This is a genomic window from Nodosilinea sp. FACHB-131 (assembly GCF_014695395.1).
In the GTDB taxonomy this organism is placed as follows: Bacteria; Cyanobacteriota; Cyanobacteriia; order Phormidesmidales; family Phormidesmidaceae; genus Nodosilinea.
Genome location: NZ_JACJOF010000034.1, coordinates 1 through 56,351, shown reverse-complemented (window position 1 = coordinate 56,351; position 56,351 = coordinate 1). Strand labels below are relative to the sequence as shown.

Below are 56,351 nucleotides of genomic sequence, written 5' to 3'. Positions count from 1 at the left end.
TGTCATAGGCTCGGTTTAGCCGTTCTTCGGCACTCAGCGGTTTGCCCTCGGTGCGACCCGTGAGTTGGTCTTTAGTTTGACCGTGGGCCTCTTTTGAATCGAAGGGAATTTGGGCCAAACTCGGCTGTACAGCAATAGTTAAAAAACTGGTCAAGCTGAGGAAACAGGCTAACCCAACCATCAGCAAGCGTCGTCCCATGCGATCGCAGCGGAACAAGGAAAATAACGTCATAGGAAAATCTCGTAGTCTTGGCGGAGAGAATCTTCGCTGGAAGATGGACCTCTTTGGGCCATCCCTGCGGTGGCTTTAGCCTATAGGCGCGAGGGGTGTGCCTTGTTCCGCCTAGCGATATATTTTCGTCATCGCTACGATAGTGAAGCCATCTAGGGACACTGCAATGAAAATAAAGCACGTCATTAACCTCCACAAAGGCACTACGGCTGTTTTCGTTGTGGCCCTAATGGTGGCTTACCAAAACTTTGGCGTGGGGCCGTGGGTTTACCTGGCCCTCCATGGCACCTACGGCCTGGTGTGGCTGCTCAAAGATCGCCTCTATCCCGACAAGCAGTGGGAGCAAACTATTCCCCTCGCCACCGGAATTTTTGGCTTTGGGTTCATCAGCCTCTATTGGGTAGCTCCCTTTTTGCTGATTAGTCGGGGGGTAGAGCCGCCGTTGCCTTTGGTTGCAGGGGCGATCGCCCTCAACATCCTCGGCATCTTTCTGCACTACGCCAGCGATGCTCAAAAATACTTCACCCTCAAATATCAGCCAGGGCTAATCACCGAGGGTCTTTTTGCCCGCTGCCGCAATACCAACTACCTGGGTGAGATCTTGATCTATCTCTCCTTCGCCCTACTGGCGATGCACTGGTTGCCCTTTGCCATTTTGGGTCTGGTTGCGGCCTTAGTATTTGTGCCCAACATGCGGAAAAAAGATCAGTCTCTATCGCGCTATCCCGAGTTTGCCGATTACAAGGCGCGATCGGGGTTGCTGCTACCGCAGTTGTTGGGTGGTTCTGCCGCCAGTTCCCAAGCCGCTGCCGCTGAACCGCCCAACTAAACAACTAACCTCAGGCACTTTGCAGCAAAGCTTGCTGGTTTTGCAAAATTTGTCTGGCGAAGGCGAGCTTTGCTTGCAGATCGGCATCGGCGATCGCCTCTAAAAAGCGCATAAATTCCACCTGCTGCTCTAGGCTCCGAAACGGAAAAGCCTTGATAGCCAACTCTGGTAGATTAGCGCTTACCCTCAACAGCTCAACTCCAACTACTCGCTCATCGGCATCATAGTCGTATATCACATCGAGTTCTACTGAGTCAGACTCTACAATTTCACCCTCAGCCAGGCGTAAGTAAAGAGCATCAACGTCGGGGTCGTATTCTATGTTCATAGCCTGCCACGCATGCGCCTATCGAAATTTTACTGAATGGGGTTGCATACCTGTCGGATTCCCCGCCAGCATACTCTAGGGTCTATGATCTAAGGGTTCATGACCCGGCTGCCCATGACTCTGTTTACTCTGCGCTCTGCCACCAAAGACTTTGGCATTAAGGAAATTCTCCGCGATGCCAGCTTTAGCCTGGATGAGGGCGACAAGGTGGGCCTGATTGGCACCAACGGCTCGGGCAAATCAACCCTGCTGAAAATGATTGCGGGGCTAGAGCCCTTCGACGGTGGCGACTTTTGGGTCAACCCCGGAGCCAAGATCGTCTATCTGCCCCAGCAGCCCGACTTTGAGGCCGATCGCACCGTCCTAGAGCAGGTCTTCGCCGATGCGGGCGAGCAGATGGCGCTGATTCGCGAGTACGAAGACATCTCCCACCACATGGCCCAGGGCACAGGCGACGCCGATGCTCTGATGGCTAAGCTCTCGACAGTATCGGAAAAAATTGCCGCCGCCGATGCCTGGGATTTAGAGAGCAGCGCCAAGGCGATTCTCAGCCGCCTAGGTATTGATGATTTTGACGCCAAGGTAGGCGATCTGTCGGGAGGATACCGAAAGCGGGTGGCGATCGCCGCCGCCCTGCTCGCTGACCCCGATGCGCTACTGATGGACGAACCCACCAACCACCTCGATGCCGAATCGGTGGAGTGGTTGCAAAGCTACCTCAGCGGCTTTCGCGGCGCGCTGTTGCTAATTACCCACGATCGCTACTTTCTTGACCAGGTCACCAACCGCATTCTTGAGATCGACCGCGGCGACCTCTACGGCTACGCGGGCAACTATGCCTACTACCTGGAGAAAAAAGCGTTAGCTGAAGCCGCTGACCAGAGCACCCAAAGGAAGCACGCTGGCGTGCTGCGCCGCGAGCTGGAGTGGCTGAAGCGTGGCCCCAAAGCTCGCAGCACCAAGCAAAAGGCCCGCATTGATCGCATCGGCGATATGCAAAACCGCGAGTTCAAAGAATCCCTCGGCAAGGTGGATATCTCAACCGTCGGGCGCCGCATCGGCAAGAAGGTGATCGAGCTGGAGAACGTCTCTAAAAGCTACGAAGATCGCCTGTTGTTCAAAGATTTCACCTATGCTTTTGCCCCCGACGATCGCATTGGCATCATTGGCCCCAACGGCGTCGGCAAATCAACCCTAATGAATGTGATCACCGGACGGCTTGAGCCCGACACCGGCACCGTCGATATTGGCGCCACCATTCACGTCGGCTACTTTGACCAGCACTCCGAAGACCTGTTCGCCAACCCCAGCCAGCGGGTGATCGAATACCTGAAAGAAACCGCCGAATTGGTCACTACCAACGACGGCAGCGTGATCACTGCCTCCCAAATGCTGGAGCGGTTTTTGTTCACCTCTAACCAGCAATACTCACCCTTAGAGAAGCTTTCTGGCGGGGAGCGGCGACGGCTGTTTTTGCTGCGGGTGCTGCTCTCAGCCCCCAACCTGCTGATTCTCGACGAGCCCACCAACGACCTCGACGTGCAAACCCTCGGCGTATTGGAAGAATACCTGGAGGAATTCAACGGCTGCGTGATTGTGGTCTCCCACGACCGCTACTTTCTCGATCGCACCGTCAACACCATCTTTGCCTTTGAAGGCAACGGTGTACTGCGCAATTATCCGGGCAACTACTCGGTCTATCTAGACCACAAAAAAGCGGCCTCAGACATCCAGAAGGAGAACGGGAAACAGGCCGCTGCCACTAAAGCCCAGGCCGCTGCATCTGCTCAGACGGTGGCCAAGGCAGACTCAGTCGCCGACGCCAAGGCCAAAAAACTTTCCTACAAAGAAAAGCGAGAATACGAGCAGCTAGAGACTCAAATTCCCGCCATGGAGGCTGAGAAAGAGGCGTTAGAAAAGCAGCTCTACGGCAACCCGCCCAGTGACTATAGCGAGGTGACAAAGTTGTCTGAGCGTTTGGGCGAACTCACCACTACCATCGACACCTCCACCGAGCGCTGGATGGAGCTAGCGGAGCGTATGGAGTAGGCATCCACCACAAGAAGACAATCAATCGCCACTGGCAGGGGCGCAAGGTTTTGCGCCCGATGCAACGTCTGCAGCCATGTCACAGGGGTGGGTTAAAGCCTCAGGACCTATAGAAGTTCTGCATTTGATGTATAGCCGTAGTCACAAAGGGCGGTCGCCGCTTACCCTACTGATCGGAAGGCAGATAGGAACTAGCATCCATCTCCCGCTGCACAGCGAGACCAATGTTTAGCGCCTCCTGCAAGAACTGTCGGTACTCGCTGGCCTGGTTGTTGACCTGAAGGGTTTGCAGCGTCACCAGGTTGGTTTCAATAGTGGTGAACAAATCCTGTCGGCGCTCTAGCAGCGCTCGGTGGCGACGCAAAATTTTTTCGGTCATCAGCGCTGAAATCAGGCTGTCTCGGGTGGACTGAAGGGCAACCAGGATCTCACTGTTCTGAAGGCCTTGACTTGCCCCCTGAGCCTTCTCCAGTTCCTCCATTACTTGTATCGCCTGAATAATATCGTTGTGGCGATCGCACTCATCCAGCAGTCGCGCCAGGGTGATAAAGCTTTTAGAGCGCTGCCATTGGTAGAGATGCCAGGCCACAGCGACGAGCGCGATCGCCCCAGCAATCCCTAGCAGCAGCGCGCCGAACTGGTTAAAGCCCTCTTGCTGACTCACCAGCACCAGGCCCAGCCCCAGACAAACTACAAAAATTGTCCCCAGTACTAGGCATTCTGTAATAAAAAGAGAGAGCAGTTGCCGCCGCGATCGCCACACAGAAGGGCGAATCATTCTGTCCATAAAGACCGAGTCAATATCTAAACCCGTAAGCTGATCGAGTTCAGTCCGGGTAATGCGTAGCGCCTGCAAATCAGAGGTCATCGTCTTTGCAAAATCAAGGATTGCCAATTAAAACTATGAATCAGAAATACAAAGGCTCTTTTGGGAAAAGCGGCTATTTGCCCCTGCCTATGTAGCAGCGATCGATTAGGTGCCAAACAACAGTGCAACAATGCTGCGGATCACTTGAGAGTAAAAGTTACCTTCTACCTCACGGAAGAGTTGAAACGGTTGATCAGGGGAGCCAAAAAAAGGTCTCAGCGTCCACCCTAGCTGGCTGCCCACTAAGCCATAGAGCGTCAGCCAAAACAGCAGCAGCCGGTTGCGAATCTGGGGAGTATCCTCAGTGAAATCCATCACAGAGCGAATGCCTGCATAAAACAGCCTCACCCCAATGAAGCCTGTGAGGCCAAAAATGGCGACATTTAGCAGCAAAAAGAAGTGATAGCTGCGAATGGAGACTAAAAAGAACAGCGTCACTGGCGCAAAGCTAAACAGCAGTACACTAATTACCGAAACGGTAGTGAGACTGAGCACCGCATACTGTTTAAAGTCGGCTTTAGAGCCAAATAAGATGTCGAAAAAGTACAGCGTCGGTAAGCAAATGAGCAGGGTTAGCAGGTAGAGAGCTGGTAGTTTGACCATCGACACCAGCAGCTGTTGCCAGCCACTCGATGAACCAATGATGGCTCCATAGATAGCAAAAAATAGCGAGCTGACTACCAGCAGCGACAAAATTTTAGACTCAATCTTCTTGCCCTGGCGAACTTCTTCTAGGAAGGTGGTGCGATCGCGCAGCAGCAATATCAGGGTTGAAAAGTGATCCATAGTCTTACCTGAAGCGACAGCGATAAAGGCCTATCTGGAGCGTAGCCATCTCCGGCGGTGGAATAGGTCGGAAAAAGTCGGCAGTCGTTTTTGATGAAGAAAACGACTGAAAAATACAACGAAGTATGGGCTTAATGATGCCGAAGCACACCTGCCGCTGATTGTTGTGATCCATAGGCTAAATCAGCAATTAGCCGGTGTGCTTACCAAGGTCAATCTATGCTTGAGGTGCTTTCTAACCGTCTGCGTTAATTTGGGCAATCAGGTCTGTCAACACCTGCTCGGCCCGCTCGTTCTCGACTTGACAGGTACCAGCGGCATCGTGCCCGCCTCCCCCATACTTCAGCATCAGTTCGCCAATATTAGTTTTAGAGGTGCGTTTAAAGATGGATTTACCCGTCGCCAGCACGGTGTTTTGCTGCTTTAGTCCCCACATCATATGAATCGAGATATTGCACTGGGGGAACAGGGCATAAACCATAAAGCGATTGCCCGCATGAATCACGGCCTCTCGCCGTAAATCAAGCACAACTAAGTTGTTGTGTACCGTAGCGCAGCGCAAAATTTGGGCTTTGAATTCAGGCTCTTGGGCAAAATAGAGTTCTACCCGCTCTTTCACGTCGGGCAGAGCCAAGATTTCGGCGATCGTGTGATTTTTGCAGTAGTCAATTAACTGCATCATCAGGGTGTAATTCGAAATTCGAAAATCCTTAAATCGCCCTAGTCCAGTTCTCGCATCCATCAAAAAATTCAGCAGGGTCCAATCATTGGGATGCAGCACGTCTTCTTTGGCATACTGTGCTGAATCAGCCTGGTCTACTGCCACCATCATTTCGTCTGAAATAGCGGGAAAGCGGGTAGCCCCACCATAGTAGTTGTAAACCACTCGCGCCGCCGAAGGGGCTTGGGGATCGATGATGTGATTGTCCCGCTGTCCCTGATTGCGGAGCATTTCGCTGGAGTGGTGGTCGAACGCTAAATGTACCCCTTCAACGTAGGGCAAATTAGTAGTGATATCGTTAGAATTGACGTCAACTTTGCCATCCTGCATGTCTTTGGGATGCACAAACATAATGTCGTCAATCAGATCCATATCCTTCATTAGGACGGCGCATACGAGACCATCAAAATCGCTGCGCGTGACCAACCGGTGCTGAGTTTTGGTAGCTATCATAGGGGCTCCTTGCAATCCAAAATGCTGAAAAAAGTGGTTGTTCCAGCCCAGTTTTCCCAAACTCAGTCGACCGCTACCAAGTCCTAAGAGTGGGTAAACGTGCAGCTCTCGCTAGCCTTTGCGCCTAAAGTCCTCGTTTTGACTAGAGACATCTTCAACACGTCAAAAACCCCCGTAGGCTCAGCCTACGGGGGTTTGATAAAAATACTCTGCGTTGAGAGATGATGGTCGCCGCGCTACAGCGTCAGCCCAAAACATCACCTAGAAAAGTCATTAGGGTTTGCCACGAGCGGCGATCGGCGGGGCCGTCGTAGCGATTGGCATCGCTCCAGATCGTAAAGGCATGGTCAACCCCACCATAGATTTCCATATCAAAATCAACTTCGGCGGCGTCGAGTTCGGTCGCTAGCTGGGCCACGTCGGCCATGGGGGCGGCGCTGTCGACCGAGCCGTGCAGAATTAGAATGCGGCCCTGGGTTTGGCTGTAATCTTGCCCTTCAGGGGTTTCAAAGCTGCCGTGGAACGACACGAAACCATCCACATCCATACCGGCGCGGGCCATTTCAAGCACGGCGGCTCCGCCAAAGCAGTAGCCGATCGCCACGACCTGGCTACTATCGATTCCGGTTTGGGCCTGGGCTTGAGCTAGGCCGGCCATCAGACGGGCACGCAGGGTAGCGCGATCGCCATAAAGTGTGCTGGTTTGGGCCCGCGCCTCGTCGGGGTTGGTAGGCCGCACACCTTGGCCAAAGAGGTCTACCGCAAAGGCCGCATAGCCCTGTTCAGCCAGCATTTGGGTGCGGCGTTTTTCATAGTCACCTAGACCATCGCGATCGTGAACGAGCAGCACCAGGGGCTGGGTTTCGCCAAAGTTTTGGTTGAAGGCCAAATAGCCCTCAAAGGTTTGCCCATCCAGGCTATAGACTACTGGCTCAGCCACGATATTGGCCTTGGCCTCGGAGGATAGGCCCACTGCCACCAGCGTGGTCATCACGGCGGCTAGCATGACGAGTAAGAGTTTCCTGATCACTGCGATCTCCTTATTTAACAAACACGATTGGATACCTGAGGCCAAAACTCTCTGGCGAGAGGATTTTAGAGTCTAGCTTTCCTTCTACCCAGGAAGAATCTGCGCGGGGTGAGGCAAGGCTTACAGCCCTATCGTTGCGAAATTAAACCTTGGGCCAAAGATGTCTCTAACCCCTGATATCGTAAAGAAGTTTGAAGCTCTACGCAAAATTGCGCCTCTACCTATGGAATGGACTGCCGACGCTGAAGCCCGCCTCAAAGAGATTCCCTTCTTTGTGCGCCCTGCTGCCCGCAAAAAAATTGAGAAGTTTGCTCAAGAGCAGAGCATGAGTCAGATTACCGTCGAGGTCTACGAAGCGGCCAAGAAGCAGTTTGGCTAGGGGCGATCGCCCAGCGACAACCTCTGCAATGCTCAAATTTCTACCTGCGCCGCTGAAAAGTATTCAGTTTGAGTCCATTTATCGGTGCTGAATAGGCGTAATCTTCGAGGCTGCAAATTGGTGGTTTGCCAAGTCGCGAATCTGAGCAAAAAAATTGCCTGCTGTTAAGCAGGCAGAAGCGATGTCATATCTGGTCAGGCGAACCAGTTGTGAACACTGCTCGTGTTGCTTGGTTCAAAATCATTGCCGCTGCAACCCTGATGCTCGTGGTAGCCTGCCCGATGGTGGTGTAGGTACTGCGCGATCGCAGCCAACCCATAGGCTCACAAATTTAGGGGTCAGGTACCTATTGGGTTATGCCAGCAAAATTTGCTAGCTGCCCTAGATACCTAACCCCTTGGTGCTCAACTCTACTAAAAAGGGGGATGAATCTACGATCCATCCCCTTTTTTGCACTAGTCCCTAGGTACCGGCTTTTGCAGATATACCGCCAGGGCATCAGCCATCACTTGGGCCATGGGGCGCCCCTCTTTGTCGGCAGTGGATTGCAGGGTCATGAACAAATCGTGGGAAATGCTCAGCCGGTGCCGCCCCTCTTTAGTGTGGCGTGGGGTGTATTGATCGGCGTTGTAGGTGGCAGAAAACTGCCGCAGAGCTTCAAAGCCGACGCGATCGCAGAAATCCCCAAAGCTTTCGCCCTTTTTGCGCCCGTCGCGGAAGAACACAAACAGCGGCTCCAGAGTGGTGTCGATGTCGTTGTCGTGGAGACGCTCTAGGTAGGGGCGAGCCAGTCGAGTCTGGTTGGGCGAACCCCCTAGCCAGACTTGGTATGACTCGGGGGCACTGCCTACCAGACCCAGCTCTGCCATGTAGGGGCGAGCGCAGCCGTTGGGGCAGCCGGTCATGCGCACGACAAAGTGCTCCTCCTCAAGACCCAGCTTGGTAAGCAGGGCACGCAGGCGACCCAGCACCGTGGGCATAATGCGCTCTGACTCAGTCACCGCCAGACCACAAAGGGGCAGGGCGGGGCAGGCCATGGCGTAGCGCACCAGGGGGTCAATCTCGGTTTCGGTTGCGATGCCGCAGCGGGTGAGAATGGCTTGAATTTCAGCTCTATCTTCAGGCTTGACCTCGTAGAACAGCACGCTCTGGTTGGGGGTAATCAGCATCGGCAGGTTGAACCGCTGCACGATCTCCCTTAGCGCCGTTTTGAGTTGAATACCTTCACGGCGATCGATGATACGGCCATTTTCTACGGGCACGCCCACAAACCAGTTGCCATCGCCCTGCTCATGCCAGCCCAGATAGTCGTAGAAGGTCCACTTGGGCAGCTTTTTGAAGGGCTTGAGGGGTTTGCCCAGGTAGGTTTCGACCTGCTGACGAAAGCGCTCGACGCCCCAGTCGTTGATCAGGTACTTCATGCGGGCGTGGCGGCGATCGTGGCGATCGCCATAGTCCCGCTGAGTCGCTACGATCGCCTTCATCAAGTCATAGACATCGGCTTTGTCAACGTAGCCAATTTCGTCGGCCACGCGAGCAAAGGTTTCTTCTTTGCCGTGGGTGCGGCCTAGACCGCCGCCAGCTAGCACGTTAAAGCCCTTCAGCTGCCCAGAGCGATCGGTGATTACGACCAGAGTGACGTCGTGGGTGTAGGCATCAATGGAGTTGTCGCCAGGCACCGTGACCGCGCACTTGAACTTGCGGGGCATGTAGTGGGTGCCGTAAATCGGCTCTTCGCTGTTGTGCACGACGGTACCATTGCCGTTGCGCTGGCGGGCCGCTACTACGTCGGGATGCTCTTCGACGGAGACCGCCTTCTCACCATCTAGCCAAATTTCGTAGTAAGCCCCGGTCTGCGGCCGCAGCAGGTCGGCGATGTTGTTGGCATACTCCTGGGCCAGCCGGTACTCGGGCCGGTTTTTGTAGGGAGCTGGGGGAGCCATGATGTTGCGGTTGAGGTCGCCGCAGGCCCCTAGGGTAGAGCCCATGTTGCGCACGATCGCCCCAATAGTGGCCTTGAGGTTTTGCTTCAGTACGCCGTGGAGCTGGATGCCCTGGCGGGTGGTGGCACGCAGGGTGCCGTTGCCATACTCATCCGACAGGCGATCGAGGGTGAGATAGAGCTCAGGAGAAAGGTACCCGCCAGGGTTGCGGGTGCGCAGCATCATCTGGTAGTCCTTCTCTTGGCCCTTGGCGCGATTGTCGCGGTTGTCTTGCTGATACGAGCCGTGAAACTTGAGAATTTGAGTGGCTTGTTCAGAGAAGTGCGTGGTATCTTGCAGCAGCTCGCTGGCCACGGGCTCGCGCAAAAAACGGCTGTTTTCTTTAATGCCCTCCATTTTGGAAGGGGTAGGCCCAGGGGCGGCAGAGTTGGGTTTGATAGGAGTCTGAACCATAGCGGCAGGCGATAACCGTTAAAACAGAAAAATCCAGGCAATGGCACCGCGTAGCGGCCTATTCCCGGAAAGCTCGGACAGTGACAAAACCGAAAATTCACCGGTAATCCGGTCGGGATTTCGGTGAATGCTTCATTATCCTACCATCGGATCCAAAGATTCGGGCGATTTACCCACGGAAGTTCACAGTTTCCTATCAAACTCCTGCCTGCTTCTGAAGCGTTTGAGGCTGAAGGGTTTGGGGAGGAGTGGACAAATGCGATCGCCACCGCCATCTAAGAGAGCCAATCCGTTTAGGATCAAACTGAACCCCTCAGGAGCAACACCATGCCCGATGTCATTATGTACCAGGAAGAGATGTTCGTCGTGCTCATGCCCGGTGCCGCCGAAGAATTTCTTTCCCCCGAGGAGCTGCTAGAGCGGTTGACGGAGTTGCTGGGCGATCGCCAGCACGACCTACCCCGCGACCTGCAACGCTTCACCACCGTTGCCGAACAGGCCCTGTACCTGCGCGATACCGCCTGCGAGCTAGAACTCAGCCCTGGTGAAGCCATGCAGTGGTACGTAGTGCGCCTAGAAAAATAGAGGTCGTTGACCAAGAGACCCAGCTAAATGGTGGTAGGGGCAAACGGCGTTTGCCCAAATGGAGTTGAGCGCAAGCAAACAGGATTTGGCAGGACAATCTGCTGCGTAAAAAAGGGGAACGTGGCGTTAGCCACGTTCCCCTCTCCGACACTACTTGCTTGATGCTGCTGACAGCATTAGGAGTCAGCTAGCACTGTCTAGACAGCGATTTTGCCGCCGTCATTGCGGGTAATCACCACCGTCGCTGAACGAGGGCGAGCGGTGCCGCCATCGGGCCAGTGACTCGTAAACTGCGCCGGATCAGTGACCGACTCGCTGCTTTCACCCGGATGCTGGATGTTGACGAAAATCACCTTGCCATCGGGCGATTCGGTGATGCCGGTGACTTCACAATCGCGCGGCCCCACCAAAAAACGACTCAGCACCGTGGGGCTAGCCGTTTGGCCCACGTAGGTTTTGACCTGCTGGTCGGTGTTGCCGTTGCTGGGCACCGCTTTGTTCGTCACCATCTTGGATTCGCCGTCGCCCACAGTACCTGGCAGTGCGGCCAGCATCATGCAGTTGGTGGCATCGGTGTAATAGCCGTCATCGGTTTGCACCCACAGCAGGCCGGGTATTGCCTGGCTAAACCAAATGCCATCGGGGCTAGAAAAATCGTTCTCGGTAGTGAGTCCCGACAGGTTGATATCCGCCGCCGCATCGGCCTGCGCCCCAAAGAGGTAGACATCCCAGTTGAAGACCATGGCAGCAGGGTTATTGTCTGACTCACGCCAGCGGATGATGTGTCCGTTGACATTGCCCTGGCTAACGGTAGCCTCTTTTTCCTCAGCATAATACCGAGGGTTGGCGGCATCGAGCGGAGTCTTTACACCCCGACCATTGCTGCTCGACACATTGTTGGTAAGGGTAATATACACCTCGCCAGTGGCCGGGTTGACACCGCCCCACTCGGGTCGATCCATCTTGGTTGCTCCGGCGGCATCGGCAGCGATGCGGGCGTTGATCATCACATCGGCCTGGTCGGCAAAGTCGTAGCTTGCGTAGTTGGCAATATTGGGGTTATCCAAGGTGAGGGGCAGCCATGCGCCGGTGCCGTCGTCGTTAAACTTCGCCACGTACAGCGTGCCCTCGTCAAGATATTTGTCACCCGCAGAGGCACCCCGGTTGGCATCCCGCGGGTCCCAGGCGGCGGCGGTGACGAACTTGTAGATGTACTCGTTGCGGGCATCGTCGCCCATGTAAAACACCAGGGGTTGGCCAGCAACGGGCGTGGCTGACCAGCAGCCCTCATGGGCAAACCGCCCCAGGGCGGTGCGCTTTTTGGTGATGGCGTTGGGGTTAAAGGGGTCAATTTCGACTACCCAGCCAAAGGTGTTGGCAGCGTTGCGGAAATCTTGCTCGGCCCGGCTGCCGGTTTTGCTGATATCCCAGCGGCGATAGAGGTTGGTGTTGCCGGCGGCCTCGGCCCGCGACCAGTTGTAGCGACCCGAGGTGGCCCCACCAATGCCGTAGCGCTTAAAGGATGCCACTTCTTTTGCGGTGCGAACGGCATCGTCTTCGCGCCGGTTGAAATACCCAGCCCAGTTTTCTTCGCCGCTGAGGAAGGTGCCCCAGGGGGTGTAGCCGTGGCCGCAGTTGTTGAGGGTGCCGCGGGTCTGCTGACCGTTGGGGGAAAAGGCCGTAGCCATCATCGGGCTGCGGCGGGCGGGGCCAGCGATCTCAAACGTGGTGGCAGCGGTAATGCGGCGGTTAAAACGGGAGTTGCGGTTGAGGTCGTAGGTGGAACCCTGCTTGGCGATTTCGACAATAGTGACCCCGTGGGCAGCAACTTCTTTGTCGATCTCAACGGCAGGGCGGGCCTCGGTGCTCTCAGGGCCATAGTTGGTCGGTCCGCTGGGGTGCACAAAGCCCAGGTCTTCGCAGACTTCATTGTTGATACAGAGCAGGGCGCGATCGCTGCCGTTGGGGTCCCAGCCATTGCCAGACCGGTTCATGCCAAAATACTGCATGGCGTCGTGGTGGTCGCCTGCCCGTACCTCAAAGTCGTTGTCGGTGCCGTCATTTTTGTAGGGAGTGACGTTGCTTTTGATCGGGTCGCCGGTCGCCAGAAGCACGCGAGCGGTGTAGCCTTCAGGCACAACCAACGTATCGACCGTGCTTTTAGCGACGGGGCTAAAGCTGAAGCGCAAATTGGTAGCGGCTTTGGCGGCTTTTCCAGTCTGCTTGGCGGAATCGGCTACCAATGCCAAACCCGTCCCCAGCATGGCGGCTGCAGCCAGGGATGAACTGCCCTTAAGGAATCCTCGTCGACCTAAACGAGCGCGGTCTAAAACTTGGTTGAAGGAGTCGTTGTTTGAGGGGTTGTGGTTTTCATCCTCAAAGTTGACCATTTTCTTAAGAATGGTGCGGATATCTTGCTTCTTCGCCATGGTCAGGGCTCCCAATCGGCTTTTTGAGTAACGAAAAAATATTATGTGGCCCTGGTAACGGTTGGTTTAACGGGTGTTTAGCGGTTATTTAAGGGATAGTGAAGGGAGGGTAATCCATTGGCTAGATGCTAAGTAATAGCATCTAAGGAAAAGCGATGAAAGGTTGAAGCTTTCAATTCATGCTGCCATCTTTGCAGAAATTGCTGCATTCAATAGTTGCTGTTACTTAAGATGCAATGCCTATTGCAGTGTTTTTCCAAGCCAAACGGCGGGCAATGGTCTGTATGAAGCTTGGTGAGCCTGGCACTCTAGCCCAGTGCTGCGCCCCCGCCATTGAGCCTAAAATTAGAGCATCTAACCATGCGACATTTTGCGGAGCCTCAGGAATATGACCGATTCAGCCCTGCTGCCAGTACCCGATTTTTATAATCCCAGCCGGGTCGGTGAGGTGTGGTCGGTGCCCTACCAGCAGCGCGCCGCAGACGCCAAAGCCTGGGCCAAAGCCCACCACATCGCCCCCGCCGCCGAGGATGGTCGTCGCCTCTGCCTACTACTGATTGATGTACAGAATACTTTTTGCATTCCAGGCTTTGAGCTGTATGTGGGCGGGCGATCGGGCCAGGGAGCCGTGGATGATAATCGCCGTCTGGGCGAGTTTATTTACCGCAACCTGGGGCAGATTACCACCATTACCGCCACCCTCGATACCCATCAGGCAATGCAGGTGTTTCATCCCCAGTTTTGGGTCGATGCCGAGGGCAAAAATCCGCCGCCGATGACCATGATTCACTACGACGATGTAGTGCAGGGCAAGTGGCGGGTCAACTCGGCGATGGCTGCCAATCTCACCTCCTCCCACGACCTGCAAGAGTACGCCCTGCACTACACCAAAACCCTAGATGACCGGGGCAAGTATCCCCTCACTATTTGGCCCTACCACTCAATGCTGGGGGGTATTGGCCACGCCCTAGTGCCAGCGATCGAAGAAGCCTGCTTTTTTCACACCATTGCCCGTCAGAGTCAGACTCGCTTTGAACTCAAGGGCAGCAACCCTCTCACGGAGAATTACTCGGTGCTCAGCCCCGAGGTGATGGAGGATAGCCAGGGGCAGGCGATCGCGCAGAAAAATACTCCCCTCATCCAAACCCTGCTGGAGTTTGACGGGGTGATTGTTGCGGGTCAGGCTAAAAGTCACTGTGTTGCCTGGACGGTGGCTGACCTGCTGAGCGACATTGAGGCCACTGACCCCACCCTAGCCCAAAAGGTTTATCTTCTTGACGACTGTGCCTCGTCGGTGGTTGTCCCCGGCGTGGTCGATTTCACTGACCAGGCAGAGGATACCTATCAGCGCTTTGCCGAGGCTGGTATGCATCGGGTGCAGTCAACTACTGCGATCGCAGACTGGCCCTAGCCTGCGTCAATCAGTGCCGTCGAGTTGCGCATGCGAGTTCTGTGAATAGTTGCGATCGGTAAGTTTGGGCGGTTGTTCAACAACTGTGCAGCCGCTACAGGTTAGATAAATAGGCCAACAGCGGCAAAACGAACGCGGCAAAAATGCCGCTGATTACTACTACTTCAACAGCTTTCAATGGAGCATTTGTTCTTTTCATAGACGCAGTTCTTTGAGGATAATCAAACAATATCTAACGCCCAAATCGCTCGCGAAATTTCTCTCGCAGATAACCCGGCCACAGAGATGGCGATTCTTCAGGACGGTACGTTGTCTGAACCATTGACAACAGTAGGGGTGCTCCCCCGACCTTGAGACCCATGGCAATGTGAGCCAACAAAGTCAGTAACAACACTAACCACGCCGTCAAATGTAGCCTGTACCAAACGTGGTACAACTGACCAGCGGGCAACCACGCTTCTTGCATCATTCTGCCGGTAACTACGGACAATGTAGCGGCCAGGAGCATAGCGGTGTTTAACAGTCGCTGAAGATTGACCCACCAGCCAGGTTTACCCACCTGATGGGTAAGCCGAGCCCAAAAGTCAGGGAACAACAATCGTCGATATCCCCAATGAAAACTATAGATAGCAAGAGCGGGAAGTATCAGCAAAAAGAAAAGACCAAACGTACCATGAATGCCTTGAATGTCTGGCAGCACGGGTAGAGGAATAAAGCCGAATCGGCCGTCATAGGTGTTGTAAACCAAAAAGCCGGTAATTAAGGCACCAATGGCCAGCAAACCAGCGATGCTGTGTAAAAGCCTTAAAATTAAAGGTTGATAGGGAATTAGTTTAGACACTTTGAGCCACCGTTTAATATAATTTTATCTGCCCGGAAAATATGATAGGTCAGAAAATACCTCTATAGCAAACAGTAGAAGATGAACAAAAATGAAACTGAGCTATCTCAAAAATGATTGAATTATGAAATAAAAGTCTATTTCTTATAGCTTCAATCAGTATTTTCAATTAGGCTTAAATCTCTTACTCATGGTATGGTTTAAGTCATGAAGGGGAGTAGCTTTGGGTATCTAACCCAATCATCTGAATCAACATACTGGCGATGAGCCTGGTTCAGATGGTGAATTAGCACTGTGACTTAAAACTGTGCATTCGCAAGCGAGACCTTCACTAAGTCCACAACTGACGTGGGCTTGGTGGAGTTCTTGTGATCATCCATCATGCCCGCTCAGGTTTTATAGTCCTGGAGACGAGCATGCACCCACTGACCGGATTTACCGCTGGCTTATTATTCATCACCCTATCTGAGCTAGGGGATAAAACCTTTTTTATCGGTATGATTCTAGCCACCCGGCACCCCCGTCGCTGGGTATTTGTGGGGGTTACAGCCGCGCTGTTTGTCATGACAGTTTTGTCGGTAGCGATCGGGCAGGCCGTCACTATTTTTCCTGAGCACTACGTTCAAGGGCTAACCGTAACCCTGTTTCTAGGATTTGGGCTCAAGCTGCTGTACGACGCTAGCCGCATGGTTGGGGGCGGTAGCCTGGCCGATGAGCAGGCCGAGGCCCTAGAGGCCGTCGAAGAAAGTGAGGCTGAAGTCAAAAAATGGTCGGTTAGAGCCGTGCTCATTCAATCCTTTAGCCTGACTTTTGTAGCTGAGTGGGGCGATCGCACCCAATTTGCCACCATTGCCTTAGCAGCGGCTAACCACCCAGTAGGAGTGGTGTTGGGGTCGACCCTGGGACATGCGGTGTGTGCTGCGATCGCCGTCGCCTGCGGCAAACTCGTCGCCGGACGCATTTCGGAGCGCTGGCTGACGACCGTCGGTGGAGTGTTGTTTGTCATCTTTGGCCTAGTTGCCGCCGTGGAAATGGTTTAGGGCAAGCTAGCTACGGGGCCAACCTGCCCGGCAGTCTAGCGAACGCCTGTGCCGTAGGCAATCACCTCGAGGGCAACAACGCCCCTGCCGTTGTTGCCGCTCAGCTCAGCAGTTTGAATGCGGATGTTGACTACCTGGTCTGCGCCCCAAGCCAGGGCTGACTCTTCCATCCGCAATATGGCCTCGCGGCGGCCCCGTTCAAGCAGGCTTTCGTAAACCTTGATGCGTCCGCCAAAGAAATTTAATACCCCCGCAATAAACGTCTTAAAAAAGTCGGATGATATCACTACGCTACCGGTGAATAGTTGTGCCTGATGCGCTTTAGGCAAAGCTACTTTAGCTCCAGCCGTGCTGAGCATCAAACCCTGAATAGCCTGTTCCCGCTGTTGCAACTGACGAAAATGCTGCTTTTCCGTTCGGCTACCAAAAAAGTATCCGACTCCTAGCAGTACGGCAAAAATAATGAGCTCATCCATAACTATTCCACCCGCACGGCGGTGCCGTAAGCAAACAGTTCTGCTGCGCCCTGGGTTAGCGATGAAGTGGCAAAGCGCACATTGACAATGGCGTTTGCGCCTCGCTTTTGGGCCTCTTGCACCATGCGGCTGGTGGCCTCTTCGCGCGCTTCTTGCAGCAGTTCGGTGTAGCCCTTGAGTTCGCCGCCTACGATGTTTTTGAGTCCAGCAGCAATGTCGCGGCCGATGTGCTTGGCTCGCACCGAGCTGCCCTGGACCAAGCCTATGTGTTGCGTAATGGTTTTGCCAGGGACAGTTTCGATGTTAGTGAGAATGATGGTTGGTGCAGAAGATCGAGGTTGAACGGTCATCTCGCGGCCTGTGGCTCTATAAAACAACGACAACCCTAGCCCTTACGCCTGTCTGCGTCGATGATTTCTAACGGTTTGCCCAGCATTGCTTGCAAAGCGTTACACAGCCCCCAGGGATCGCCAAATGTCCCTGTCTCTGTATGGGCATCAATCGCTAGGCAAATGCCCACAAAAAAAGGGACGCCCTGCTGGACGTCCCTTTGCCTGCTAACAAGCTCTAGCGTGATTTACACGATCGAAGCCATGCTGACATCGTTGGTGGCAAGCAGCTGTTGCAGCTCTTCAGAATCCACAGTTTCCTTATCCACCAGCATGGTGGCCAGTTGGTCGAGCACGTGGCGGTTGTTGGTGAGCACCTGCTTGGCGCGGGTGTAGGCCTGGTCGACTAGACCCCGCACTTCAGAATCGATGGTAGCGGCGGTCTCCTCAGAGAAATCGCGCTCGGCAGCGATGTCGCGGCCCAGGAACATGTTGCCTTGCTGACGACCTAGGGCCACGGGGCCGAGCTTGTCGCTCATGCCGAAGCGGGTCACCATCTGACGGGCAACGCGAGCCACCTGCTGAAGGTCGTTGGAAGCACCGGTAGTAACTTCCTCTTCGCCAAAGATAATCTCTTCAGCGATGCGGCCCCCGAGGGCTACGGCCATCTGGTTTTGCAGGTAAGAGCGGGAGTAGAGACCCGACTCTAGACGATCTTCGCTGGGGGTAAACCAGGTCAGACCACCGGCACGGCCACGGGGAATGATGCTGATCTTCTGTACGGGGTCGTAGTCGGGCATGAGGGCACCGACTAGGGCGTGACCGGCCTCGTGGTAAGCGACTAGCTCTTTGCGCTTTTCGCTCATGACGCGGTCTTTTTTCTCGGGGCCAGCCAGGACGCGATCGATCGCATCGTTGACCTCATCCATAGAGATCTCGGTGAGGTTGCGGCGGGCAGCGAGAATAGCGGCCTCGTTCAGCAAGTTTGACAGGTCAGCCCCGGTAAAGCCGGGGGTACGGCGAGCGATCTTTTGCAGATCGACATCCTTAGAGAAGGTTTTGCCGCGAGCGTGGACGTTAAGGATTTCGAGGCGACCAGCGTAGTCGGGACGATCCACGACAACCTGGCGGTCAAAACGACCGGGGCGCAGCAGGGCCGCATCGAGCACGTCAGGGCGGTTAGTGGCAGCAATGATGATGATGCCGGTATTGCCCTCGAAACCATCCATCTCGGTGAGCAGCTGGTTGAGGGTTTGCTCACGCTCATCGTTGCCACCACCGAGACCTGCGCCCCGCTGACGACCAACGGCGTCAATCTCGTCGATAAACACGATACAGGGAGCGTTGGCCTTGGCCTGCTCGAACAAATCGCGCACGCGGGAGGCACCCACACCGACGAACATTTCAACGAACTCAGAACCGGAAATGGAGAAGAAGGGCACGCCCGCTTCGCCAGCTACGGCCTTGGCCAGCAGCGTTTTACCGGTACCAGGAGGACCGACTAGCAGCACACCCTTGGGAATCTTGGCACCGACGGCGGTGAAGCGATCGGCATTCTTGAGGAAGTCAACGACTTCGGTGAGTTCTAGCTTGGCTTGCTCGATGCCCGCCACATCGCCGAAGGTAACTTGGGTCTGAGGCTCCATCTGCACTCGAGCTTTGGACTTGCCAAAGTTCATCGCCTGGTTGCCAGGGCCGCTTTGGGCGCGGCGCAGCACAAAGAACAGCACCCCCAGCAGCAGAATGGGAATCAGCAGCGTGCTAAAGGCGCGAACCCAGACACTATCGTCGCTCTGGGGCATGACGACGATGTCGACATTGTTGGTTTCCAGGGTGCTGATCAGCTCCTGGTCGTTGGGCAGGTTAACAATGATCTGACCGTTACCCTCAGGGTCTGTGAAGCGGGCGCGGGTGCGATCGGCGCTGATATTGACGCGCTCGATCTGGTTATTTTGCACCGCGTCTAGAAACTGGCTGTAGCGCCAGGTCTGGGTTTCGGGGCCAGAACCGTCAAAAATTGCGGTCGCCAGGGCAATGACTACAACGACCAGCAGGGCATATAAACCTGCATTTCTCCACCGTTTGTTCACCGGGCTAATGCCTCCACTTACTTCTTGGGATGAACTGTTGCTTGGAAACCGTTTCTAATGAAACCTGTTTGGGGCCAATGTTTGAGTAGGCCGTAATGATTAGAGAGTTATTAACTTATGTTAACGTCATCTGTCAGAATGGGCTAATCGATAATTGGAATAGGGGTTAATTTTCTTTGAATGCAGCCCGCAAAGCCTCTAGGGCTGGGTGATTGGGGTTAACCTTTAGTCTACTGCGATCGCCCAAAACTGTGTGAATGGGTACTATCTGCACCCCTGAGTTGCTATAGGCCAACACCTCAAAGCGCTGAATTACTCCCGGTGGCCAGGGAGACTGATCGACCTGGCTACCTTGCTGCCTCAAATGTTCAATCAGGTGGGCCCGCACGATTCCCGGCAGCAGGCCCGAGGCCAAGCCGGGAGTATACCATTGACCGTTGGCCCAGCCCCAGAGGTTGCCGGTGCTAGTTTCCAGCCATTGGCCCTGGGCATCCAGCAGGATGGCTTCGCGGGCACCGTGCTGTTGGGCGGCCTGTAGGGCTAGCCAAGCCCCGAGGTAGTTGCCGGTTTTGTAGGCGGGCTGCGATCGCCTATACATCTCACCCCGCGCCACCCAGGCGGCAATGCCATGGGTCTGCATTGTCTCTAAGTCTGGGGGCAGACTGCGCCCGGTCACCAACTCGTGGCCGTCGGGGAAGCAGGTGATTCGCAGGACGGGATATTCCTTTAATAAGGCCTCGGCCCCTTGACGCACTCGATCCCAGTCGGGGCTGGGCCAGCCAAAATCGGTTAGGCCGTGAATTAAACGCTGCTGGTGGGCGGCCCACTGGGTAAGGGGATGATCAAGGCTCTGGCCATAGATGCGTAGGGTGGTAAACACCGTGGCTCCGTAGAGCAGGGCGGGGTCATTGACGGCGAGGGCAAGATCGGTGCCCTCGCGGAGCTGCCCGGCGAACCAGTAAGCCATTTGTCGCTACAGCCCCTGCTGGATGTATTGCAGAATGCCACTGGCGATCGCCTGGGCCATAGTCTCACGCCAGGCAGGGTCAGCCAATCGGGGAGCATCCTGAGCGCCAGTGACAAACCCAATTTCGAGCAGGGTGGCGGGCATGGTGGACTGGCGCAGCACGGCAAAGCGGGCTTGTTTCACGCCGCGATCGCGCATGCCCGTTGCCGCCAGCATACTGGCTTGGAGAGTAGTCGCCAGCCGACGCCCGGTTTCTGAGGAGTAGTACGACTCAATGCCATTGACATCGGGGCGGCTGAGGCTAATGGCGTTGGCGTGAATGCTGACAAATAGGTTGGCCTGGGCCCGGTTGGCAATGTCGGCTCGGGTCTGCAACTCGACGGCAACGTCCTCGCGCCGAGTCATCACTACCACAACTCCCTGGCTTTCGAGCAGCTCAGCCACCCGCAGGGAGATTGGAAAAATCACCTGCTTTTCTTGCAGACCGCCAATGCCCACTGCCCCAGGATCACGCCCACCGTGACCAGGGTCAATAGCTACTACCACTCGGCCGCTCGGTACAGAGGGCAGAGCCGGTGGCTCTGCCGAGCGCGTAGGCGGCGGTGTGGGACTGGGTGCTTGGGCCTGCGGCGGGGGCGTCTGAACTGGGGGCGTCTGGGCCTGGGGTGGCCTAACCGGAGCGGCTGCGAGGGGGGCTGGTTCGTCGGCAATACTGCTGATCGGCACGCCGCTGGGGGGGAGCACAATCACGCCGCTGTTGTTGCGCAGGGCACGCCAGTCGGGGCTGGTGGGAGAGAGCCTGAGGGTAATGCGGGTAGAGGGGGGATTGGTGGGTTGCTGAGTAACATCCCAGGCGATGATGCTGTAGCGGTAATTGGGCAGGTCGTCGGGGCGCAGGTTGACCGCTACGGCAGTATTGGGCAGATCGATGATGGCGAAGCGGTTGTCGGCATTGTCGCTGGTGATTTGCACCGTGGGAGTAGGTGAAGTGCCGCTGAGCCGAATCAGGAAGCCGTCGCCGGTGGTGACTACGCCGCTGAGAATGGAGCCAGCGCCGGTGCCGGTGTTGCCCTGCACCCGATTGGCGGTGGCGGTAGGGGGCGGTAGAGCCCCCGAGGCAGGCGCCGCTCCCTGGTTTAGGGCGGGCAACCGTACTGCCCACTGGTTGGGGCGAACCCCTTGAACGCGCACATCCTGAGGGTTTAGGCTGTAGCCGGGCGCCAGCTCAATGACGAGGCGAGTGGTTTGGCGATCGAACTGGCCCGCCCGCACTTCCCGCACGGCACCGCCAACGGACTGGCTAGCGTTGGTGCTGCCCATCTGGGTGTTGGGCAGGTCAACCACAATGCGGGTGGGGTTAACCAGCAGCTGAGCCCGAGGTTGTACCTGGCTATCGGTGGTGAACACCAGCTGGTTGGTTTGAGCATCAAACCACCAGTATTGCAGGGTTGCAGCCCTAGCGGGGGCAGCCACAACTAGGGCACCCAGAGTTGCTAACGCTCCTGAGGTGAGCCCTAAGGTGAGCCATCTTGACTCCATAAGCACGACCAGAACACAACCAAGACCTAAGCCACCCGACAGTATAACGATGAGAACCAAAGTGACATCCGTAGGGCACAGGTTCTAGCGAAAAATACTGAAAGGGGATGTTAGTATGAGCGTACCAAATTGACTCTGCCATGCTCGACCTGATGAAGCTGGCCCGGCAGATGCAGGGCATTAGCCAGCACCTTAGCCAGGAAGCTGCTGCCGCCCAGGAGCGCATAACAGCAGCCCGTCAGCTGTTGGCGATCGCCGCCACTCGCCAGCGCGATCTGGTCACCCAGGCTGAAATTTGGGGCGATCGCGCCCCTTTCACTGCCGCCCAGCCCACTGAAGCTCTTACCATTCGCACCGCGATCGCCGCTGCCCCTGAGGCCCATACCGTCATCGCCACCGACGGCTCACAAATTTCCCCCAGCCACCATGAGATCGCCTACTGCTATTTGATCAACGTGGGCCGCGTCGTGCTTCACTATGGCCAGAGCCGATTCCCGTTGCTCGACAGCTTGCCTGAGGTGGTGTATCGGGCCGAAGATCTCTACCTGTCGCGCCAGTGGGGCATTAGCACCGAGGAATGGATGGGCCATCGCCGCACTGTCGCCGAGGCCGTGGTGCTGGCCGAGGTGGGGGAGGCCGTTCACGCCAGCCTGGTTGAAGCTAACCCCACGGCGGCCAGGGTGCCCGTGCTGGCGCTGGTAGATGGATCGCTAATCTACTGGTTTTTGGAGGCGTTACCGGGGGAGGCACGCGATCGCATCCTCCCCCCCATCCTCGACTCGTGGGAGCGACTGCGACGGCAAAACATTCCCCTGGTGGGCTACCTCAGCGCCAGCCGCAGCGGCGAAGCAATGAACTTTTTGCGGTTTGCGGCCTGCCCCTTCCTGCAGCCCGACTGCCAAACCCACTGCAGCAGCGACGAAGGCAGCCCCGCCGACCGGGCCCCCTGCGGGCAGTTTTTGCCGCTGCGAGATGCAACCTTTTGGGCGACAGAACTAATGCCTGGGGAGCGCAGCCCCTTCTGGCGCAGCACTGCCAGCATTTTGGATCTGTACGGCGACCATCGGGTGTACTTCTGTTACCTCAATGTCGGCCCTGAGGTGGCACGGGTGGAAGTACCCCAGTGGGTGATGGCGGATGAAGCGCTCTGTGAAATGGCGCTGAGGATGGTGCTAACCCAGGTACAGAAGGGGTATGGGTATCCGGTGACGCTGGCGGAGGCGCACAATCAGGCGGTGGTTAAAGGGGGCGATCGCAGCCGATTTTTTGCCCTGCTTGAGCAAGAAATGATTCGTGCCGGGCTTAAGAATGTCGGCACCTCCTATAAAGAGGCCCGCAAGCGCGGCAGCATTGCCTGATCTTGGCGACTTTAGGACGGCGACCTCAAAAGACAGAGCGATAGACAGATTTGGTCAAGCTCCATGTTAAGTAGTATTTCGGAATAGGATGCTGTCAGGGTGTAGTCGACAGTGAATTTGCGGGCTGGGGCCAGTCTGCGCCTATGTTTGCTGTCGTCAACGACCGATAGAGCTCTATGCCAAGCGTACCCTTGCCATGCCCCCCCAGTCTCCTGACTCTCTTTCCCAGGGCGATCCGGATGGCGATCCCTCTGCCTTTGAACTGGTGGATATGGCCACTGCCCTTGACCGGGGCACGACCGCTGTGCCGCTGCGCCGGGCCACTAAATGGGTGTGTACGCAAGTGCTTACAGGCCACAGCAGCTGGGTGCGATCGGTGGCCGTAAGCACCTGCGGCAACTTCATCGTCAGCGGCAGCGGCGACAAAACCGTGCGGGTGTGGAACCTGGCCACGGGGCACACCATGCGGGTGATCGACAACCATCGGGCCTGGGTGCGAGCTGTGGCCGTGAGCCCCGATCGCACCTGCTTTGCCAGCGTTAGCAACGACAACACCATTCGACTGTGGGATTTCACCACTGGCGAATCCTGGGGCGACCTGGCGGGGCATACCTCTTGGGTGCGAGCTGTTGCCTTTAGCCCCAACGGCAAGTACCTGTTTAGCGGCGGCCAAGACCACAAGATTTGCGTTTGGCGGCTGAGCGATCGCACCCTCGTGCACCAGTTCAATGGCCATACCCACTGGGTGCGCTCTATTGCCGTCAGCCACGATGGCACCACGCTCATCAGCGGCAGCCAAGACCAGACCATTCGCCTGTATCGCATTCAGGGCAAAGGGCGCAACCACGTGCTCACCGGCCACACCGGCGAGGTGCTGGCGGTGGCGGCCAGCCCCAACAACTGGCTGCTGGCCAGCGCCAGCGCCGACTGCACTGTGCGCTTTTGGAAACTCAACAGCGGCCGTCAGACCACCTGCTTTAAGGCCCACCCGGCCCCGGTCAACAGTCTCGCCTTTAACCCCGACGGCAAGCTGCTGGCCACCGCCAGCAACGACAGCACTATTCGTCTGTGGAACATGGAGCAGGGCCGACTAGTATCTGTTTTGCATGGCCACGAGGGCTGGGTTTGGGGTGTAGATTTTGCCCCCAACGGCAAGACTCTGGTCAGCGCCGGATGGGACGGCACCGTTCGCATTTGGCAGGAGGAGTGACGTCTTGGGCTTAGAGTTTTAAGGTTTGAGTTCTTAGTTTTGAGTTTTGAATGCCGTGCTTAACTCAAAATTCAAAACTTAAAATTCAAAACTTTAGATTCTAAAGGCCTACCGTCGCCCGCACATACTCCCGGCGCATGGCGGCGATGCTCAATTCAAAATTCAAAACTCTATATTCTAAAAGCCTAACGTCGCCCGCACATACTCCCGGCGCATGGCGGCGATCGCATCGATCGAGATCCCTTTGGGACACACGGCCTGGCATTCGCTGTGGTTAGAGCAGTCGCCAAAGCCCTCGGCGGCCATCTGATTGCCCATGGCCAGCACCCGCTGGTGGCGTTCGGGATGGCCCTGGGGCAGCAGGGCCAGGTGAGCTACTTTAGCGGCGGTGAACAGGGAGGCAGAGGCGTTGGGACAGGCCGCAACACAGGCCCCGCAGCTGATGCAGGCGGCGTAGTCAAAGGCCGCGTCGGCGTTGGCCTTGGGGACAGGAATAGCGTTGGCCTCGGGAGCCGAGCCGGTTTTGACGGAAATGTAGCCCCCGGCCATGATGATGCGATCGAGCGCGGCTCGCTCTACAACTAGATCTTTAATCACAGGGAAGCCCTTAGCCCGCCAGGGTTCGACGGTGATTTCATCGCCATCTTTAAAGTGGCGCAGGTAAAGCTGGCAGGTGGCGGTCTGGGGCAGGCCACCGTGGGCTTTGCCGTTGATCATCACGCCGCAGGAACCGCAGATGCCCTCGCGGCAGTCGTGGTCAAACTCCACCGGCACCTCACCAGCGTGAATTAGCTGCTCGTTGAGCACGTCGAGCAGCTCTAAAAACGACATATCGGGGTGGGCATCGGCCACGGTATAGGTGTGGAACTGGCCAGGGGTGGCGGCATTGGCTTGGCGCCAGACCTTGAGGTGAAGTTGCATGGGAAGGATGCTGCGGAGGGGATAAGGCTGCTGATCCTAGTGTAGTCCTCCCATTGAGGGGACGCCTTGCTGAATTTTGTTCTGAAATTTAGGTTGGATCTGCCGGACTTTTGTATGGCTACTGTGTCCCGAAACATTTCCCCTTTGGAATCTGGCCTACTGCAATACCCCGAGTTGCCCCTGCCAGTGGTATATATCATGCAGTTTTAACAAGACGGCTATGGGCAAGAAGGCTGGCAATAGTTCTGGAACCGGTGACCGTCACGCCTACCGCGAGTTTGGCCCCACTGACCCTATGGCGAGGGGCGTACCCGATCGCGCCCCCAATCAGCAAACCGTGCGGGTGCAGGTCAGCCGCAAAGGGCGCGGCGGCAAAACCGTCACCATCATCAACGGATTTCAGCACAGCCCCGACCAGCTCACGGCCCTGGCCAAGCAGCTTAAGGCCCAGTGCGGCACCGGCGGCACCGCCAAAGACGACACGATTGAAATTCAGGGCGACCACGCCCAAAAGCTAGTCGAACTTCTGGTGGCTAAGGGTTACCAGGCCAAACGGAGTGGAGGTTGAAGGGTATGGGCAGGATGGGTAGGGGGTGGATGGGTAGGGGGTGGCGGCGATCGCTGCTGAGTTTTTGCGCGGCGCTGACTTTAGCTGTGAGTGGCTCAGGGCTACTGCCCCTGCTGCCCAAGGCGGCGGCAATGGTTCCGGTTGAGGTGGCCCAGGCCACTGCCCCTAAGCAGGAATTAGGTGATCAGACGGAGCCTGGACCCGCTCTTCCACGACCCAATCTTCCCCGGCCCTCAATTCCTGTCGTTATTCCTTCCGACATTCAAAATCACTGGGCAAAGGACTGCATCACGGAACTAACTGAACAGCGCCTGATCACTCCTGATGCTAGAGGGCTGTTTTACCCCGATGAGCCCATTCTCTGGGGTGACTATGTGACCCTGCTGAACCTGATCTCGCCCGCGGGGCCAGCCCAATCATGGGCAAATCCCCTAGAGCGGGCGCTGGGGGTTCAGATATCGCCCACGGTGGCGGCTCACTACCCCGATGCTTACTTTCAGCGCGATCGCCCCCTGGTGCGAGCCGAAGGCATTATGGCCCTGGCTACCAAGCTGGGCGGCAGCTACCAAATTGCCGCTAACACAATCATCAACGCCAGCCTGGAAGATGGCCGCCAGGTGCCCGTTTACGCCCGCGAAGGTGTAGCCGCCGCCCTCACCCAGGGTGTGGTAGTGAACTATCCCCAGGCCAACCGCCTCAACTCGACCCAGCGGCTGACTCGCGGAGAAGCGGCGGCTCTACTGTGCCGCGCCGCACCGAACCCTGCTCTGCAGCAAACAATCGACCCCGCTTGGGTGGCCCAGGCCCAGACCCCTGCCGTGGCCTCGCCCGCTCGCGAGATGCGCGGCGTGTGGCTAACTAATGTGGATAGCCAGGTGCTGTTTTCTACCGAGGCGCTGCAAGCGGCGGTAACCCGTCTAGCTGACCTCAACTTCAATACGATTTATCCGGTGGTGTGGAACTACGGCCACACCCTCTACCCCAGCCCCACCGCCCGGCGCGAGCTGGGGGTGAGCCAGCACCTCTACGGTGACCTGCGCGCCCCCGGCCCCGCCAGCGAAAGCGATGGTCAAGGACCGGCAGGCCAACGCGACATGATGCGTGAAGCGATCGCCATGGGCCACGCCCGGGGCATGGCCGTGGTGCCCTGGTTTGAGTTTGGCTTTATGGCCCCCGCCAATTACGAACTCTACCGCCGCCACCCCGACTGGTTTACCCAAAAGCGAGTTGAGCCGCTGCCCCCTGAGCCGGAGCCCCTTGCCCCCCGCGATTCTACGCGACCTGGGAATGTGCCCAAGCTGGCCGCTAGTCCAAACGCTAAACAGGCTGCCAAGCTAACCCCGGCGCTGGATATGCCCAAGGCGGGGGACCTAGCCCGCGAAAAGCAGCGGGCCGACCAGTGGCTCGCCCAAGACGACTTTCTCCCTGACCCCGATGTCGTAAGCGACCCCGGCATTTGGATGGAGGGCAACGTGATTCCACGCCGCTGGATGAACCCGTTTCATCCCCAGGTGCAGAAATTTCAGCTGGAGCTAATTAATGAGCTGGTCTCGAACTACGAGGTGGATGGCTTTCAGTTCGATGACCACCTGGGGCTGCCGGTGGACTTTGGCTACGACCCCTTCACCATCAACCTGTACCGGGCCGAGCACAACGGTCAGGCCCCGCCTAACGATCCTCAAGACGCCGAGTGGATGACCTGGCGGGCCAACAAGATTTCCGACTTCTTGGCCGAGGTTCACAAGCTGGTGAAGGCGCGGCGGCCTAATGCGGTGGTGTCGATTTCGCCTAACCCCTACCCCTTTGCGTTTACCAACTACCTACAAGACTGGCCCACCTGGGTCAACCGGGGCATTGTCGATGAGCTGGTGATTCAGGTCTATCGCAGCGACCAAAACCGCTTTATGTGGGAGATGAATAAGCCTTCGATCCAGGCGGCGCGGCGCAAAATTCCGGTGAATATCGGCATTCTCAGTGGTTTGCGGGCGGCTCCGGTAAAGATGGACTTTATCACTGACCAGATGGCGGCAGTGCGCGATCGCGCCTACTCTGGCATGTCCTTCTTCTTCTACGAATCGCTATGGATTTCACCGCCGCCAGAGACCGCCGAGCAGCGGGTGGGTAAGCTTCGGCAGGCTTTTGCTACCCCGGCTGTTCGTCCTAGTAGGTAGAGAGTGGGAGGGTAGGGGGGGCGGGTAAAGGACGGTTAGGGGATTAGGGGTTATAGAGCACTACGTTCTCTTGCTCGTTGGGGTCGTTGCGAGACACGATCGCTTGTGCCGGTTCACTGTCGCTCAAATTTGTTGGCTGGTGGGGCACCCCTGGTGGAATATAGAGAAAGTCGCCCGCCTGGTTGACAATGGTTTTCTTCAAACCCTCACCGTAGGCCGTTTTGACCCGCCCCTGGAGGATGTAAATGGCGGTCTCGTAGTCTTTGTGGAAGTGGGGCTCTGCCGACGCCCCGGGGGGAATAATCACTAGATTCATCGAAATGCCGTGGGAGCCCGCCGTGGCTTTAGAAATGCCGACAAAGTAGGGCAGCTTTTGCAGCGTTGCGGTGTCGTGCTGGGGTCGCACGGTAACAATTTCGGCATCGGCGGGGGAGAAGGCAGCGACATCAGCCATGGTGGTTTCCTCAAAGATGCGGTTTCAGAAGGGGTTGCCCAAGGGGTCGAGTTCGGCAACGAGACTTAATTTTCGCGTCACCCAGCACCGCCTATTCTGAAGGTGCGTTGGGTCCAGCATCCAGCGCAGCTAAATTGATGGATAGCGGCAGATTCCTAGCAAGCTCTTCTGCCTAAGCTGTATATCTCCAGTCATAACCCATAACCTTTAAAGCGATGCCCAAGAAAAATCAATTTTCTCAAACCCTAGTGCTGCTGGGGCTCTTTCTGGTGGTGGCTACTACGGCCTGCACAGGGAACAGTACCGCCCCGGCACCAACCCCCGGCGAAGCAGACACCTCAGAGACACCTCAGCCCACAGACAACTCGGCAGAAGCACCCCAGGCCGCCGACGTGGGCCTGACGCTGACGGATGAAGGGCTACAGCTGATAAATTTGCAAACGGGATCGACCACCCCCCTGGCCTTTGACAGTGACATGGCCACCACTCTGGATGCTGTGACGCAGGTTTTGGGCGAACCTGAGGAAACTAGCGAAAACAGTGAGTGCCCCTCCGGCCCGCTGACGATCGCTAGTTGGTCTAATGGTTTAGCGTTAAATGCTGCTGACGACACCTTCGTGGGCTGGGCCATGCGGCCTAGTGACGATGACACCGCCCTGACTACCGTCTCAGGCATTGGCATTGGCTCTACCCGCCAGGAGCTAGAAGAAACCTATACCGTTGAGGTGTTTGACAGTTCTCTGGGAGTCGAATTTTCGGCTGGCCAGCTCTTTGGGCTGCTGAGTTCGCCAGAACCCACCGGCACAATTACTAATTTGTGGGCTGGGGTAGCCTGCAATTTCCGGTAGCGCAGTTTACTAGGGGGCAGCTAGGGTTTGGGCAGTTCTCTAGGGTTACTGTCGCAGGGCGGCAGGTTAGCCAGCCGTTTCTCGCCAGGAGAATGCCTTGTAGGATGACAGTATGTCCCGATGAAGGCCCCAATTGATGCGCCCTGAATATAGTCGCCCCGACCAACTGCCAGACACGCCCCCTCCGGGCATGAGCTCTGAAAAATATGCCCGGCTGAAAGCTGAAGCCCAAGCGCCCTACAAAAGCTTGCGTAAGTTTGTCTATGGGGCCGTAGGGGCCTCGGGGGCGATCGGGGCGTTTGTGTTCTTTACCCAATTGTTGGCCGGGCGCGATGTCGGCAACGCTCTGCCCAACCTGGGGGTGCAGCTGGGGGTGATTGGGATTGTGGTGCTGCTGTTTAGGCTAGAGAAGAAAGATTAATTCCTGACCAAACCGATTGTGACAAGCTCTAGTGGCTTAGGGTTCAGGGTGCAGGGTTTAAGGCAGGTCGTGAACCTTAAACCCTGCACCCTGAAACCCCATCAACCTGTCAGCCTGCTAACGTACTAATTTCTGAGACCGCCAGCTTGCCAATCTTCTAAACCGATGACATTGATTACCGTGCGCCCTGAGGGGCTTTACTGTGAAAAAGGCGGCTTCTATATCGACCCCTGGCGCGGGGTCGAGACGGCGCTGATTACCCATGCCCACAGCGATCATGCGCGATCGGGCTCGACTCAGTACATCGCCACCGCTCAGTCGGAGGGCATTTTGCGGCGGCGGCTGGGGGCAGACATTCAGCTCCAGGGAGTTGCCTATGGAGCCCCGGTCAAGCTAGGGGAAACCTGGGTGTCGTTTCACTCGGCGGGGCATGTGCTGGGCTCGGCCCAGATTCGGGTTGAGCATCGGGACGAAGTCTGGGTCGTGTCGGGCGACTACAAGCGCGGTGCTGACCCCTCTTGTGCTCCCTTTGAGGTGGTGCCCTGCGACACGTTCATCACTGAGGCCACCTTTGGCCTGCCGATCTACCGGTGGGAAAGTGGCGCTGAGACTACCCGCCAGATTTACGACTGGTGGCAGGGCGATCCTGAGCGGCCATCAATTTTGTTTTGCTATGCCTTTGGCAAGGCCCAGCGGGTGCTGAGTGAGCTGGTTCAATTGACAGATCAGCCGGTCTATGTTCACGGAGCGATTCACGTGCTGACCGAGATCTACCGCCAGCAGGGCGTGGCGATGGTGCCCACCATCTGCACCTCAGATATGCCCCGCACTCACAACTATACGGGCGATCTGGTGCTGGCCCCGCCTTCAGGCCACCGCTCTAGCTGGATGAAGCGGTTTAAGCATCCCCAGACCGCCTTCGCCTCGGGGTGGATGGCAGTGCGGGGAGCGCGGCGGCGGCGGGGCTACGAGCGCGGCTTCGTGCTCTCTGACCATGCTGACTGGCCGGGGCTGATACAAACGGTGAAAGATACGGGAGCTAAAACCGTGTACGTCACCCACGGTCAGTCCGACGTGGTGTCGCGCTATCTGCAAGAATCGTTAAACCTAGAGGCCATGCCCTTGGAGACGCTGTTTGAGGGAGAAGGAGACATTTAATGACCGCAACCCCTTGGCTAGACGGATTGATGGGCGGACTAGCGCTGCTAATTTTGCTGGGAGGTCTGTGGATGCTCCTGAGCGGTGTGGGCGACATGGACCGCTGAACCTGAGCGCAGAGCGGTGGTGACGTAGGCCACCAGCTTGCTGCTGCCGTAGAGCACGGTAATAGCAAACAACCCCCCAGCCACCCAGCCTTGGGCGCGCTGGGCAATCCACAGGATGGCGAGAACGAGGGCGATCGCATCTAACCCCAGCACATCGAGGCGCGATCGCCAGTCTGCTGACTGAATCGGTTTTGGGCTAGCGGGCTCTAGACGAATGGTGGCTGCTAAGTTGAACCCCAGTAGGCTGACCAAGATCAGCCCCATTCCCCACCCCAGATGGCCCAGAGCGGCTATGGAGAAGCCCGCAACTTGACCGGCGATCGCTAGCACGACCACGCGACTAAAGTGGCCCAGGCGTGGATCGCGCGATCGCTGGCTCACGATCTCGCTATGGCGCAGGTCTACTCGGGCCATGTGGGCCTGCTCCAGACTCATCAACAACAGCGACAGAGCCAGCAGGCGATAGGGCCAAGGATGGGGCTGCACCGCCTGATACAGCAGCCCCACCGTTGCAGGCATAAATAGGGCCGCCGCCCAAGCAGGAGGTAGGGTCATGGGAAATGCACCGTTGGCTCAACCGAACGGATTAAGCATACCGCCAGACCGAGCAGTCAGACCTAGCCTTTGTGCCTATTCCGCAACAGGCTCAGCTTAAGGAGGAGAATTTAGCAGGATTTGGAAGTGACAGACGCTCAATGGCGTTGTTCCAACCCCCGCTTCACGCTCTTAGGCAGGCAGCAGACCGTTGAGGAGCGCAGTGGCAAGAAACGTGGCCCCAATGCCGCAGATCACTAAGCCTGCCCGCTGCACGACGTGTGCCGTAGACCGCTGGGTAAGCTGTCGCCCTAGGAAAAAGGCGGTGATCGCGATCCCCATCTGCACTGCTGTAAACCCAGCTAAATAGGCCACCAGTGGCATAGATTCTGCACCAAAGATTGCCTCGCCGTAGGCAAATCCATGGAATAGTCCGGCCAGCACTGCCAAGCCTGTGATTACGCCACTTTGGGGACGGTTGCGTAATGTCAGCAGCACCCCAACCCCAAGCACCGATCCAGCAATCACGAACTCTGCTGCCGGTAGCGTTAGCTCTGCTAGGTGCAGTCCCGTACCAACCATCGCTGCCAGCACAAAGGCAGCAGGGATCGCGATCCCCCAGGTGCTAACGGCTGCCAGTAGGCCCATGGCTACTACAAAGGCCAGATGGTCGAGGCCAATGATGGGGTGGGCCAGACCCGACAAAAACCCTTCAGCAAAGTTAGCGGGCACTCGGCCCCCCAGCGGATGGTGGGCTAAGCTGGGCAGGGGCAGCAGCAGCAGCAGGGCCAGTGCCCCCATCAGGCTCCGTACCGCAGGCTTTGATAGCAGACCGGTTCTGATAGATCTCAAGGCAGCAACGCGATAATTCATCCGTACCTCGCAGACGAAGAAAGAACAACAGCAGCGATCGGCGGGCATTCTGGCTTAGCTATTTGGTGTTCAGCGGGATACCCCATTAACACAAATAGCGTTACAGCTGCGGGACAGCGGCAGCCTTGCACTGCACTTTCCCCCTTGCCTCCAGTGGCTGATCCCCACCGGAACCGACAGCGCCCAAGCATCATAGCACCGGGTGAATCCGGCCCCGCCGCTGGTTTATCAATAGTCACCTGGCGCACCACACGGTAGACAACGCCTTACCCCGGGTGCGCTAGCATCGAGCAAAACCTACCTCTGCCCCCAATGGTTTCATCGTCTCGTCTGGCCCGGCAAAAAGAAATTATTGAAGTGGTGCTCGGCAACGGCTGGGACTACATGCGGCGGCTGTTGGTGGGGGGGCAAGCTGATGAGCCTGAGATTCCGCCCCCGGCGGTGCTGCGCAATATTTTGACTGACCTGGGGCCGGTCTACGTCAAGCTGGGGCAGCTGTTGAGCACTCGCCCCGACCTCATGCCCCCGGCCTACATCGAAGAGCTCAGCAGCCTGCAAACCACCGTACCTCCGGTAGACCCCAAGGAGATCGAGGCCTACATTCGTCAGCATCTGGGTAAGCCCCCCGAGGAGCTATTTGAACGGCTGGACTATCAGGCGATCGCTGCCGGTTCCATCGCTCAAACCCACAAGGCCGTGCTCAAAGATGGTCGGCAGGTCGCGGTGAAGGTACAACGCCCCGGCATCGAGCGCCAGGTCGAGCGCGACATGACCCTGATTCGCGATGTGGCCAAGCTGGTGTCAGCCACCCAGTTTGGCCAGCGCTACAACGTCGTGGATTTGGCCGACGAGTTTGCCGATGCTATCAATGCCGAACTCGATTTCACTACTGAGGCGGGCTACACCGACCAGCTGCGGCGCAACCTGTCTAAAAGCGATTGGTACGACGCCAACCAGCTAGTCGTGCCGCAGATCTACTGGGATCTGACTAACACCAAAATCATGACCATGGAATGGCTGGAGGGCACTCCTCTGCTTAAGGCCGATTTGCTGGCCGAAGATGCCCACAGTGATGTCGTTGGCCTGCGAGCCGCCGCTACTACGCTGCTGTTTCGGGTCTTCCTCAAACAGTATTTTGTGGACGGCTTTTTCCACGCCGATCCCCATCCCGGCAACATTTTTTACTTGGCAGATGGTCGTCTGGCTCTGCTTGACTGCGGCATGATGGGCCATATGGATCCTCGCACCCGTAATACCATGACGGAGATGGTGCTAGCGATTGTCAACTGCGACGCCCAGCGCTGCTGCCAGCTCACCCTACAACTGGCCGAACCCCTCAAACCCGTCAATCTAGCTCGCCTAGAGAGCGACTATACCCGTCTGTTGGGCCGCTACTACGGTCTCAGCCTAGAGCAGATCAACACCGCCGAAATTTTTGGCGAAATCTTGGCGGCGGGCATTCGCAACAACCTACGCTGGCCTGCCAACGTGGGGTTGTTCACCAAATCCCTCGCCAACTTGGAGGGGGCCGCCCGGCAGTTCAACCCCGGCGTCAACCTAATCGAGGAGGTGCGCCCGCTGATGGCCGATCTGTTTCGCCAGCAGATGGTGGGGGATGACCCCCTGCTGGCGTTGCTGCGCACGGGGTTAGAGTTTCGCAACCTGTCGCTGAGTTCGCCGCGCCAGCTAGGCTTTTTGCTCGATCGCCTCAGTTCAGAGCAGCTCAAGTTTAGCCTCAGCATTCAGGGGGTAGATGACCTGCGCCGCAGCCTGGATGAATCTTCCAACCGCCATGCCTTTAGCACCGTGGTGGCGGCGTTAATCATTGGGGCGGCGATCGTGTCAACGGGGCAGCAGACATCCCAGGGGCAGATCTTGAGCATTATCTTGTTTGCGGCGGCTAGCTTCTTTGGGCTGTGGCTGCTGTTTAGCATTGTGCGACCGCGACGGCGACGGTAGGCCGTGAGCGGTCTAAAGGCTCTGCGGTTAGGAGTCTGCCAAGCCCAGGATGACCGATGGGTGGGGTTCAGGGTTTAAGGTGTACGGTTCAAGGAAGGCTGTAGACCGTACACCTTAAACCTTGAACCCTAGGTAGCTCCTGTCACAACCAACTTTGTCAGATGTTAGGCCTTCTGGGCTTTGTATTTATCTTTAAACAGCGCCTGCTGAATTTTGTGATCGACAATGGGGGCGGGGTAGTCGCCGCGATCGCGCTCCGCAATTTTCCCTGTCACTAGCGGCCCGGTGTCCAGCGACCTGAGCTCCGGCACCCACTGGCGAATGTACTCGGCCTCAGCGTCGAATTTCTGTGCCTGGCTGGCGGGGTTAAAAATCCGCAGCGGTTTAGGATCCATACCGCTAGAGGCGCTCCACTGCCAGCCGCCGTTGTTAGATGACAGGTCACCGTCCACCAAATGCTGCATAAAGTATTTCTCGCCCCACTGCCAATTGACAATCAGGTCTTTGGTGAGAAAGCTGGCCACAATCATGCGGCAGCGATTGTGCATCCAGCCCATTTCGTTGAGCTGGCGCATGGCGGCATCGACAATTGGGTAGCCAGTGCGTCCCTCACACCAGGCGGCAAACTGCTCCTCGTTGTTCACCCAAGGGAAGTCCTTTAGCTGAGCGCGATAGGGCCCTTCAGCCAGCTCCGGGAAAAAGTACATCACGTGCTGGTAGAACTCGCGCCAGGCTAACTCCTGCTGCCAAGTTTGCACGCCGCTGCGGGTTTCGTCGCTGCGGCTTTGTTGGTAGGCGGCTTCGGTGGCAGCCCACACCGTGCGAATGCCCACGGCCCCAAACTTCAACGCCGCACTGAGTCTGGAGGTGCCATTCACAAACGGAAAGTTGCGCTGCTCGTCGTAGCTGTCGATGGCGCGATCGCCATCGCAAAATTCCTCCAGCCGCTCCAGGGCACCCTGCTCCCCTGGCTCAACGGGAAAGCCGTTTTCCCAAGCAAATCCTAAATCGGCAGCGCTGGGCAGATTGATACAGCCCGCTTGCTTCGCCGCCTCGACCTGCTGGTTACTGAGGGATTGCAACCCCTCTGGCGTAGGTAGGGGCGCTGCCTTAGATCGCTTCACCCAGTTGCGCCAGAAGGGGGTGTAAACCGTGTAGGGTTCACCTGCGCCGGTTCGCACGTCTCCAGGTTCGTGCAGCAGCTGATCCCAAAAGGTGGTGCGAAACTCAATCCCTGCTTCTTTGAGGGCATCGACAACCGCCGTATCGCGCTGGCGCGAATAGGGTTCTACATCACGGTTCCAGTAAACGGCATCGACGGCCAGCGCCTTGGCCAGCGCTGGGATCTGCACGCGGGGATCGCCCTGGAGAATGAACAGCTGGCCGCCGGCTTGGGCGTAGCTGTCCTGCAACCTCTCCAGACAGCCAATCATGTAGGCGACCCGCGCTGGGGCCACATCACCATTGTTGAGAATGCCGGGGTCGAGGCAAAATACGCCGACTACCTGGGGGGTGCGATCGCGCGCCGCTGTCAGCCCCACGTTGTCCCCCAGGCGCAGATCGCGACGGTGCCAAAACAGCAGTAAATCGACCATGAATGCAGCTCACCCTTGCTCAGCAAACCGATTCAGTATAACGACATTAGCTGCTCGGGTTAGGGAGCTTTTATCATGGGGCAGCACCCGTTTGTTGGCGGCTCACCTTAAGGAGATCAACCATGCTGCAAAATAAGCAAATTATCATGCGCACCTTCAATGGCTACCTCGATTTTGTCACCGAGAGTCAGCCGGCCCTGTCACCTGACGTGGCCTGCCAGGTGGCTGCCCTGCTGACTCAGGCTGAGTTCAATCTGCAACTGTCTGAAAATAGCCGCAAATCCTAGGTCTTTACCGAGGCGTCAGAATTCATCACCGATTGGGGCGCCAGGTACAGGCGCTCGGTGTTTCTGAACTGCTGTTTGACGCCGCTGCTGGGGTAGCCCGATCAATGGGTTGCCCTACTTTTGTAAATAGTTATAGCCATTGCCTGATTGGGTAGAACAATCTGCATAACCCCTTGCAGCGAGGCCTATACGTCAGTGCGCTACCCCAATTTTGCTGGTGGTAGCGACTCCGGTCTTAAGTGCAGTTGCCAACGCTGCATTTGAGAATCTTTACGTGATTGAAGGTGCGATCGCCACTGCCTTACGTTTGGGATCCTAACAGGGTATAAGCAAACCAATCCATTACTAATCGGTTTGATTACGAATCCCGTTCAGCCAGGGCCGAAAAAGGCAAGACAGGCTTCAGGTTTTCCCGTAGTATCAAAGTTGTGTTAGGTCTGCTCAGAACAAATCCTGGAAACCTTATCCGAAGGGTGTTCTGTAGCTTAAAGATCGATCTGCAATCTGTATTTGACGAGAGGATAGCACCATGGCAACCTACAAGGTTACGTTGATTAACGAGGCTGAAGGGCTCAATCAAACCATTGACGTCGATGACGATACTTACATTCTTGACGCTGCTGAAGAGCAGGGTCTAGACCTGCCCTACTCCTGCCGGGCTGGGGCTTGCTCCACCTGTGCTGGCAAAATCACCGCTGGCACCGTTGATCAGTCCGATCAGTCCTTCCTGGATGATGACCAAATCGGTGCTGGCTACGTGCTGACCTGCGTTGCCTACCCCACCTCCGACTGCACCATCTTGACCCACCAAGAAGAAGAACTCTACTAGGTCTGAAGCGCCTGGTCGCGCGCCGCGCGACCAGGCCTCCAAACGGGTTTTCTGACAAAAAAGGATGCTTCATCAATGAAGCATCCTTTTTTGTAGCTAGTACTTTAAGCGCGCACCAAAGACGTTACTTCGCCGCCGCTATACACTGCTCTACCAGAGCAGCGACCTTGTCAACGTTCTGCCAGCCGAGAATTTCAGTCACCTTCTTCTCTAAATTTTTGTAGGAGCGGAAGAACTCAGCGATCTCGTCGAGGCGATGGGGAGCTACATCGTCTAGGGATTTGACGTTGGTGTAGCGGGGATCGGCAGCTGGCACGCAGAGAATCTTCTCGTCGCGATCGCCGCCGTCGATCATCTCCAACATGCCAATAGGCCGCGCCGCAATCACACAGCCGGGGAAGGTGGGCTCATCCATCAACACCATACCGTCGAGGGGATCACCATCGTCAGCCAGGGTGTTGGGCACAAAGCCGTAGTCGTAGGGATATTTCACGGACGAAAACAGCACCCGGTCTAAAATAAACGCGTTTAAGTCTTTGTCAAACTCGTACTTGTTTTTGCTGCCGCCGGTAATCTCCACCAGCACGTTGATCAGTCCAGGCTCAGGCTGAGCTGGAATACGAGATAGGTCCACAACACTACTCCAATCAATAAAAAGCTGAATGTACAGGGCAGAAGGCTTAAGCCTCCCTCAGCGCACTGCTAAATACGGTCGCCAGGCTTCCGCAAATGCCCTTCCGACATAGTATTTTACGGGGCTGTGGCCCCTTTTCCGCATGGTTTAGGCCACCGACCCAAACAAATCAGCGGCTTTAGAAGGGGCCATTCCCCTTCGTGGACACTCAGTGAATGCCCCTCCAATGCGCCCTAACCCCGCCTTAGGCAGTAACCTAGCGCCCCGCTGAAGCTGGTACCGAGAAGGTCGGGGGCTGTTCGAGCTCTGCCGTCGCCGTTGAAAAATGGGCGACTACAAACAATGGCAGAGTTAGGGTTAGTACCGCAATTAAAATGCCCAACACGTTAGATGAAGGACTAGGAGGTTCCCCCGCAGGGGTATCCGGTTGACTGGCAGAATCCATACAGTGAAATAATTGAACTCAACAAGGGACACAAATCTGAGGTCAAGGCCGAAGCCTAGAGAGCCCAGATCATCCCCAATATCCAACCATCGAGGGTAGACTCGGCTGAGCCCACCAGCGCGTGCTCATCTTAAACGAGAGTATCGACGATCTTGAGGTGGAAAACGGTTCCATTGAAACTATATGCAAGGCTACAGCAATCAATCCATGACATTGATCACTCCAAAGGCTTAACCTTTGGCCACGCCAAGCCCGTAGGTTTAAACCAATTCTAAATCTAGCATTCCTGAAAGCCGCGAGAATTACGGATATCACTCTGAGGAGAGAGGAGTTGAGGAGGGTGCGGGAGATGGGGGCGGTGGGGAGGGAAGGGATCAATCGACGCTGAGCGATTTCTAAAGGGAGAGCTTCGCTTCCAAGAAAGCATCCCAATTTTTGTATAGATCCCATAGATTTAGACAGCGCAAATTCTGCGTAAGCCCTAAACGCCAAACTCAAGGTTTCAGCCGCGTCAAACGCTCCCCCATCTTTCTTATCGCCCCATCTCCCTACTCTTTCCCCCCCACTCCCCGCTCCTCCAGCAGCTGCCGAATTGCTCGTAGCTCCTGCAAGACCTGCCGCATCAGGTCATGGGTCAACGTCTCCTCTGGAGGCTGCACTTGAATAGTGGGGTGTAGGCCCAGCACTTCTTCAGCAAAGCGGCGCACTTCCTGGGGGCGAAACTCGAGGGGATCGTCTTTGTCGCGACGCACCTCAGGGTTGAGCTTGGTTTTGTTGTAGGGAGGGTTAAGGGTGTCGGGGTCGGTATTGGCGTAGCGGTATACCGAGGCCCGCGATCGGTTGAGGTATTTTTGCACCGCGTCTACCGACAGCAGCGCCCCGCTATCATCGGCTGCTCCAGTCCATCCATAGGTTGGGGAAGGGGTGGCACCGTCAGCGGAGTTGGCAACAGAGGGCGAATCGGGGGGCATAGGGCAGAATGTAGCGGATCTGTGGCTACTGTATCAGGTTCATCCTGGTCTGGAGTGTCCTGTAACGGAGCGTGCCAAAGGGTGATCGCTCGTGGGCAAGGTGTGTTAAAACCTTGGCAGCGTTAACCAGGATATAGGTGTGAAGGGCGATCGCAGGCAAACTCAGCGGCGAATCTGGCGGCAGTGGCGACATTTACCAGGGCTGGCCGCCATCATGTTTGGGGTTGGGGCGATCGCTGGGCTCACCGCATCGCGCTGGTCGCCTGCCCCATCGCCGGGGGCGGGCGGCGATATCACCCCCGCCCTGCGACTGCGTGGTGTGCCGCAGCCCATCGTGTTTAATGGCCGCCCGCGCATCGACCCGATGCCCCAGTTCAAAGAGGTCTGGGAGTGCCAGGTGGTGGTGGTGGGCGGTTCCCTGGGCGGGGTGGCTGCCGCTGGCCACGCCATGGCTAGCGGTGCCACCACCTGTCTAATCGAAGTTGCACCCTGGTTAGGGGGGCAGATTAGCTCTCAGGGGGTCTCCGCCCTCGATGAGTCGCTGCGCATGCGCCAGGCCAACAATCTATCTCCCAGCTGGCAGCGGTTTCGACAGCTGATTAAGCAGCAAGTGGTCAATTTACCAGCCTGGAGCCCAGGCGGCACCTCGCGATCGGTGGCCGACATCAACAGCTGTTGGGTAGGCACCCTGTGTTTTCCGCCCCAGGCCGGTGCCAAGGCCGCAGAACAGTTTTTAGCCGACACTAACCCCAGCGCCCCCGCTAGCCGCTGGGCCGCGATGACAGCGTTCAAGGGGGCTGAGTTTGATGCTACGGGCCGCCGCATCACCGCAGTATACGGGGTACGACGCATTCCCAAAGACCCTGGCTATCGGCCCCTGGGGCGACTGTCAGTGGAGCTGGCCGACTGGTATAGCTGGTCGCCCACTGCCGAGTTTGATCGGGTACCTGTCAAGCTACAGCCGCCCCCTGGCCAGTCAATGATTGTGATCGATGCCACCGACACTGGCGAACTGGTAGCCTGGGCTAAGGTGCCCTACCGAGTGGGGTCCGAATCAAAGGCGACCACGGGGGAACCCAATGCCGCCGCTTTCGACAACCCCGACTGTACCCAGGCCTTTACCTACCCCTTTGCCCTTGGCATTCACGATGACGGAGGCGACAGTTTAGCTGCTTTGGTGCGGCTTCAGCCCACTTACGGCATTCATGAACATCAGGCCTCGTTTAATTTAGAGGGATTTCCGTTTTTCGCGGGCAAGAGCGTCTTTCACTACCGGCGCATCGTCAGCCAAAACCGGGGCAACCCCTACGTCGGCTCTCCCGTCGCAGGCGACATCTCCATGATCAACTGGAACCAAGGCAACGACTGGAACTGGATGGACCCACCGCTACTGCTCAAAGCCGCTGAGCTAGAGGCCGCTGGCCAGCATCAAAATTGGATGGGGGGCCTATCAGCGTCGGCGCTTAAATTTGGTGAAGAAAACGCGCTGATGTTTGCTCGCTGGCTGCTCGAAACCCAGTCTAGCCCCAGCTACCCGCTGGCCTACCTCTATGGAGCCGATAGCCCCATGGGCACGCTGTCGGGCCTCAGCATGGTGCCCTACTTTCGCGAGGGGCGACGAATCGTGGGCCGCGCCGCCCATGGCCAAGATGAGTTTATGATTCGTGAAAACGATCTGCGCTACGATTTCCCCGGTCAGCGCGACTTTAGCTCCACAACCGTCGGGCTGACCCACTATGCGATCGACATCCACGGCTGCCGCTACCGCAACTGGCTGCCTTCGGGAGAAGCGGTTGCGGCTCCAGCCGAGGAGCCTCGAGTCAAGCCTGTGCAGCTGCCGTTAGAGAGTCTAATTCCTCAGGGAGTCGACAATTTGCTGATGGGCGGTAAAGCCTTGGCGGCTACCCATATCGCTAGTGCTTCAACCCGCATCCACTACGGCGAGTGGCAGGTAGGAGCCGCCGCCGGGGTAACTGCAGGCTGGTTGGTGTCAGCTGACGCGCCTGTTAAGGAGCCAGTCGCTGTGATCCCCAGCGGCTCCATAGGATCGCTACAGGAGGCGATGCGACTGCAAGGTCTAAAGACCCACTGGTAAACGTTGGGTCTTAGGTATGCGCCATGACCTCTAACCTGCACCGTTTAGATTGAGCTGCTATCCTACAGAACCCCTAAAGATCCTAGAACTAGCAGTGCTCTAGAAGCAGTCTGGCTCAGAGTTAGTTGGCGATGCGTTAAACAGGGCAAATACCTGCCGACAGCAGCGCCTTAACCGTTCACGACAGGTGGGATCAGGGGTAACTTCGCCTGAGAATGCCCAGTTGTCGATGGTCGATAGGCTCCAGCGCTTGCCGCGGTGATCAAACCCGGCAAGATCAAGACCAATCACCCGACATTTTTCTTGGGGGGTCAGTTTTTGATTGCCATCATCTTCAAAATCGCTGTGCAGGCGAATTTGCACTAGCAAACTGCGGCACTGAAACAACCGACTCACCCCAGGAAAATGAAACCCTACATCAATAGAGTCGGGATCAACCAAGTCACGGGTGTCAGGGTCATTGGCCCAAGGCTTGAGGTCGGCTCGCAGATCGGGAAACTCAGTCTTGAAGAGACCCACTACGGCGGCAATTTTGCTGGCAAACTCAATGCTGCTGGCCTGTTCTGCTGCGTTCACGCGACCTACAACGATAATAGGGGAGCTTTAAGCATAAACTAGCGCTCCCCTTTCAACAGTTAACTGGGTAACGGCTGAACCAACTTTGGACAACTTCAGCCTAGCTCGCAGTTACTGAGCTGAGCTGACAACCCCACTGCACATTTCGAGCATGCGGTGGTCGTTTTCGCTCAGGTCGCCAATGGCGTGGAAACCATCGAGACCAAAGGGAACCAACTCACCAGAGGCATCGCTAGACGCTACCGCAGAATCCTCAACCATGGCAAGGCTGTAGGGGTAGGTATCGGCTTGGTCGTAGCTGTTGATGACGGTCATGGCGATCTCAGTACCCTGCACCTGGCCCTCAAAGCAGTCAAAGGATGAGCTGGGGTAGTACAGCGCGCCATAGACGCGATCGCCCGTGCGCTCTAACACCACATAGCCTTGACCAATCTGGTCGGGCTGGGGAACTTGGCCAAACAGATAGCGCTCGCCCACGGGCTCAGCGGCAGTCTGAGCGACCGCTAACGCCTCGGAGGAGGTGCGACTATCTACAGTTTGAGCTTGGGCAGCAGTGCCCAACGCCGCAACAGTGGCTGCACCCAACAATACGTAGGATAAAGAGCGGCGATCGCAACTCAGGCCCTGGCTAGCAACTCGATTTACCAGGGAAGAAAATAGGGTGGATTGAAATTTTTTGATACCCATTTTATTGCCCCCTTTATTTATCTCTATAAATTGCTAATCGGTCATTGAGAAGACTCAGTTCTTGTCCTAGCTCAATGCTCCAATGCGCCGCTCCATGCCCCTTTCGGGTTCTGTGACTTGATCTCAATGTAGTAGACCTCTGCAACCAGATTTACACCCAAACGGCGAACCGTAACAACTCTTGTCAGTGGTGGTCATTTGTTTGCAATCGGCCTAATTTAGCTATGAATTTTGCTATCCACCGCGGGGCGATCGCGCTATACATAACTTGTCTTGCCACTAGGTATAGTTTCGGGCCAATACCTCAATTAAACATCTGTCGATGGGCCAGCTTGGCAACTGGTTAAATTGGTAGAGGTCCCCAGTTGGGCTGTAGAGACTTGAGAGTCAGGGTAAAATCGTAGGTAGAAACCGGTTTTCAGACTTGTAGGAGACAGCAATGGAGGGTTCCTCCACTTCCTTTGATGACATTCGAGTGCCCCTCAAACTGCTGTTATTTATTGACAAGCGGCCCAGCTTGGCCCGGCAAATGCGCCAGATTAAGCAGTATCTGAAAACCTTAGAGACCCATTTTGAGTTCAACCTCGATGTGGTTGACATTGGTGAACAGCCCTATCTTGCCGAGCACTACAAGCTGGTAGCCAGCCCTGCGCTGATTAAAATTTCCCCAGCACCCCAGCAGATGCTGGCTGGTAGCGACATTGTTAATCAGCTAGAGCGCTGGTGGCCCAAGTGGCAGCAAGAGCATCTCGATGCCCTCAATTCGCTCGGGGTGGAGGCGGAATCAGCCCTATCAGCTGACCCCCTGGCACAACAAGCCGACCTCTTGACCACCTCCGCCGAACTCATAAAACTCTCCGACGAGATCTTTCGGCTCAACCAGACCCGCGAAGAACTCGAGGCCCAGCTGCGCTTCAAAGATCGCATCATCGCCATGATGGCCCACGACCTGCGCAATCCCCTCACTGCTGCCTCCATTGCGGTTGAAACCCTGGAGTTGGGCTATGCCCCTAACCAAACCCGCAACATCACTCTGAGCCCTGAGCTCACGGGTCAGCTGCTAAAACACGCCAAAACTCAAATTCGAGCCATCAATCGGATGATTACCGACATTCTTAAGGCGGCTCGGGGAGCCTCTATGGAGCTCCAAATTGTGCCCCACGAGCTCAACCTGCCTGCACTGTGTATGGAGGTGGTCGATGCTTTTCAAAACCGGCTTCAGGAAAAACAGCAGAGTCTAACCACCGAAATTCCTCAAGATCTGCCCACGGTTTATGCTGACGGCACCCAGGTTAAGCGCGTGGTCACTAACCTGCTCGACAACGCTATCAAATACACGCCTCAGGGGGGGCAGGTCTCGATCATTGCGCTACACCGCACTACTCAAAAGGTACAGGTGGCAGTGGTGGATACTGGTCCTGGCATCCCGCCCGAAAACCGCGACAAAATTTTCGAGGAAAGCTACCGTCTTCAGCGTGACGTTACTCAAGATGGCTATGGGCTGGGGCTGGCTCTCTGCCAGCGTATTGTGCGCGCTCATTACGGGCAAATCTGGGTTGACTCGGCCCCTGGAGCGGGTAGCTCTTTTTTCTTTACCCTACCGGTCTATCGAGCCTAGGTTTAATTGACCGATCGCCCGCCGCTAACTCCTGAACTAGCGCGCTCTAAACACCGAGGCCTATGGCAAGATAGGGGCCATGGTGAAGCGGTTCTTGCATTATCTAAGCCCTGCTCTTTGGAGCAGCACGCTGTCTGTCTATGGCAGCAGCAAACTCTGGCGTGAGGTAAGGCAACAGGCCGCCCGATCGCGCTGGGCAGAGGTCAGCGCTGCGATCGCATTCCTTTGGCTGCTGGGCTTACTGGGCCTCAGTTTTGTGATGCTCCATGGCGAGCAAAGCGCAATGCTTCCTCCTGGGGCGCTGGCGCTGGCCCACGGACTTCAAACTATGCTGGGAATGGCTGCTACCCCACCAACCACCGCTCCTGGGCTCTGGGGTTTAAGTCTGGTTGGTTTGGGGGCTTGGCTTTGCTTAGTGGCCGGCACGCAGAAGCTGGTGCAGCTGGTGGCAGCGGTTGCAGGCAGCAGTCCCACCCCTCCGGCTCGCTGGCGCGACCGACTGCTGCCCTGGGGAATTACTCTCCTAGGTTCGGGAGTTGCGGGGCTGGTGTTTAGCTTGGTAGGCAGTGCGACCGACGCGGCGATCGCTAGCCGATGGAATACCTTAATTTGTCTAGGGCGTTGGCTATTAGCCATTGGGATTGGGGCCGCCGGTCTGGCATTGGTATATCGACTTACTCCGCAGCGCTGGCTACCCGGTCTAGGGCTATGGCCTGGCGTCAGGGTCGTCTTAGTCTTGGGCCTAGGAATTGTGGGGCTGCGGCACTGGGGATTCAGCTGGCTGACCCGCCAGGGGATCGCCTACGACCTCCTATTGTCCCTTGGTCTCAACCTAGGGACGCTGTATGGTTTGATTTTGCTAGTGCCGGTGGGAGCTCAAATTAACCTCAGCATTCTGCGCCATCGGGAAGTCGTTCATCGCCCTTGGGCGCGGCCTATACCTACATCGCCGCCACCATCGTTCGATTCCTTTAAAATCAAGCGTCGGAATTGAGTTATGCCAACTTCGATTGGGATGTACCAGTTCGTTGGGGGATCTGGACGTAATTTTTCGAGCTTAAGACCTTGATCTATGTCTTGATGCTTCGGCCGCTAGGGCAAGCTTCTCAGGCCTACTAGGGGGCTATGCGATCGCCACAACTTGTTGCCAACCCCTAACGAATTCGTTGAAGGCTGCTAACAATCCCCAAGCCAAAACACAGCAAAATCAGTAGCCAGATTACCAGACCCGGTAGAAAGGCTAGCAGTGATAGACCTCGTAAAACCCAGACAATGGCGGTCAGACCCAGGGCCGCTAAAAAGAGTTTGGTCAGAGGTTGTAGAGGATAGCGACGACGGCCCATGGCAACAACATCTCCGTTTGTAAAGCTATGACTAGGCTACGGGGGAATACTGAGGGGCGTTGGTAAAAGCCCCGTAATGATACTACAGCCCCCCATAGGCTAAAAAACTGTCTGACCTTTAATAGAAAAGCAAGCGACACAGCGCTAGCATGGCCAGATGCCGCAGCCCTTACCAGGGTAGCGGGCAAGACCGGGGTTTGCGATCGCCCTGGAGTTCAGACATCTGTCGATAGCCTAAGCAGGCATTTGCGGGTTGCTGACATCAAGACCAGATCGCATCGTTAGGAGAAATAGAGCAATGGTTACTAGCGAAGCTCAAGGTATCCACGAGGTCAGGCAGGACGGGTTTCTCGCCCAGTTTTCTCCTAGTGACCAGGTGGCGCTGCTCCGAGGAGATGTATTGCTCCAGTCGCCGACCGGCAACACCAGTGGCGCTGTCACTGCTCACATGTACGTGCCCCTAGCCCGCCCTCAGATTTGGCCCCAGGTAATTAATTACAGCTGCTGGACTCAGTATTTTCCTAACATCGTGCACAGCGAAGTGTTAGAGACCGTAAAAACTGCAACTCAGCGCTATCGCCGTCTTTACCAGGTAGGGCGCAAGGGGTTTATGCTGCTGACCGCCCAGGTCGAAATCTATCTCAAGGTGGTCGAAACCGCCTGCGAAGCCATCCAATTTCGCCTAGAGCAGGGCACCTTCTCCCACTTCGCGGCGGATCTGCACCTGCAAGACTTCAACCAGGGCACTCTGCTGACCTACTCAGTGCAGGCCGCACCGACCATTCCAGTACCCTCGTTTTTAATTGAACAGGCCATTAAGACCGATCTGCCGGGCAACATGCGTCAGATGAGACGGGTGCTGTGCGCCCGCTACGGTGTGGCGTAAGCAGCGGCGGTCTATAGGAGAGGGAGGTTGCGATCGCAGCAAACTTGTCCTAAAAACCGCCGCTGCCTAGGACCAGCCGAAGGGAGCGACCTTCGCTCATTCTTTGAAAAATTGCGTCAGCGGCATATGCCATTGCTCTGTAGCAAAATTGTGCTTCTGCCCAACGGGTTAAAGATTGCTTGGTCTGCTAGCTGTAGCGCTCTACGAAGGCACGCCCGGCCGACATAGCTGCACTGCTGGTGGTGTAAAAAGTGCCATCGCTGAGCACATCCAGGTCAGGCTTCACAATCCAGCACTGGTAGCCCCGGTCTTTATTGTGGCTGACGCCAATAATCCAGCCGGTCATGGCTGAAACTTGCACGACCGAATCCGCGTCCATCGCAGCATCCTCCCGCAGGCCTACGACCCATCCCAACTTGAGGGCGAGGGCCAGAGCTGTGCGGTGCTATGGTAAATCAGATTTGGCCTTGGGTTAGCAAAAACCCCAACTTTCTTCTCAATTTCCCTGGGCTATGCTGTACTTCTGCGCCCTACTCTGTTGCTATGAGCAATCAAACCCTACCCCTCGACGATCGCCTCTACCGCTACTTGGTTGATCACTCGGTACATGAACCTGAGGTGCTTACTGCCCTGCGCTACGAAACCGCTCAGCACCCCATGGCTCAGATGCAAATTGCCCCCGAGCAGGGGCAGTTTATGGCGTTGCTGGTACAGCTGTTGGGGGTGACCAAGGCGTTAGAAATCGGCGTTTTTACGGGCTACAGTGCGCTGCGGGTAGCGCTGGCCATGCCCCCAGAAGGCAAACTAGTGGCCTGCGATGTGAGTGAGGAGTACACTGCGATCGCCCGCCGCTACTGGGAGAAAGCTGGGGTCGCCCACAAAATTGATCTACACATTGCCCCCGCCACCGAAACCTTAGACCAGCTTATTCAGGTAGGCGAAGTTAACAGCTTCGACTTTGCCTTCATCGACGCCGACAAAAGCGGCTACCCCACCTACTATGAACAGGCGCTACAGCTGGTGCGCCCTGGTGGCCTCATTGCCCTAGACAACGTGCTGTGGTCGGGCAAGGTGGCTGACCCTGCCGTGCAGGACAGCCGCACCAACACCTTGCGCCGCCTCAATGACGCGATCCATAACGACGATCGCGTTGTCGCAAGCCTAGTTCCCATCGCCGACGGCCTTACCCTGGCGATGAAGAAGTAGTAGGGATCAATCTTGCAGGATTCAATTGGGAGTCATAACCAACGTACTAAGCTAGGACTAGCTGAACGCAGGGACGACCATGACAGCTGTATCGGTCTCCACTCCTACCTACCCCTCCTCAGACGGCGAGCCTGTGGCCGAAACTTTTGTCCATCTCTACGCCATGCTGATTACCCTGGAGGTACTGCGCCAGTATCTGGCAGGGCAGCAGGCTACGGTGTTGGGCAACCAGTTTCTCTACTATGCCCAGGGCTATCCCAAATTGCGTGTTGCCCCGGATGTAATGGTGATCTTTGAGATTGAGCCAGGGGGCCGCGACAACTACAAAATTTGGGAAGAAGGTCAAGCCCCCGCCGTCATTTTTGAGATGACATCCAAAGGCACCCAGGAGCAGGATCAGTCGTTTAAGAAAACTCTTTACGCCCAGCTAGAGGTGCAAGAATACTGGCTTTTTGACCCTAAGGGTGAATGGATTGTCGAAAAGCTCAGGGGCTATCACCTGCAAGGGGAAGACTATATTCCCCTTACCGATAGCATTAGCCACCAGCTTAACCCGCGCTTAGTAGTGGAAGGCAATTTGATCGGCTTCTATCGTCTCGACACTGGCGAAAAGCTACTAATTCCTGATGAACTGGCCCAAGCTTTGCAGCAAGAGCAGCAGCGGGTTGCCGAACTAGAAGCTCAGCTTGCCCGCTACCGCGAACAGTTTGGCGATTTGATAGAGTGATTCCTCAAGGCTGCAGAATTACTTACCAATACAGAATCGACTAAAGATTTCATCGAGCATCGATTCGGTGATTTCATCGCCGGTAATGCTGCCCAAAGCCGCGATCGCAATCCTTAAATCAATTGTCCAAAAATCCAGCGGTAGCTGATTCTCAATGGTTTGTTGCACCTGGTGGAGGGCATTGCGAGCCGTCGTCAGAGCGGCTCCCTGGCGCTGGTTAACGGTGAGCTCTAGGTTGGCCGTGGTGAGCTGATCGGCGTGGAGCGCGCCGAGAATTGCCTGCTCCAGGTCATTGATCCCCTGCTGCTGGGCAGCGGCGGTGTGAACTATGGGCAAGTTGCCGGGCAGTATGAGCTGATTCACGGCATCAACGGCTACCAGATCCACTTTGTTAACAACCAAAATTAGGCAAGTCCTCTGTACCGACTCGTAGAGTTGTTGGTCGGCTTCAGTCCACCCAGCGGCGGCGTCGATGGTGAGTAGCACCAAGTCTGCGCCTTGGGCTACCTGGCGCGATCGCGCAATACCCATCTGCTCCACCGGGTCGCTGGCCTCACGAATGCCTGCCGTATCGAGCACCTGAATGGGAATGCCGCCCACCACCAGCTGCGACTCCACCACGTCGCGGGTGGTGCCGGGCAGTTCGGTAACGATGGCGCGATCGCAGCGGCTCCAGGCGTTGAGCAGGCTTGACTTGCCCACATTGGGGCGACCCACAATTGCCACCTTGAGCCCAGTGCGCAGCAGTTCCCCCGATTCTGCCGTGGCCAACATGCGCTCGATCTCTGCCAGCACGGCGACTAATTGCGATCGCACCGTCTTCTCATCTAGAGGCGGCAGGTCGTCTTCAAAGTCAATGCGGGCCTCCACCTCGGCCAGCACGTCAAGGCAGGTTGAGCGTAGCTGACGGATGGGCTGGGTGAGCTTGCCCTGCACACCAGCTAGGGCTGTCTTCGCCGCCAGGTTTGACTGGGCCGCCACCAGATCGGCTACCCCTTCTGCCTGGGTGAGGTCGAGCCGCCCGTTCAAGAACGCCCGCAGAGTAAATTCGCCCGGTTCCGCTAGCCGTGCCCCTTGACTCAGACAGAGCTGAAGCACCTGCTGCACCGCCATGAGCCCGCCATGGCAGTGAAACTCCACCACATCTTCGCGAGTGTAAGAACGAGGGGCCAGCATAAGCAGCAGCAGCACTTCATCCACTGGCTGCCGAGTGCGGGGGTCGCGCACCTGACCGTAGAGAATGCGATGGCTTTCCCAAGGTTGTTTGCCGGGGGCATAGAATAGCTCGCGGGCGATCGCCACGGCCTCTGCTCCAGATAGTCGCACAATGCCGACGCTACCCTGTTGGGGGGCAATGGCGGTAGCGATCGCCGCGATTGTCTCGCCCTGAACTGTCGAGGGTAACGCCTCTTGCTGAGCGGCAGCGCTATTCATAGCATCTATCCTGCAGGGTGAAGTGATGTTGAAGCCCAGGGCGAGTCTGATAAAGCGCCGATCTACTGGGTAGAATAGAAAAGAATCTTTACGTGCCTCTAAGATTCTACCGCTGAGTTTTTCTGCCTACCAAAGGGTAGTCTACCAAGCCTTTAGGAAGGGCTACCCACCTAACTGTTGAGCTGTCTCTATTTTTCACTTCCCCTAGGTTCTTGGGGGAACTTAGCCTCTGGTATACCCTCGTCTATGATCACCACGCCCACAACTGACTCGACCCCTAACCCCAAGCCCGTGATGCGAAAAACGGCTCAACCCCAGTGGCGGCGGCAGCTCCGCTATCTGTACCTGCGTTTTTTGCGCCTTCAGGGCACTCCTGAACAGCTGGCTCGGGGTATGGCCTCGGGGATATTTTCCGGCTGCTTTCCTCTGTTTGGCTTTCAGATCCTTATTGGGGTGGCCGTAGCTACGGTGCTGCGGGGCAACCGCATGATGGCGGCAGCGGCCACGTGGATCAGCAACCCCTTCACCTACGTGCCTATTTTCGCCTTTAACTACCAAGTGGGGCTGTGGCTCTTGGGGGGCAAAGCCACCCAGGCCTTTGACAACCTCGACACCCTCAAAAGCTGGATGGACATGGGCACTGAGGTGTCGGTGCGGCTAATGTTGGGCAGCACGGTGGTGGGCTTGGTGGCGGGAGTGGCCAGCTATTTTGTAGGTCTACCGCTGATTAAACGGGTGCGATCGCGCCAGAATGCCCGGTAGCAGCGTCCGCTAGAAAACCATTCTGGGCTAGAGAACCTTATCCAGCCCGTAGATTAGCGATTTTAGGGCTATCACCCGGCGAATACAGAGCAGCACCCCAGGCATAAAGCTGGCGCGATCGCTGGTATCGTGGCGCAGGGTGTAGAGCTGACCCGGCGAGCCAAACAAAATCTCCTGGTGGGCAATTAGCCCCGGCAGCCGCACGCTGTGGATGTTAATGCCCTCGGCAGTTGTGCCGCCTCGGGCTCCAGGAATCGTCTCGGTTTCTTTGACCAGCGGAGTGTTGAAGGTTTTTTGCGCCTCCGCCAGCATTTGAGCGGTTTGTACGGCAGTGCCACTGGGGGCATCGGCCTTTTGGTTGTGGTGCAGCTCAATAATCTCAACATGGTCAAAGTACTGAGCGGCCTGCTGAGCGGCCTGTTGCATCAGTACCACCCCAATGGAAAAGTTGGGCACAATCAGGCAGCCAGTGCTGGCCTTATCGGCAAATTCTGCCAGGTCGCGAATTTGCGCGTTGCTCAGGCCAGTGGTGCCGACCACAGGACGCACCCCGTAGGCGATCGCAGCCCGCACCGATTCATACACGCTATCGGGATGGGAGAGATCAACCATTACCGCTAGGCCCTCGCTCTGGGCAGCCACCAGGGTTGCCTCTAGGTCGTTCATAACCGGTATTTCTAAGGGCTTATAGCCGATCACCTCGCCAATATCCTGGCCCATCAGCTCAGGATTTCTGCCGATCGCCCCTACCAGAGTAATATCTGGAGCCTGATCGATGGCTTTGATGACCTCGCGGCCCATTTTGCCGTAGGCTCCGTTGACCACGACGGGAATAGTCGATTGGGTAGACATAGAAAAACTTCGTTTAGCGGGCTAAGAAAACTAGCAGGTCGGCAAGTCCAGCAATCAACAGGCTACCAGTCGTGACGTTTCTAACGTCTCAACCCCAGACCCGCCTGGCTGACTACTGAAACTTGCGTTCTAAAGACTTGAGATACTCGGTGTTGACCCCCGACTCGCGAGGCAGAGAGATTTTGCCGGTGCGGGCAATTTCGCGAATGCCAAAGCGGTTGAGCACCTGCACGATCGCCACCATCTTGCCGGGGTCACCCACCACTTCCAGGGTGAGAGAGTCTTCAGACACATCTACCACTCGCGCCCGAAAGATTTGGGCAAACTCGATGATTTCAGAGCGGCTGGTGCTGGTCGCATTGACCTTGAGCAGCATCAGTTCTCGCTCGACACAAGGCGTGTCGGTGACGTCGTTAACCTTGAGCACGTTAATCAACTTGTAGAGTTGCTTAGTGAGCTGCTCGATCACCGCATCGTCGCCGGGCACCACCATGGTGATGCGAGAAATGCCCGAGGTTTCAGCCGGCCCCACCGCTAGGCTCTCGATGTTAAACCCGCGCCGGGCAAACAGACCGGCAATGCGGCTCAGCACCCCAGCCTCGTCTTCAACCAGCACAGAGAGGGTGTGTTTGATGGCCTGCTGAGGAGCCACAGCCGAACTGGGGAGAATAGAAGGGTTAACCATAGGGCCTGGGAATGTAAAAGGTTTCAGCACCAGCGCTGATTCGCGAGAGTTGCAAAACTAACAAACCTCAATACTATCCCGAAAGTCCCTGCCTTAAAACCATCCCTCCTACGCTCATTCACCATTTCTCGTAGAAAACACTGAACTCCCTTGCCCTTTATCTTTCGAGAGACATTTTGCGTGGGCGATCGCCAAGCAAAAGCTTTGTGCTCAGCCCACTTAAAAGACAAACATCTTCGCTGCTGCTTAAAAGCCGTTAACACAGACAGGCACTGGCTCTCTCCCTCGCCCATCGCATCCACACATCTTCATCTAGCTTGGCTTCACAAACCCCTCAAAGCCCGTCCACATCCGCCAGATTGGGTATCCTTGAGGCACTAGCCTAACCGTCACTGCATTTGGCATGAGCTTATCTGGCCCCGTTAAAGAGATGCAGTCCCTTAAGGGGCGCTTTCTCGACCTGATCAATTTGCGCCCTGGGGAAGAAGAGCGCACGCTGCTCATGTTTGCCTTTTACACCGCCACCTCCATGGGCATTTTGTGGCTGGAGGTGAGTTCGGCGGCGCTATTTTTGGGGGCTTACGGGGCGGCCAGCCTGCCGTGGATCTATATCTTTAGCGCTGGGGTGGGGCTGGGGCTGAGCGTGGTCTATTCCTGGCTACAGCGGCTGTTTCCGCTCCGCCGGGTGATTGTGATCATCGCCATGCTGATGGCTGTGCCGATTTTGGGGTTTCGCTGGGGGCTAACGATACCGTGGCTGGCGGCCCCTATGGTGTTTTCGATGCGGCTGTGGATTGAGGCTATCTATGGGCTCAATGACCTCAACCTGTCGGTAACCGCCAACCAGTTGTTCAATATTCGCGAGATCAAACGGGCGTATCCGATTATTAGCAGCGGCAATCTGGTGGCCGATGTGATCAGCGGCTTTTCGGTGTACCTGCTGCTCAAGCTGATTGGGCTGCAAAACGTGCTGTTGCTGTCCTTTGTGGTGATGGTAGTGGGGGCGGTCATTTTGTATCACCTCAGCCGCAACTATGAGCATGCCTTCCCCGACTCGCCCCGTCGTCAGGCGGAAGATGCTGAGACGGTGGAGAGCTTCAGGTCGCGTCAGCGACTTCAAGGGCCAATCCAGCAGTATGTGGTGCTGCTGTTTTCGTTCTTTGTGCTGGCCCAGATGTTGTTGTTCTCGATTGAGTTTCAGTTTTTTAACCAGCTCGAAACCAGTCTCGATGTCGATGCGATCGCGGCTTTTTTGGGCTTCTTTAGCGGTCTGCTGGGGCTAATTGAGCTATTTACCCAGTGGTTTACCTCCAGCCGACTGATCGAGCGAGAAGGGGTATTTAAGGTGGCCCTGGTGCTGCCCTCAGTAATCGTGGTGGTTGGGGTAATGACGCTGGTGGCCAGCTACCCGGTGCGCATGGGGTTAATGGCCATGTTCATCGGGCTGATCGTGCTGAAATTCTTTGATGAATGGCTGCGCTATACGTTGGTGGCCACCACGCGCCCGATTCTGTTTCAGCCGATTCCTGACCAGGTGCGCAGCACGGTGCAGTCGTGGGTGGGGGGGAGTGCCGAGCCGCTGTCGATGGGAGGCACGGGGGTGGCCATTTTGGTTACGATTGCCGTTTGCAACCGCATTGGGCTGGTCGATACCCTGGTGCAGGCGCGGCTGTTTTTGCTGGGCACCGTGGTGGCGGCGCTGGTGTGGTTTGCGATTATGGTAATGCTGCGATCGCGCTATCTCAACCTGCTGGTGCGGGGGGCCGAGCGCGGCCTGCTGACCTTTTCTGACGCCAACCTGCGGGTACTCAAGCGCGCCTTTATTGAGCAGCTCGAAAAGCCCGGGTTAGACGCCAACAAGCGATCGTGTATTGAGCTGCTGAGCCACATCGACCCCAGAAACGTGGGCGAGATTTTGGCGCCCCGCCTGGCCGCTCTGCCCCCCGCCCTCCAGCGTCAAAGTTTAGAGGCGATGCTAGAGTATCCCAACCCGGCCTACACCACCCAGGTGCAGGAGATCCTGGAGGTGCCCAACCAGACTCCTGAAATTTTGGCCCAGGCGCTGCGCTACGTGTGGCTGGCCCAGGAACGCTTTGATATCAACGATCTGCGCCCCTACCTGCCGCCGGAGGTGGATGCGGTGGTGCGGGGCACGGCAGCCTCGCTGATGCTGCGGCGGGGCAACTTGCAGGAGCGGGCTGAGGCCACCGCCACCCTGCGCAAAATGCTGGTGCACGACGAAGAGCGGGAGCGGGTGATGGGCTGCCGCGCCCTGGGCGAGGCCGACTATATGGAATCGCTCAGCATTTATATTGACGACCTGCTGCAAGACTCCTCACTGCGGGTGCGACGGGCGATATTAGAGGCGATCGCCGCCACCCAATACAAAAAATATTACCCCTCGCTGCTCAAAGCGCTCCAGTATAAGTCAACCCGCGAGGCCGCCATAGCCGCCCTCACCCGCTTGGGCAACGAGGCCCTGCCCATGCTTCAAGAACTGGCTCTCGACAGCTATCGTCCCGAAATTCTGCGCAACCAGGCCTGGCAGGTGATTGGCAACATTGGCACCATACCCGCCCTAGAGTTTTTGCTTCAAAACCTGATCACCACCTGGGGCAACACCCGCCGCCACATTTTGCGGATTTTGCTCAGCCTGTATCAGGAGTCGGGGGTGAAGCGATCGTCCCTGATTGACGGGGTGTTGGATCGCGGCTTGGGCCGCAGCGGCATCGAAGATCTGATCAATACTGAGCTGGCTTTTGCTGGGCAAATGCTGGCCGCCAAGGTCGATTTGGCTGCTAACCGAGTGGATGGCATTGAGGCCGACCTGCTACGCAAAGCCCTCGACGGGTTACAGGCCGATGCCACCGAGCGGCTGTTTATGCTGCTGCGGTTTGTGTCGCCCGCCACGGCCATTCAAGCGGCCCAGGTGAGCCTTAGCGGGTCGGCCGCCCAGTGGGCCAGGGGCATTGAAATTCTTGATAACGTGGTGGATGTGGCCAACAAACGGTCAATTTTGATCTTGCTCGATCGCCGCGTGGATGTCGACAAGCTCAAGCTGCTGGCCCTCTCTACGCCGCTGATTGCCTACCGACCACTGCTACCCCGCGATCGCCTGCGTCAACTGCTCGACCTGCGCAACTTTTTGTCAGACTGGACCATTGCCTGCTGCTTTCACCTGGCGCGCGTGCAGCGGTGGAATCTCACCGCCGAGCATACCCTGGCCTCGCTTCAGCACCCTACCGGCTTTGTGCGCGAGGCTGTGCTGACCTACCTAGCTGTGGCCTCGCCCCGCGCCCTGCGCGAGCTGCTGCCCCTGATGCAGCAAGACGCCGACCCGTTGGTGCTGGCCCAGGTTAAACAGCTGATCAACACCTATAATCTGGAGCCGAGCCCCTCCGCTAGCTGACGCATTCTGGCCCCGTTCACCCGCCGTTGCCCCGTAGATCAAACCGCCCCCTCATGCTAAACAGCGTCGAACGACTTTTATTTATTCGCAACGTCCCCATGTTCAAAGAGCTGCGGGATGACTTTTTGGTGCGCCTGGCCTCGGTGATGGATGAGGTGTTCTACGACAGCAACTACACCATCATCACCGAGGGCCAGGAGGGGCGATCGATGTACATTGTGGTGTCGGGCCGCGTCAGTGTGCACATTGGCGGCCAGGAAGTGGCTCAGCTCAAAGAAGACGAATGCTTTGGCGAAATGTCGGTGTTCGATGCCGAGCCGCGATCGGCCTCGGTCACTACATTGGAACCCTGTGCCTGCCTGGTGCTCACTCAGCAGCAGCTCTACGACGCCATTGACGAAACTCCCGGCATTGCGGTCAACGTGATTCGCCTGCTCTCGCGCCGCATTCGCGAGCTCAACCAGGATCTCAACCAGGTCAAGCAGCAGCTGACGCAGCCCTCGCCGTTTCCCCAAACCCGGCCCCAGTGGTATCGGCCGCTGCCGTTTCCGCCGTCGGAGCCTTTGGCGCGATCGGGCAGTTAAAGGGATGAAGCTCTGGGGTGCAAGGTTTAAGCAAGGCTAGAACAGCGACCTCAAGACACTTTCATAAAAGGTGGTGTAAGCCCAAACCCCTCGCCTTACTCAAACCCTATCCACGCCCCTATGGATAAATAACGGTCAGGCATTAGAACTCAGAGATCTCTCCAAGTCATTGCCTGAATGTCTGCCCACTCGCTTAATTCATTGCAGAGCCATTCAATTTCCCGACGATCGCCTTCGATAATCATTTGGTCATTATAGCTACAGCCATGTGAGTTAGGACGTAAGCTATAAGCAGAGACATTTTCCTCCAAGTGCTATGCCCAAACCCTACAGCCTCGATTTGAGGCAAAAGGTCATCGACGCCAT

Annotated in this window: 53 protein-coding genes and 1 riboswitch (1 of these 54 running past the window's edge); of the genes, 25 read left to right on the top strand and 28 right to left on the bottom strand. The window is 56.6% G+C overall.

From position 1 onward, the window contains the following. Positions 1-232 carry the 5' portion of a hypothetical protein gene (locus H6F75_RS23235; protein ID WP_190754973.1) on the bottom strand. It extends 140 nt beyond the left edge of the window, so only the first 232 of its 372 coding nucleotides appear in the window; it begins with the start codon at positions 230-232; its stop codon lies beyond the left edge, outside the window. Between the two features lie 166 nt (positions 233-398). On the opposite strand from H6F75_RS23235, the gene H6F75_RS23230 reads away from it, so the two are divergent. Further along, positions 399-1,061 (top strand): DUF1295 domain-containing protein, encoded by a 663-nt coding sequence (locus tag H6F75_RS23230; protein WP_190754971.1) that lies wholly within the window; start codon positions 399-401, stop codon positions 1,059-1,061. A 10-nt stretch (positions 1,062-1,071) separates the two neighbouring features. On the opposite strand, the gene H6F75_RS23225 is transcribed toward H6F75_RS23230, so the two are convergent. Beyond that, positions 1,072-1,389, bottom strand: a complete 318-nt coding sequence (locus tag H6F75_RS23225) for a DUF2283 domain-containing protein (protein WP_190754969.1) — start codon at positions 1,387-1,389, stop codon at positions 1,072-1,074. 114 nt (positions 1,390-1,503) lie between these two features. On the opposite strand from H6F75_RS23225, the gene H6F75_RS23220 reads away from it, so the two are divergent. Next, positions 1,504-3,438, top strand: coding sequence for an ABC-F family ATP-binding cassette domain-containing protein (locus tag H6F75_RS23220; RefSeq protein WP_190754966.1), 1,935 nt, complete (start codon positions 1,504-1,506; stop codon positions 3,436-3,438). Positions 3,439-3,604: 166 nt separating this feature from the next. On the opposite strand, the gene H6F75_RS23215 is transcribed toward H6F75_RS23220, so the two are convergent. From H6F75_RS23215 to H6F75_RS23200, 4 genes are all read right to left on the bottom strand, one after another. After that, positions 3,605-4,306, bottom strand: a complete 702-nt coding sequence (locus tag H6F75_RS23215) for a hypothetical protein (RefSeq protein WP_190754964.1) — start codon at positions 4,304-4,306, stop codon at positions 3,605-3,607. A 105-nt stretch (positions 4,307-4,411) separates the two neighbouring features. Continuing rightward, complete coding sequence (locus H6F75_RS23210) at positions 4,412-5,092, bottom strand: actin-binding WH2 domain-containing protein (protein WP_190754962.1); 681 nt, start codon at positions 5,090-5,092, stop codon at positions 4,412-4,414. A gap of 235 nt (positions 5,093-5,327) precedes the next feature. Beyond that, entirely contained in the window at positions 5,328-6,266 is a 939-nt protein-coding gene (locus H6F75_RS23205) for an exopolyphosphatase (protein ID WP_190754960.1), read from the bottom strand. A 244-nt stretch (positions 6,267-6,510) separates the two neighbouring features. Then, positions 6,511-7,296, bottom strand: a complete 786-nt coding sequence (locus H6F75_RS23200; RefSeq protein ID WP_347710697.1) for a dienelactone hydrolase family protein — start codon at positions 7,294-7,296, stop codon at positions 6,511-6,513. A gap of 223 nt (positions 7,297-7,519) precedes the next feature. Between H6F75_RS23200 and H6F75_RS23195 the strand changes: the two genes are divergently transcribed. Continuing rightward, positions 7,520-7,675 carry a PCP reductase family protein gene (locus tag H6F75_RS23195; protein ID WP_190754983.1) on the top strand — a complete coding sequence of 52 codons (156 nt, stop codon included), beginning with the start codon at positions 7,520-7,522 and terminating at the stop codon, positions 7,673-7,675. A 455-nt stretch (positions 7,676-8,130) separates the two neighbouring features. On the opposite strand, the gene sir is transcribed toward H6F75_RS23195, so the two are convergent. Then, positions 8,131-10,071, bottom strand: coding sequence for a sulfite reductase, ferredoxin dependent (sir, locus tag H6F75_RS23190; protein WP_190754958.1), 1,941 nt, complete (start codon positions 10,069-10,071; stop codon positions 8,131-8,133). 327 nt (positions 10,072-10,398) lie between these two features. Here sir and H6F75_RS23185 point away from each other — a divergent pair, with 327 nt between their 5' ends. Next, positions 10,399-10,656: a chlororespiratory reduction protein 7 gene (locus tag H6F75_RS23185; protein ID WP_190754956.1), complete on the top strand. Its 258-nt coding sequence runs from the start codon at positions 10,399-10,401 to the stop codon at positions 10,654-10,656. 197 nt (positions 10,657-10,853) lie between these two features. On the opposite strand, the gene H6F75_RS23180 is transcribed toward H6F75_RS23185, so the two are convergent. After that, on the bottom strand, positions 10,854-13,085 hold the full coding sequence (locus H6F75_RS23180; protein WP_190754955.1) for a PhoX family phosphatase: 2,232 nt from the start codon (positions 13,083-13,085) through the stop codon (positions 10,854-10,856). A gap of 388 nt (positions 13,086-13,473) precedes the next feature. Here H6F75_RS23180 and H6F75_RS23175 point away from each other — a divergent pair, with 388 nt between their 5' ends. Next, a complete protein-coding gene (locus H6F75_RS23175; protein ID WP_190754952.1) occupies positions 13,474-14,496 on the top strand; it encodes an isochorismatase in 1,023 nt (340 codons plus the stop codon). 232 nt (positions 14,497-14,728) lie between these two features. On the opposite strand, the gene H6F75_RS23170 is transcribed toward H6F75_RS23175, so the two are convergent. Continuing rightward, complete coding sequence (locus H6F75_RS23170; RefSeq protein WP_190754951.1) at positions 14,729-15,337, bottom strand: cytochrome b/b6 domain-containing protein; 609 nt, start codon at positions 15,335-15,337, stop codon at positions 14,729-14,731. Between the two features lie 416 nt (positions 15,338-15,753). Here H6F75_RS23170 and H6F75_RS23165 point away from each other — a divergent pair, with 416 nt between their 5' ends. Next, entirely contained in the window at positions 15,754-16,377 is a 624-nt protein-coding gene (locus tag H6F75_RS23165) for a TMEM165/GDT1 family protein (RefSeq protein WP_190754949.1), read from the top strand. A gap of 35 nt (positions 16,378-16,412) precedes the next feature. Here the strand turns inward: H6F75_RS23165 and H6F75_RS23160 are convergent, their stop codons facing one another. The 5 genes from H6F75_RS23160 to H6F75_RS23140 form a co-directional block, all read right to left on the bottom strand. Next, complete coding sequence (locus tag H6F75_RS23160) at positions 16,413-16,853, bottom strand: heavy metal-binding domain-containing protein (protein WP_190754947.1); 441 nt, start codon at positions 16,851-16,853, stop codon at positions 16,413-16,415. Between the two features lie 2 nt (positions 16,854-16,855). Continuing rightward, on the bottom strand, positions 16,856-17,203 hold the full coding sequence (locus H6F75_RS23155) for a YbjQ family protein (RefSeq protein WP_199304089.1): 348 nt from the start codon (positions 17,201-17,203) through the stop codon (positions 16,856-16,858). 227 nt (positions 17,204-17,430) lie between these two features. After that, positions 17,431-19,272 carry an ATP-dependent zinc metalloprotease FtsH3 gene (gene ftsH3 / locus H6F75_RS23150; RefSeq protein WP_073610447.1) on the bottom strand — a complete coding sequence of 614 codons (1,842 nt, stop codon included), beginning with the start codon at positions 19,270-19,272 and terminating at the stop codon, positions 17,431-17,433. A 166-nt stretch (positions 19,273-19,438) separates the two neighbouring features. Beyond that, entirely contained in the window at positions 19,439-20,239 is an 801-nt protein-coding gene (locus tag H6F75_RS23145; protein ID WP_190754945.1) for an aminotransferase class IV, read from the bottom strand. Positions 20,240-20,245: 6 nt separating this feature from the next. Next, complete coding sequence (locus H6F75_RS23140) at positions 20,246-21,778, bottom strand: N-acetylmuramoyl-L-alanine amidase (RefSeq protein ID WP_190754943.1); 1,533 nt, start codon at positions 21,776-21,778, stop codon at positions 20,246-20,248. 140 nt (positions 21,779-21,918) lie between these two features. On the opposite strand from H6F75_RS23140, the gene H6F75_RS23135 reads away from it, so the two are divergent. Beyond that, positions 21,919-23,136 (top strand): DNA double-strand break repair nuclease NurA, encoded by a 1,218-nt coding sequence (locus tag H6F75_RS23135; protein ID WP_190754940.1) that lies wholly within the window; start codon positions 21,919-21,921, stop codon positions 23,134-23,136. Positions 23,137-23,332: 196 nt separating this feature from the next. Next, complete coding sequence (locus H6F75_RS23130) at positions 23,333-24,346, top strand: WD40 repeat domain-containing protein (protein WP_190754938.1); 1,014 nt, start codon at positions 23,333-23,335, stop codon at positions 24,344-24,346. A gap of 177 nt (positions 24,347-24,523) precedes the next feature. On the opposite strand, the gene H6F75_RS23125 is transcribed toward H6F75_RS23130, so the two are convergent. Next, complete coding sequence (locus tag H6F75_RS23125; RefSeq protein WP_190754936.1) at positions 24,524-25,267, bottom strand: succinate dehydrogenase/fumarate reductase iron-sulfur subunit; 744 nt, start codon at positions 25,265-25,267, stop codon at positions 24,524-24,526. A gap of 220 nt (positions 25,268-25,487) precedes the next feature. Between H6F75_RS23125 and H6F75_RS23120 the strand changes: the two genes are divergently transcribed. Next, a complete protein-coding gene (locus tag H6F75_RS23120; protein WP_190754934.1) occupies positions 25,488-25,835 on the top strand; it encodes a translation initiation factor in 348 nt (115 codons plus the stop codon). A gap of 29 nt (positions 25,836-25,864) precedes the next feature. Continuing rightward, complete coding sequence (locus H6F75_RS23115; protein ID WP_190754932.1) at positions 25,865-28,006, top strand: family 10 glycosylhydrolase; 2,142 nt, start codon at positions 25,865-25,867, stop codon at positions 28,004-28,006. 43 nt (positions 28,007-28,049) lie between these two features. On the opposite strand, the gene H6F75_RS23110 is transcribed toward H6F75_RS23115, so the two are convergent. Then, positions 28,050-28,460: a cupin domain-containing protein gene (locus H6F75_RS23110; RefSeq protein WP_190754930.1), complete on the bottom strand. Its 411-nt coding sequence runs from the start codon at positions 28,458-28,460 to the stop codon at positions 28,050-28,052. A gap of 215 nt (positions 28,461-28,675) precedes the next feature. On the opposite strand from H6F75_RS23110, the gene H6F75_RS23105 reads away from it, so the two are divergent. The 3 genes from H6F75_RS23105 to H6F75_RS23095 all read left to right on the top strand — a co-directional run bounded on the left by H6F75_RS23105 (position 28,676) and on the right by H6F75_RS23095 (position 30,887). Further along, entirely contained in the window at positions 28,676-29,308 is a 633-nt protein-coding gene (locus tag H6F75_RS23105; RefSeq protein WP_190754928.1) for a hypothetical protein, read from the top strand. Between the two features lie 190 nt (positions 29,309-29,498). After that, the gene (locus H6F75_RS23100) at positions 29,499-29,729 is read left to right on the top strand and encodes a DUF3493 domain-containing protein (protein WP_242020310.1); all 231 of its coding nucleotides are present in this window, start codon (positions 29,499-29,501) and stop codon (positions 29,727-29,729) included. 165 nt (positions 29,730-29,894) lie between these two features. Beyond that, positions 29,895-30,887, top strand: a complete 993-nt coding sequence (locus H6F75_RS23095; RefSeq protein WP_190754924.1) for a ligase-associated DNA damage response exonuclease — start codon at positions 29,895-29,897, stop codon at positions 30,885-30,887. A 47-nt stretch (positions 30,888-30,934) separates the two neighbouring features. Here the strand turns inward: H6F75_RS23095 and H6F75_RS23090 are convergent, their stop codons facing one another. Both H6F75_RS23090 and H6F75_RS23085 read right to left on the bottom strand, forming a co-directional pair. Further along, positions 30,935-31,549: a hypothetical protein gene (locus tag H6F75_RS23090; protein ID WP_190754922.1), complete on the bottom strand. Its 615-nt coding sequence runs from the start codon at positions 31,547-31,549 to the stop codon at positions 30,935-30,937. Between the two features lie 171 nt (positions 31,550-31,720). Next, the gene (locus H6F75_RS23085) at positions 31,721-32,329 is read right to left on the bottom strand and encodes a HupE/UreJ family protein (RefSeq protein WP_242020308.1); all 609 of its coding nucleotides are present in this window, start codon (positions 32,327-32,329) and stop codon (positions 31,721-31,723) included. 93 nt (positions 32,330-32,422) lie between these two features. Further along, positions 32,423-32,594, bottom strand: a riboswitch (cobalamin riboswitch). Between the two features lie 119 nt (positions 32,595-32,713). Between H6F75_RS23085 and H6F75_RS23080 the strand changes: the two genes are divergently transcribed. Continuing rightward, positions 32,714-34,360, top strand: coding sequence for an AarF/ABC1/UbiB kinase family protein (locus H6F75_RS23080; RefSeq protein WP_190754918.1), 1,647 nt, complete (start codon positions 32,714-32,716; stop codon positions 34,358-34,360). A gap of 164 nt (positions 34,361-34,524) precedes the next feature. On the opposite strand, the gene H6F75_RS23075 is transcribed toward H6F75_RS23080, so the two are convergent. After that, a complete protein-coding gene (locus H6F75_RS23075; protein WP_190754916.1) occupies positions 34,525-35,955 on the bottom strand; it encodes an FAD-binding domain-containing protein in 1,431 nt (476 codons plus the stop codon). Positions 35,956-36,077: 122 nt separating this feature from the next. Here H6F75_RS23075 and H6F75_RS23070 point away from each other — a divergent pair, with 122 nt between their 5' ends. Both H6F75_RS23070 and H6F75_RS23065 read left to right on the top strand, forming a co-directional pair. Beyond that, positions 36,078-36,242, top strand: a complete 165-nt coding sequence (locus tag H6F75_RS23070; RefSeq protein WP_190754914.1) for a hypothetical protein — start codon at positions 36,078-36,080, stop codon at positions 36,240-36,242. A 529-nt stretch (positions 36,243-36,771) separates the two neighbouring features. Continuing rightward, positions 36,772-37,071 carry a ferredoxin gene (locus tag H6F75_RS23065; RefSeq protein ID WP_035992149.1) on the top strand — a complete coding sequence of 100 codons (300 nt, stop codon included), beginning with the start codon at positions 36,772-36,774 and terminating at the stop codon, positions 37,069-37,071. Between the two features lie 124 nt (positions 37,072-37,195). Here H6F75_RS23065 and H6F75_RS23060 read toward each other — a convergent pair whose 3' ends face one another. Next, the gene (locus H6F75_RS23060) at positions 37,196-37,705 is read right to left on the bottom strand and encodes an inorganic diphosphatase (protein ID WP_190754912.1); all 510 of its coding nucleotides are present in this window, start codon (positions 37,703-37,705) and stop codon (positions 37,196-37,198) included. Positions 37,706-38,698: 993 nt separating this feature from the next. Further along, on the bottom strand, positions 38,699-39,121 hold the full coding sequence (locus tag H6F75_RS23055; RefSeq protein WP_242020307.1) for a helix-turn-helix domain-containing protein: 423 nt from the start codon (positions 39,119-39,121) through the stop codon (positions 38,699-38,701). Positions 39,122-39,260: 139 nt separating this feature from the next. Between H6F75_RS23055 and H6F75_RS23050 the strand changes: the two genes are divergently transcribed. Beyond that, positions 39,261-41,216, top strand: coding sequence for an FAD-dependent oxidoreductase (locus H6F75_RS23050; protein ID WP_190754910.1), 1,956 nt, complete (start codon positions 39,261-39,263; stop codon positions 41,214-41,216). Positions 41,217-41,315: 99 nt separating this feature from the next. Here the strand turns inward: H6F75_RS23050 and H6F75_RS23045 are convergent, their stop codons facing one another. Both H6F75_RS23045 and H6F75_RS23040 read right to left on the bottom strand, forming a co-directional pair. Then, positions 41,316-41,792 (bottom strand): hypothetical protein, encoded by a 477-nt coding sequence (locus H6F75_RS23045; RefSeq protein ID WP_190754908.1) that lies wholly within the window; start codon positions 41,790-41,792, stop codon positions 41,316-41,318. A gap of 111 nt (positions 41,793-41,903) precedes the next feature. After that, positions 41,904-42,479 carry a hypothetical protein gene (locus H6F75_RS23040; RefSeq protein WP_190754906.1) on the bottom strand — a complete coding sequence of 192 codons (576 nt, stop codon included), beginning with the start codon at positions 42,477-42,479 and terminating at the stop codon, positions 41,904-41,906. A 439-nt stretch (positions 42,480-42,918) separates the two neighbouring features. On the opposite strand from H6F75_RS23040, the gene H6F75_RS23035 reads away from it, so the two are divergent. Together H6F75_RS23035 and H6F75_RS23030 are read left to right on the top strand one after the other, a co-directional pair. Further along, the gene (locus tag H6F75_RS23035) at positions 42,919-44,097 is read left to right on the top strand and encodes a histidine kinase (RefSeq protein ID WP_190754904.1); all 1,179 of its coding nucleotides are present in this window, start codon (positions 42,919-42,921) and stop codon (positions 44,095-44,097) included. A gap of 79 nt (positions 44,098-44,176) precedes the next feature. Then, complete coding sequence (locus tag H6F75_RS23030; protein WP_190754902.1) at positions 44,177-45,091, top strand: hypothetical protein; 915 nt, start codon at positions 44,177-44,179, stop codon at positions 45,089-45,091. A gap of 160 nt (positions 45,092-45,251) precedes the next feature. On the opposite strand, the gene H6F75_RS23025 is transcribed toward H6F75_RS23030, so the two are convergent. Then, the gene (locus tag H6F75_RS23025; RefSeq protein ID WP_190754900.1) at positions 45,252-45,440 is read right to left on the bottom strand and encodes a hypothetical protein; all 189 of its coding nucleotides are present in this window, start codon (positions 45,438-45,440) and stop codon (positions 45,252-45,254) included. A gap of 298 nt (positions 45,441-45,738) precedes the next feature. Between H6F75_RS23025 and H6F75_RS23020 the strand changes: the two genes are divergently transcribed. After that, positions 45,739-46,326 carry an SRPBCC family protein gene (locus H6F75_RS23020; protein ID WP_190754898.1) on the top strand — a complete coding sequence of 196 codons (588 nt, stop codon included), beginning with the start codon at positions 45,739-45,741 and terminating at the stop codon, positions 46,324-46,326. 187 nt (positions 46,327-46,513) lie between these two features. Here the strand turns inward: H6F75_RS23020 and H6F75_RS23015 are convergent, their stop codons facing one another. Then, on the bottom strand, positions 46,514-46,705 hold the full coding sequence (locus H6F75_RS23015) for a hypothetical protein (RefSeq protein ID WP_190754896.1): 192 nt from the start codon (positions 46,703-46,705) through the stop codon (positions 46,514-46,516). A 164-nt stretch (positions 46,706-46,869) separates the two neighbouring features. Between H6F75_RS23015 and H6F75_RS23010 the strand changes: the two genes are divergently transcribed. Beyond that, the gene (locus tag H6F75_RS23010; RefSeq protein WP_190754894.1) at positions 46,870-47,532 is read left to right on the top strand and encodes a class I SAM-dependent methyltransferase; all 663 of its coding nucleotides are present in this window, start codon (positions 46,870-46,872) and stop codon (positions 47,530-47,532) included. 79 nt (positions 47,533-47,611) lie between these two features. After that, complete coding sequence (locus tag H6F75_RS23005) at positions 47,612-48,259, top strand: Uma2 family endonuclease (RefSeq protein ID WP_190754892.1); 648 nt, start codon at positions 47,612-47,614, stop codon at positions 48,257-48,259. A gap of 18 nt (positions 48,260-48,277) precedes the next feature. Here the strand turns inward: H6F75_RS23005 and mnmE are convergent, their stop codons facing one another. Continuing rightward, positions 48,278-49,693, bottom strand: a complete 1,416-nt coding sequence (gene mnmE, locus H6F75_RS23000) for a tRNA uridine-5-carboxymethylaminomethyl(34) synthesis GTPase MnmE (RefSeq protein WP_190754889.1) — start codon at positions 49,691-49,693, stop codon at positions 48,278-48,280. A gap of 246 nt (positions 49,694-49,939) precedes the next feature. Between mnmE and H6F75_RS22995 the strand changes: the two genes are divergently transcribed. Beyond that, positions 49,940-50,455, top strand: a complete 516-nt coding sequence (locus H6F75_RS22995) for a DUF2062 domain-containing protein (protein WP_242020306.1) — start codon at positions 49,940-49,942, stop codon at positions 50,453-50,455. 27 nt (positions 50,456-50,482) lie between these two features. On the opposite strand, the gene dapB is transcribed toward H6F75_RS22995, so the two are convergent. Both dapB and ilvN read right to left on the bottom strand, forming a co-directional pair. Beyond that, positions 50,483-51,307, bottom strand: coding sequence for a 4-hydroxy-tetrahydrodipicolinate reductase (gene dapB, locus H6F75_RS22990; protein WP_190754887.1), 825 nt, complete (start codon positions 51,305-51,307; stop codon positions 50,483-50,485). Between the two features lie 112 nt (positions 51,308-51,419). Next, complete coding sequence (ilvN, locus tag H6F75_RS22985; RefSeq protein WP_190520920.1) at positions 51,420-51,941, bottom strand: acetolactate synthase small subunit; 522 nt, start codon at positions 51,939-51,941, stop codon at positions 51,420-51,422. Between the two features lie 454 nt (positions 51,942-52,395). Between ilvN and H6F75_RS22980 the strand changes: the two genes are divergently transcribed. Both H6F75_RS22980 and H6F75_RS22975 read left to right on the top strand, forming a co-directional pair. Further along, entirely contained in the window at positions 52,396-55,401 is a 3,006-nt protein-coding gene (locus H6F75_RS22980) for a HEAT repeat domain-containing protein (protein ID WP_190754885.1), read from the top strand. 53 nt (positions 55,402-55,454) lie between these two features. Then, positions 55,455-55,985, top strand: a complete 531-nt coding sequence (locus H6F75_RS22975; RefSeq protein WP_084173493.1) for a cyclic nucleotide-binding domain-containing protein — start codon at positions 55,455-55,457, stop codon at positions 55,983-55,985. Positions 55,986-56,351 lie beyond the last annotated feature (366 nt).

Bases quoted from the DNA above. Each gene is read 5' to 3' on its own strand.
- H6F75_RS23105 (WP_190754928.1), top strand. From the start codon at position 28,676: ATGCCCAAGAAAAATCAATTTTCTCAAACCCTAGTGCTGCTGGGGCTC.
- H6F75_RS23175 (WP_190754952.1), top strand. From the start codon at position 13,474: ATGACCGATTCAGCCCTGCTGCCAGTACCCGATTTTTATAATCCCAGC.
- dapB (WP_190754887.1), bottom strand. From the start codon at position 51,307: ATGTCTACCCAATCGACTATTCCCGTCGTGGTCAACGGAGCCTACGGC.
- H6F75_RS22995 (WP_242020306.1), top strand. From the start codon at position 49,940: ATGATCACCACGCCCACAACTGACTCGACCCCTAACCCCAAGCCCGTG.
- H6F75_RS23010 (WP_190754894.1), top strand. From the start codon at position 46,870: ATGAGCAATCAAACCCTACCCCTCGACGATCGCCTCTACCGCTACTTG.
- H6F75_RS23090 (WP_190754922.1), bottom strand. From the start codon at position 31,549: ATGACCCTACCTCCTGCTTGGGCGGCGGCCCTATTTATGCCTGCAACG.
- H6F75_RS23115 (WP_190754932.1), top strand. From the start codon at position 25,865: ATGGGTAGGGGGTGGCGGCGATCGCTGCTGAGTTTTTGCGCGGCGCTG.
- H6F75_RS23130 (WP_190754938.1), top strand. From the start codon at position 23,333: ATGCCCCCCCAGTCTCCTGACTCTCTTTCCCAGGGCGATCCGGATGGC.
- H6F75_RS23015 (WP_190754896.1), bottom strand. From the start codon at position 46,705: ATGGACGCGGATTCGGTCGTGCAAGTTTCAGCCATGACCGGCTGGATT.
- H6F75_RS23085 (WP_242020308.1), bottom strand. From the start codon at position 32,329: ATGGGGGCACTGGCCCTGCTGCTGCTGCTGCCCCTGCCCAGCTTAGCC.
- H6F75_RS23125 (WP_190754936.1), bottom strand. From the start codon at position 25,267: ATGCAACTTCACCTCAAGGTCTGGCGCCAAGCCAATGCCGCCACCCCT.
- H6F75_RS23210 (WP_190754962.1), bottom strand. From the start codon at position 5,092: ATGGATCACTTTTCAACCCTGATATTGCTGCTGCGCGATCGCACCACC.
- mnmE (WP_190754889.1), bottom strand. From the start codon at position 49,693: ATGAATAGCGCTGCCGCTCAGCAAGAGGCGTTACCCTCGACAGTTCAG.
- H6F75_RS23080 (WP_190754918.1), top strand. From the start codon at position 32,714: ATGGTTTCATCGTCTCGTCTGGCCCGGCAAAAAGAAATTATTGAAGTG.
- H6F75_RS23185 (WP_190754956.1), top strand. From the start codon at position 10,399: ATGCCCGATGTCATTATGTACCAGGAAGAGATGTTCGTCGTGCTCATG.
- H6F75_RS23025 (WP_190754900.1), bottom strand. From the start codon at position 45,440: ATGGGCCGTCGTCGCTATCCTCTACAACCTCTGACCAAACTCTTTTTA.
- H6F75_RS23110 (WP_190754930.1), bottom strand. From the start codon at position 28,460: ATGGCTGATGTCGCTGCCTTCTCCCCCGCCGATGCCGAAATTGTTACC.
- H6F75_RS23165 (WP_190754949.1), top strand. From the start codon at position 15,754: ATGCACCCACTGACCGGATTTACCGCTGGCTTATTATTCATCACCCTA.
- H6F75_RS23100 (WP_242020310.1), top strand. From the start codon at position 29,499: ATGAGCTCTGAAAAATATGCCCGGCTGAAAGCTGAAGCCCAAGCGCCC.
- H6F75_RS23005 (WP_190754892.1), top strand. From the start codon at position 47,612: ATGACAGCTGTATCGGTCTCCACTCCTACCTACCCCTCCTCAGACGGC.
- H6F75_RS23230 (WP_190754971.1), top strand. From the start codon at position 399: ATGAAAATAAAGCACGTCATTAACCTCCACAAAGGCACTACGGCTGTT.
- H6F75_RS23205 (WP_190754960.1), bottom strand. From the start codon at position 6,266: ATGATAGCTACCAAAACTCAGCACCGGTTGGTCACGCGCAGCGATTTT.
- H6F75_RS23195 (WP_190754983.1), top strand. From the start codon at position 7,520: ATGGAATGGACTGCCGACGCTGAAGCCCGCCTCAAAGAGATTCCCTTC.
- H6F75_RS23155 (WP_199304089.1), bottom strand. From the start codon at position 17,203: ATGACCGTTCAACCTCGATCTTCTGCACCAACCATCATTCTCACTAAC.
- H6F75_RS23055 (WP_242020307.1), bottom strand. From the start codon at position 39,121: ATGCCCCCCGATTCGCCCTCTGTTGCCAACTCCGCTGACGGTGCCACC.
- H6F75_RS23140 (WP_190754943.1), bottom strand. From the start codon at position 21,778: ATGGAGTCAAGATGGCTCACCTTAGGGCTCACCTCAGGAGCGTTAGCA.
- H6F75_RS23030 (WP_190754902.1), top strand. From the start codon at position 44,177: ATGGTGAAGCGGTTCTTGCATTATCTAAGCCCTGCTCTTTGGAGCAGC.
- H6F75_RS23220 (WP_190754966.1), top strand. From the start codon at position 1,504: ATGACTCTGTTTACTCTGCGCTCTGCCACCAAAGACTTTGGCATTAAG.
- sir (WP_190754958.1), bottom strand. From the start codon at position 10,071: ATGGTTCAGACTCCTATCAAACCCAACTCTGCCGCCCCTGGGCCTACC.
- H6F75_RS23070 (WP_190754914.1), top strand. From the start codon at position 36,078: ATGCTGCAAAATAAGCAAATTATCATGCGCACCTTCAATGGCTACCTC.
- H6F75_RS23035 (WP_190754904.1), top strand. From the start codon at position 42,919: ATGGAGGGTTCCTCCACTTCCTTTGATGACATTCGAGTGCCCCTCAAA.
- H6F75_RS23120 (WP_190754934.1), top strand. From the start codon at position 25,488: ATGGGCAAGAAGGCTGGCAATAGTTCTGGAACCGGTGACCGTCACGCC.
- H6F75_RS23145 (WP_190754945.1), bottom strand. From the start codon at position 20,239: ATGGCTTACTGGTTCGCCGGGCAGCTCCGCGAGGGCACCGATCTTGCC.
- H6F75_RS23135 (WP_190754940.1), top strand. From the start codon at position 21,919: ATGCTCGACCTGATGAAGCTGGCCCGGCAGATGCAGGGCATTAGCCAG.
- H6F75_RS22980 (WP_190754885.1), top strand. From the start codon at position 52,396: ATGAGCTTATCTGGCCCCGTTAAAGAGATGCAGTCCCTTAAGGGGCGC.
- H6F75_RS23225 (WP_190754969.1), bottom strand. From the start codon at position 1,389: ATGAACATAGAATACGACCCCGACGTTGATGCTCTTTACTTACGCCTG.
- H6F75_RS23020 (WP_190754898.1), top strand. From the start codon at position 45,739: ATGGTTACTAGCGAAGCTCAAGGTATCCACGAGGTCAGGCAGGACGGG.
- H6F75_RS23075 (WP_190754916.1), bottom strand. From the start codon at position 35,955: ATGGTCGATTTACTGCTGTTTTGGCACCGTCGCGATCTGCGCCTGGGG.
- H6F75_RS23160 (WP_190754947.1), bottom strand. From the start codon at position 16,853: ATGGATGAGCTCATTATTTTTGCCGTACTGCTAGGAGTCGGATACTTT.
- H6F75_RS23180 (WP_190754955.1), bottom strand. From the start codon at position 13,085: ATGGCGAAGAAGCAAGATATCCGCACCATTCTTAAGAAAATGGTCAAC.
- H6F75_RS23065 (WP_035992149.1), top strand. From the start codon at position 36,772: ATGGCAACCTACAAGGTTACGTTGATTAACGAGGCTGAAGGGCTCAAT.
- H6F75_RS23040 (WP_190754906.1), bottom strand. From the start codon at position 42,479: ATGGGTATCAAAAAATTTCAATCCACCCTATTTTCTTCCCTGGTAAAT.
- H6F75_RS23215 (WP_190754964.1), bottom strand. From the start codon at position 4,306: ATGACCTCTGATTTGCAGGCGCTACGCATTACCCGGACTGAACTCGAT.
- H6F75_RS22975 (WP_084173493.1), top strand. From the start codon at position 55,455: ATGCTAAACAGCGTCGAACGACTTTTATTTATTCGCAACGTCCCCATG.
- H6F75_RS23095 (WP_190754924.1), top strand. From the start codon at position 29,895: ATGACATTGATTACCGTGCGCCCTGAGGGGCTTTACTGTGAAAAAGGC.